A 57,671-nucleotide genomic window follows, 5' to 3' on the forward strand; every position below is an offset into this window, starting at 1 on the left:
AGGAGCATTTCCGCCGGACACTGCTGCTCTCGGGCGGCGATTTCGGCGCCTTCCTGTCGAGCGGCATCGCCCAGGTCTGCCTCGGCGCCTCGGCGCTGCTGGTCCTCTACGGGCTCTACCTCTCCTGGACCGAACGCAAGCGCCTCGCGGCCGGGAAGGCGGCGGCGCGCGGCTGATCGCAACAGGCGCGGCGAATCGTCGGGGCCGGCCCTTCCAGGGGCCGGCCCCGCACCGTTTTCGCCCGACGCTTTTTCGCGTCAGGGATGGAAGAGTTTCACAGCTGTGAAGATCGTGCCCTGCAAACCCGCTGACGACGGGGTCAGGATTTCACAGCTGTGAAAGTGGAAAACACATTTGGGTTTCCTTTGACACAAACTCCGATCCGTAGCGTCATCGCCGCACCGGGCGGAATGGAGGCCGCCCGACAAGGGAGGAGGACCCGATGCGTGGCCTGATGCAGGACCGCCCGCTGCTGATCTCATCGCTGATCGAGCACGCGAGCCGCTACCATTCCGAAGCCGAGATCGTCACCCGGACCTGCGAGGGGCCGGTGGTGCGCCACAGCTACGCCGGCATCGCGGACCGGGCGAAGAAGATCGCGCAGGCGCTGCTCGACCTCGGAGTGCGGCCGGGCGACCGCGTGGCGACCCTGGCCTGGAACACGCACCGACATCTTGAACTCTACTTCGCGGTCTCCGGCATCGGCGCGGTGCTGCACACGGTGAATCCGCGGCTTTTTCCGGACCAGATTTCCTACATCCTCAACCATGCCGAGGCGCGGGTCCTGATGTTCGACATCACCTTCGCGGGGCTCGTGACCGAGCTGGGCGACGGGCTGCACAGCGTCGAGACGAGGATCGCGATGACCGACGCGGCCCACATGGCAGAGATGCCCGCGGCTAGCCTCTGCTACGAAACGATCCTCGGGGCGCAGGACGCAACCTATGACTGGCCCGACTTCGACGAAACGGCGGCCTCCTCGCTCTGCTACACTTCGGGCACGACGGGCAATCCGAAGGGCGTGCTCTATTCGCACCGGTCCACGCTGCTGCATTCGATGATGCTCTGCCAGGTCGACGGGATGGCGCTGTCGTCGCGCGACAGCACGCTGCTCTGCGTGCCGCTCTTCCACGTGAACGGATGGGGCATCCCCTATGCCTCGGCGATGTGCGGCGCGAAGCTGGTCCTGCCGGGCCCGAACCTCGACGGGGCGAGCCTCTACGAGCTGGCCGCGACCGAGGGCTGCACCTTCTCGCTGGGCGTGCCGACCGTGTGGTTCGGTTTCCTCGACCACGCCGAGACGCGCGATCCCGAGACCGAGCTCTCGCTCGAGCGGGTGATCGTCGGCGGGTCCTCCGCGCCCCGGGCCCTGATGCGGCGGCTGAGCGCGATCGGTGTCCACGGCTTCCAGGCCTGGGGCATGAGCGAGACGAGCCCGGTGGCCACGGTGGGCAACCTGCTGCCGAAGCACGCCGCGCTCGACGACGACGCGCGGGTCGAGATGCAATGCGTCGGCGGCCGCCCGGTCTTCGGGGTCGAGCTGCGGCACATCGACGACGACGGTGCGCTCGTCCCGATGGACGGCAGGACGCCGGGCGAGCTGCAGATCCGGGGCCACTGGGTGACCTCGGGCTATTACGGGCAGGCGGGCACCGGCCCGGATGCCGAGGGCTGGTTCGACACCGGCGACATCGCGACGCTCGACGGCGACGGCTACGTGCGCATCACCGACCGGTCCAAGGACGTCATCAAGTCCGGCGGCGAGTGGATCTCGTCAATCGACCTCGAGAACGCCGCCATGGCCCATCCGGACGTGGCCGAGGCGGCAGTGATCGGGCTGTCCCATCCGAAATGGCAGGAGCGTCCGCTGCTGATCGTCGTCCTGCGCAAGGGCGCCTCGCCCGATCCCGCGGGCCTGCGCGACTTCCTCGCCGGGTATGTCGCGAAATGGTGGCTGCCGGACGACATCGCCTATGTCGATGCGATCCCGCACACGGCCACGGGGAAAATCCAGAAAACCGAGCTCCGCAAGCAGTTTGCGGACCATTTCCTGCCGGAAACGGCCTGACGGAGACGACAAGATGACCGGTCTGATACTTGACGACGAAGATGGCGGGCTGGCCCTGCTGCATGATAGCGTGGCGGGCTTCGCGGCCCGGCATCCGGGGCCCGCGGCCTTCCGCAAGCGCCGCGCGGCGGGCGCCGACCTCGACCGCGACACATGGGCGAAGATGGCCGAAGCCGGGTGGCTGGGCCTGATGCTGCCCGAGGAGCTCGGCGGCGCCGGGCTGGGCCTGCCCGAACAGGCGGTGCTGAGCGAGGCGCTCGGCCGCGCGCTCGTGACGGAACCGCTGGCGCAGCTCAGCGTCTTCGCGGGCATGCTGCTGGCCGGCGCCAACGCGGGCACGGAACGCGCGCGTCTTGCCGAAGGGCTGATTGCCGGAAGCGTCATCGCCGCCCCGGCCTGGCAGGGCCGGAAAGGTGCCCCCGCGCCGGTCGAGGCCAGGGTCTCGGGCGACGGGATCACCCTCTCCGGCCGGGTGGAGTTCGTCTCGGCGGCGCAATCGGCCACTGATTTCCTGGTGCTCGCGCGCTCGGGCGGCGAGGACATTCTGCTGAGCGTGCCGGCCGATGCCGCCGGTGTGACGGTCGACGCGCATCCGACGCTCGACGGCACGATGCTCGCCGCGGTCAGCTTCGACGGCACCCGCGTCGCGGCCGACCGGCAGCTTGCGGGCGGCAACAGCGTCGGCACGGCGCTGGACCGGGCAATCGCGGTCACCCGCCTGATGCTCGCCGCCGAGATGGCCGGGATCGCCACGCGCGCGATCGAGGAAACCGCGGCCTACACCATCGAGCGGGTGCAGTTCGGCAAGCGCATCGCCTCTTTCCAGGTGGTCCAGCACCGGTTGGTCGACATGTGGGCCGATGCCGAGTTCGCCAATGCCGCCGTGGTCCACGCCGTGGAGACCTGCGCGGAAGGGCAGGGGCTTCCCGCCGACCTCGCGGTTCTCGCCGCCAAGGCGCGGGCCGGGGATGCCGCCGTCTCGATCACCCGCCGGGCGATCCACCTGCACGGGGCCATGGGCTTCACCGACGATTGCGACATCGGCCTCTTCATGAAGCGGGCCGTCGCCCTGAACGCAACCCTCGGCCAGCCGGAAGAGCTGCGCCTGCAATTCGTGGCGCGCGAACGCGTCGCCGCTTGAAAGGACCATGACATGAAGAATGAGCTGATCAAGACGAAGATCGAGGATCACATCGCGGTCGTCACGCTGGACGCGCCGCCGGTGAACGCCCAGTCGAAGGAATTCATGGAAGAGCTGATCGCGGTCTTCGACGAGCTCAACCATAAGAAGGGCGTGCGCTGCGTCGTGCTGACCGGCAACGGCAAGTGCTTCTCGGCCGGGGCCGACATCAAGGGCCGCGCCAAACAGAGCGAATGGGAACCGGGCGACATCAACCGCCACCTGCGCCGGGCGCGCGAGGTCGGGTTCGTCATCATGGAGATGAACATCCCCGTCATCGCCGCCGTGAACGGCCCGGCGCTCGGCGCGGGCATGGGGCTGGCGATCTGCTCGGACATCATCGTGGCCTCGACCAGGGCGGTTTTCGGCCTGCCCGAGATCGACATCGGCCTGATGGGTGGCGTGCGCCACACGATGCGGGTCTTCCCGGTGGGCCTTACACGGCGGATGGTGCTGACCGGCTACCGCGTCCCGGCCGAAGAGCTCTACCGCCGCGGCCTGATCGAGGCCTGCGTCGAGCCGGAAGAGTTGATGGACACCGCCATGGAAATGGCGCGCAACATGGCCTCCAAGTCGCCGACCGCGATCAAGCTCGCCAAGCGGGCGCTGAACACGGTCGAGACGATGGGCCTCAAGGACGGCTACCGGTTCGAGCAGAACCTGACCGTCGAGATGACCGGGCATGCCGACAGCAAGGAGGCGATGGCCGCCTTCCTCGAAAAGCGCCCGGCCGTGTTCTCGGACGAAGTGTGATGGCCGAGCAGCAGGACTGGAACGCCCTCAGCGACGCGGACTTCCGGGCGATCTTCCGGAGCTGGGTGGAAGAGAACCTGCCGCCCGAGCTGCGCTTCATGCGCAAGCAGCGTCCGGTCTTCGAAGAGGTCGCCGAGTGGTATCACCGTCTGGCCGAGAAGGGCTGGCTCTCGCCGGTCTGGCCGCAGGAATACGGCGGCATGGGCCTCGATGCGGGCAAGCACATCGTCTATGTCGAGGAATGGGCCCGGCTTGGCTGCCCGCGCATTCCCGACCACGGCATCGGCCTGACCGGCCCGCTTCTGATCCGCTACGGCACGGACGCGCAGAATGACTTCTTCCTGCCGAAGATCCTCTCGGGGGAGCATGTCTGGTGCCAGGGCTATTCCGAGCCGAACGCGGGTTCGGACCTTGCCAGCCTGAAGACCGCCGCCGTGCGGGACGGGGACGACTTCATCGTCAACGGCCAGAAGATCTGGACCACGCTGGCCCATTGCGCGAACTGGATCCTGCTGCTCGCGCGGACCAGCAGCGACGGCCCGAAGCGGCAGAACGGCATCACCGTGCTGCTGGTCGACATGACCGACCCGGGCGTCACCGTGCGCCCGATCCCGAACCTGCGGCAGGAGACGGACTTCTGCGAGGTCTTCTTCGACAATGTCCGTGTGCCCGCCGCCAACGTGGTGGGCGAGGTCGATCAGGGCTGGGCGCTGGCCAAGGCGGTGCTGGGGCACGAGCGCATCTTCCTCGGTGCGCCCTCGCGCCCCGAATACGCGATCAAGCGGCTTGAACGGCTGGCCAAGGACCGGGGCGCCTTCGACGATCCCGGTTTCGTCGCGCGCTATGCCAAGCTCAGGCTCGACCTCTACGACCTCGGCTCCGCCTTCGAACGGTTCGCGCGGGTGCTGCGGGCGGGCGGTGACCTTGGTCCCGATGTCTCGGTGCTGAAAATCTTCTGCTCGGAACTCTACCAGCGGATCACCGAGGAGATGCTGACCGTGGCGGGTGAGGAAGCCCGCTTCTGGGACGATCTGCAGACGGCGGAGGGCGAGGTCGACGCGATGAACCTCTACCTCGACAGCCGGGCGCCGGCGATCTTCGGCGGGTCCAATGAAATCCAGCGCGGTGTTCTCGCGAAAGGCGTGCTCGGCCTGCCGTCCTGAGGGGCGCGGCCGGAAGGGAGGGGAGAGATGGCGAACACAACCGGACCGGACTACGCGCTCGAGGCGCGGGGGATCGGCAAGCAGTTCGGATCGTTCTGGGCGGTCAAGGACGTGCACCTCAGGATCCCGCGCGGATCGATCCACGCCCTGATCGGGCCGAACGGGGCGGGCAAGACGACCTGTTTCAACCTCCTGACCAAGACGCTCCAACCCTCGACCGGGCAGATCATCCTGAACGGCGAGGACATCTCGGGGCTGCGCACGAGCGACGTCGCGAAGCGCGGGATGGTCCGGTCGTTCCAGATCTCGGCGATCTTCGCCGACATGACGGTGCTCGAGAACGTCCGCGTCGCGCTGCAATCGGCGCATGGCAGGGCGTTCCGCTTCCTCAGCCCGATCTCGTCGATCCGCGGCCTCGACACGAGGGCGCGGGAATTGCTGGCGGATGTGGGGCTCGCGGATGCCGAGACGGCAAAGGCTGCCGATCTCTCCTATGGCAAGAAGCGCGCCCTCGAGATCGCGACGACGCTGGCACTCGATCCGCAGGTGATGTTGCTGGACGAACCGACCGCCGGCATGGGCCACGAGGATATCGAGCCGATCACCCAGCTGATCCGCAAGGTCTCGGCCGGGCGCACGATCGTGATCGTGGAGCACAACCTCTCGGTCGTTTCGACCCTCTCGGACCGGATCACGGTGCTGCAGGCGGGGCAGGTGCTGATGGAAGGCACCTATCCGGAGGTCTCGGCCGACGAGCGCGTCATCGCCGCCTACATGGGAGGGGTCGAGGATGCCCACTGACACCGCATTGCTCGAGGTGACGGACCTGCGTGCCTGGTACGCCGAAAGCCAGGCGCTGCAGGGGATCGGCTTCAGGGTCAACCCGGGCGAGCTGGTCACGCTGATCGGCCGCAACGGCGCCGGCAAGACCACCACGCTGCGGTCGATCATGGGGATCGTGAAGAACCGCAAGGGCTCCATCCGCTTCGAAGGGAATGAGCTGATCGGCAAGCGCACATACCAGATCGCGCGACAGGGCATCGCCTATTGCCCCGAGGAACGCGGCATCTTCGCCTCGCTCTCGGTGCGCGAGAACCTGTCGCTGCCGCCGACGCTGAAATCCGGCGGCATGAGCGAGGATGCCCTGTTCGAGACCTTCCCGAACCTCAGGGCCCGCGCGTCGAGCCGGGGGACGCAGCTGTCGGGCGGCGAGCAGCAGATGCTCGCCATCGCCCGCATCCTGCGGAACGGCTGCCGGTTCCTGCTGCTCGACGAACCCTCCGAGGGCCTTGCCCCGGTGGTCGTGAAGGAGATCGGCGCGCAGATCCGCCGGCTCAAGGCGCAGGGCTACACGATCCTGCTGGTCGAGCAGAACCTGAACTTCGCCCGGTCGGTCGCCGATCGGCATGTCGTGATCGAACACGGCACGGTCGTGGACCAGCTCACCAACGACGAGCTGTCGGCCGACCTCAACCGCGTCAAGACCTACCTGGGAGTGTGAGCATGTTCGACGGGATCACGCCGCAGCTGCTCTTCGGACAGCTTCTGATCGGGGTCATCAACGGCTCCTTCTACGCGATGCTGGCCATGGGGCTGGCGATCATCTTCGGGCTCATGCACGTGGTGAACTTCGCGCACGGGGCGCAGTACATGCTGGGCGCCTTCGTCGCCTGGCTGCTGCTCACCCACCTCGGCATCCCCTATTGGGGGGCGCTGTTCATCGCGCCGGTTGTGGTGGCGATCTTCGGCATCGTCATGGAGCGATTGCTGCTGAAGCCGATCGCCAACCTCGACCACCTATATTCGCTGCTGGTGACCTATGCCGCGACGCTGGTGATCGAGGGGCTGATCCGCCAGCAATACGGCTCCACTGGCTTGCCCTACAACTCGCCGCTGCCGGGTGGGGTGAACCTCGGGTTCATGTTCATGCCGTGGTACCGGCTCTGGGTCGTCGTCTTCTCGGTCGTGACCTGCCTCGGGACCTGGCTGTTAATCGAGCACACGAAGCTCGGCTCCTACCTGCGGGCGGCCAATGAATCGCCCGAGATCGTCGAGAGCTTCGGCATCAACGTGCCCCGCATGATGACGCTCACCTACGGTTTCGGCGTCGGCCTGGCCGGGCTGTCGGGTGTTCTGGCCGCGCCGGTCTACCAGGTCTCGCCCTCCATGGGCTCGGGGCTGATGATCACCATCTTCGCGGTGGTGGTGATCGGCGGCATGGGCTCGATCATCGGGGCGATCCTCACCGGCTATCTGCTGGGCATCGTCGAGGGGCTGACCAAGGTCTTCTACCCCGAGGGCGCGGGCCTGGTGATCTTCTTCATCATGCTGCTGGCGCTGATCTTCCGGCCCAGCGGGCTGTTTTCCGGAACGGAGAAATCGTGATGCGCATCGCCCTGATCCTGCTTGGCGTCGCGGCGGCGCTGATCGCCCCGTTCTTCGTCTACCCGGTGCTGCTGATGACGATACTTTGCTTCGTCGTCTTCGCCACCTCGTTCAACCTGCTCCTCGGCTACGTCGGGCTGCTCTGCTTCGGGCAGGCGATGTTCCTGGGGCTCTCGGCCTACGTCACCGGCCACATCCTGAAGACCACCGACCTGTCGCTCGAGATCGCGATCCTGGCGGGCGCCCTCGTCTCGGCGGTGCTCGGCGCCTTCGTGGGCTTCGTTGCGGTCCGGCGCTCGGGCATCCAGTTCGCGATGATTACCTTCGCCTTCGCGCAGTTCGTCTACTTCCTGCTGCTCCGGTCCGAGTTCACCGGCGGCGAGAACGGGATGCAGGGGATCCCCCGCTCGGAGCTGTTCGGGATCTTCGACGTGTCGGACACGCTCACCTTCTATTACGTGATCCTCGGGATGACCGCGCTCGCGATCCTGCTGGCCTACCGGGTGATCCATTCGCCCTACGGCGAGATCCTGAAGGCGATCCGCGACAACGAACCCCGGGTGGAATCCCTGGGCTTCAAGCCCGAACGGTTCAAGATCCTCGCCATGAGCATCTCGGCCGGGATCGCGGGTTTCGCGGGCGGGATGAAGGCGGCGGTCTACGGGTTCGCCACGCTCACCGACGTGTCCTGGACCGTCTCGGGCGAGGTTATTCTGATGACCCTGCTCGGCGGGCTCGGCACGCTGACCGGCCCGATGGTCGGAGCCGGGATTGTCATCGTCATGAACGACGAACTGGCGCAGTTCGGCGAATGGGCCCTGATCGCGCAGGGGATCATCCTGATCCTCGTGATCCTGTTCTTCCGCCGCGGTGTGGTCGGCGAGGCGGGGGCTTTCTTCCGCCGCCGCCAGGCCCGGGCGAAGGACGCCCCGGCCGGCAAGCCGCGGGAAGCGGAATAAGGCGATGCGGTCCGCGGCGTCAAAGCTCGATCTGGACCGGGTGGCCGAAATCGGGATCGGTGCGCACCGAGCGGACCGCATTGCGCAGCGCCTGCAGGTAGCGGTCGTGGTTCCTGCGGAACCGGTCCGCCACGCCGCCGAGCGCCAGCGCGATCGGCTGGCCCTGCACCAGGACCGGCAGGATCATCGCGAAGGTGGCGCCGCCCTCGAAGGGGGTGTCCTCGACATAGCCGTAGCCGAGGCGGCGGATTTCGGCGACCTTCTCGGTCACGTCCGAAAGCTTCACCCGGTCCGAGGCCTTGGGCGTTGCGATGTTGGCCCGGCGCACCGTGTTCTCCAGCTTGTCGGGCGGAAGCGTGGCCAGCAGCACGAGGCCCGCGATCGACTTGGTGATCGGCCGGATCGTGCCCTCCTCGATGTGGAAGCGCAGGGCGTGGATCGATTCCTTGGTCTGGATGTACTGGAGGTAGACGTCGTTCTTGGCCCCCAGGAAGATGCCCTCGCCGGTCGCGGCGTGCAGGTCGTGCATCGCGTCGATCACCTGCCCCGACCCGAACAGCGCCTTTGGGATCCAGTCGCCCAGGCCCGTGACCTTGGTGGTCGGGAAGTAGACCCGCGCGCGCCGGTCGTAGTTCAGGTAGCCCAGCTTAACGAGCGTCTTCAGCAGGACCGTTGTGCTCGACAGCGGATAGCCGAGACCGGCGGCCAGTTCGGACATCGACCGCGGCTGACGGCTGAGCCGGAAGTAGTCCAGGATCTCGAAGGCTCGGGCAGCCGATTTGACTTTCTCGTCACTCATGAGGGCCTCCTCTCCCGCACGACTTTCAACTATGTGAAAGTGTCCTACACATATCCAAAAGATTTGGCCCCCACAACACGCCGTGTGACACTGGGACCAAGCCGAGGAGGGAGTCGTTCAGGAGAGGACGCGCGCCACCGCAGGAGGAGAGACCGGGACCGCCCGAGAGCCGGGCGGCCCCACCGGACAACCGGAATTCGGACGACGGACAGAGACCCGGAGGCGGGCGCGCGGCGCTTTCTCCGGCAAGGGAGGACGCATGGGCGGACGGCTTGAAGGCAAGGTGGCACTGGTGACCGGAGGCGGCCGCGGCATCGGGCGCGCAATCTGCGAGGCCTATGCCCGCGAAGGCGCGGCGGTCGGCGTGCTGGACCTGCGGCCGGACGTCGCCGAACCGGCGGCCGACGCCATCCGCGAGGCGGGCGGGAAGGCCGTGGCGCTGACCGGAAACGTCGCCAATCGCGACGAGGTCTTCGCTGCCGCCGAGGCTCTGAAATCCGAATTCGGTCCGGTCACCCTGCTGGTCAACAATGCCATGTGGAACCGCTACGGCCCGCTGGAAGAACAGGACGAGACCGCCATCGGGCGGATGATCGACGTCGGTTTCAAGGGCGTGATCTGGGGCTATCAGGCCGTCATCCCGCAGATGCGCGCGGCGGGGCAGGGGGCGATCGTCAACATCGCCTCGCCCTCGGCCGTGATCGCGATGAAGCACGGGATCATGTACAGCGCGATCAAGGCCGCCGTGGCCGCCGCAACCCGCTCGGGCGCGGCCGAGTTCGGCCCCGACAACATCCGCGTCAATGCCATCGCCCCGGGTCCCACGCAGACCGACGGCGCGATGCGCGTGGTCACCGAGGACGGCTGGGAACGGCGGCGCGAGCGCATCCCGATCCGGCGGCTCGGCCAGCCCGAGGACATGGCCAACGCGGCCGTGTTCCTCGCCTCGGAAGAGGCCTCGTTCATCACCGGCGACATGCTCTTTGTCGACGGGGGCATCACCTACGCGTTCTCGTGACGCGCCGGTAGCACAGGGGGCGGCCTGAGGAGGACCACCCCATTCCAGGGAGGAAGACATGAAATACCTCAAGACTCCGGGCCGCCTGGCCACCCTGCTTGCCGCGACCGCACTGGGCGCGCCGCAGGTCCATGCCGAGATCTCGGACAACGTCATCAAGATCGGCGTGATGAACGACCAGTCCGGCCCCTACGCGGACAATTGCGGCGCCGGCTCGGTCGCTTCGGTCAAGCTCGCCATCGAGGATCACGGCGGCTCGGTCAACGGCACCCCGGTCGAGGTCCTGATCGCGGACGACCAGAACAAGCCCGACATCGGCGTTGCCCAGGCCCTGAAATGGGTCGAGAGCGAAGGCGTCGACGCGATCGTCGGCTGCTCGGCCTCGTCCATCGCACTGGCTGTCCAGGACGTGATGAAGGAAAACGAAAAGCCCTACCTGATCGCCGGCACCGCGTCCTCGGACACGACTAACGCGAAATGCTCGCCCTTCGGCACGAACTGGGCCTATGACACCTACACGCTCGCCAAGGGCTCGGTCATGGCGCAGCTCGAGCAGGGGCTCGACACCTGGTACTTCATCACCGTCGATTACACCTTCGGCAAGCAGTGGCAGGACGACGCCACCCGCTTCATCGAGGAAAACGGCGGCACGGTGATGGGCTCGGTCCTGCATCCGCTGGGCGCCACCGATTTCTCGTCGCAGCTGCTGCAGGCCCAGGCTTCGGGCGCGAAGGTGATCGGGATCGCGAACGCCGGGTCGGACCTTGCCAACGTCATCAAGCAGGCGCGGGAATTCGGCATCGCTGAATCGGGCCAGAAGCTCGCCCCGCTCGGCATGCAGGTGAACAACGTGCACGGCATCGGGCTCGAGGCGATGCAGGGGCTGATCGCCTCGGCACCGGCCTACTGGGACGAAAACGACGAGACCCGCGCCTATACCGAGCGCTACACGGCGATGCTGGGCAGCGACCGCAAGCCCAACGAATCCCAGACCGTCACCTATTCCGCGGTGAACCATTACCTCAAGGCCGTCGAGGCCGCCGGGTCCGACGCGGGCCCCGCGGTGATGGCCGCCATGCGCGAGATGCCGGTGAACGACGTCTTCACCCATGATGCGACGATCCGCGAGGACGGTGTGGTGCTGCGCGACATGCTGCAGGTGCAGGTGAAGACCCCCGAGGACTCCCAGTACCCGTGGGATTACTACAAGATCCTTGGTACGCTCCCGGCCGAGGATGTGTGGCGTCCGATGTCGGAGAGCGAATGCTCTCTCGTTTCCAAGTGACGCCGTGACGGTGCGGCCCGGTTCCGCCGGGCCGCACCCCACCCCATCCGAGACCACGTCATGACCATCACCGTCACCGCGACCCGCATCTCGCCGTCGCCCGACATGCTGGGCGAAAGCCCGATCTGGGACGACCGCCTTGGCCGGCTCTACTGGGTCGACGGCGTCTCCTGCCTGGTGCGCTACCTCGACTATGCGACCGACAGGGTCGGCGAGGTGAAAGTGCCCTCGATCATCGGCTCGCTGGCGCTCTGCCAGGAGTCCGGGCGGCTGATCGTGGGGCTCGCGGACGGGATCTACCTGCTCTCCATCGCCGACGGCACGCTCGAGCCGGTCTATGTCCCCGAGCCCGTGAACGAGCGGGTGCGGTTCAACGACGGCAAGGTCGACCGGCAGGGCCGGTTCCTCTGCGGCACGATGGGTGTCTTCGCCGAGCCCGAGGGCACGCTGATCCGCGTCTCCGGGGACGGTGAGGCCGAATGCCTCGCGACCGGCATCCGGATCTCGAACTCCGTCTGTTTCAGCCCGTCAGGCGACACGTTCTACTTTGCCGACAGCCTCGACCGGGCGATCCGCGCCTACCATTATTCCCCCGAGCGCGAACCCCTGACCGAGCCGCGCATTCATGTCGACACGCGGCCCTACCATTCCGGCCCCGACGGGGCGACGGTGGATTCCGAGGGCTGCATCTGGGTCTCGCTGGTGCAGGCCGGCAAGATCGGCCGCTTCACACCCGAGGGCAAGCTCGACCGGCTGGTCGAAGCCCCCGTGGACATGCCGAGCTGCGTCACCTTCGGCGGACCCGACATGTCGATCCTCTTCATGACCACGATCAAGGATTCCGGCTCGGGGCGCGCGATCTCGCGCCATCCCTACGGCGGCTATCTCTTCGCCCTCGAAGGGCTCGGGGTCACAGGCATACCGGAGCCGCTCTATGGCTGACACGCTGCACACGACCGACGCCTTCGCCAGCCTGCTCGCCCCCCGCAGTGTCGCGGTAATCGGTGCCTCGGACGACGTCACCCGGATCGGCGGACGCCCCCTGCGCTACATGCGCGAGGGCGGTTTCGCGGGCCGGATCTTCCCGGTGAACCCGAAGCGCGAGACGGTGCAGGGGCTTCCCGCGTTCGCGGACGTGGCCGCGCTGCCCGAGGTGCCCGACACCGCCATCCTCGCGCTGCCCGCGGCCGCAACGCTGGCCGCGGTCGAGGCCTGCGTGGCGAAGGGCCTGCGTTCGGCCGTCGTCTTCTCGGCGGGCTTCGCGGAGACCGGGGCAGAGGGCGTGGCGCTGCAGGCCCGCATCGCCGCCGTGGCGCGGGAGGGTGGTCTGCGGCTGCTCGGGCCGAACTGCCTCGGCGTGATGAACCCGGGGGCGGGCTGGTACGGCACCTTCTCGGTCGTGCTGGACGGCGAACTGATGCAGAGCGGCCCGGTCGGAATCGTGTCGCAGAGCGGCGCCTACGGCTCGCACCTGGCGCATCTGGCGCGGGCGCGCGGCATGGGCATCAGCCAGTGGGTGACCACCGGCAACGAGATGGACATCTCTCTGGCCGAGGCGCTGGAGCATGTCATCGCCCGGCCCGAGACGAAGGTCGTCATGGCCTATGCGGAAGGCATCCACGACGGCGACCGTTTCCGCGCTGCGCTGGAAACCGCGCGCGAGCTCGGCAAGGCGGTGATCTTCACCAAGACGGGCCGCACCGACGTGGGCGCGAAGGCCGCGGCCTCGCACACCGCCGCGCTTGCCGGATCAGACGCGGTCTTCGACGCGGTGCTCCGGCAATACGGCGTCCACCGCGCGCTGACGACGCCCGAACAGCTCGACGTCGCCTATGCCGCGGCGCGCGGGCACTACCCTGAAAGCGAACGGGTCGGCATCTTCACCATGTCGGGCGGCTTCGGCATCCAGCTCGCCGACGATTGCGCGGCGGCGGGGCTCGACGTCGCGCCCATGCCCGAGGATGCGCAGGCGGAGCTGAAGGCGATGCTGCCCTATGCCTCTCCCGTGAACCCGGTGGACGCGACGGCGCAGGCGGTCAGCGACATGTCGATCCTCACCGCCTACGTGAAAGCGATGATGGAGCGCGGCGGCTACGACATGTTCTCGGCCATCCTCGGCACCGGCCCGGCAAGCCGCAGTTTCGCCTCGCCGCTGCTGGCCGCGCTGAAGGCCGGGCTCGACGGGCACGACGACCGGATCCGCGGTCTGACGATGTCGGCGCCCCGCGACGTGGTGGCGGAATACGAGGCCGAGGGCTTCCTGGTCTACGAGGACGGCGCGGCGCTGGCCAATGCCTTCGGCGCGCTCGCGAGGTTCCGGAAGGGGTTTGCCCGCGCGGACGCGGCCCTGGCGCCCGCGCCCCGGGTGGACCTGCCCGCGGGCCCTGTCAGCGAGGCGGCGGCGAAGGTGATCCTCGGGCGGGCGGGCATCCGCTTCCCCGGTGAGCGTCTGGCCCGGACCGGGGAGGAGGCGGCGGTGGCCGCGGCGGCCGTCGGCTTCCCGGCGGTGCTGAAAATCTGCTCGCCCGACATCCTCCACAAGACTGAGGTCGGCGGTGTCGCTCTGGACATCCGCACCGCGCAGGCGGCGCGGGAGGCGACCGAGGCCATGCTGGCCCGCGTCGCCGAGGCCTGCCCCGATGCCCGGATCGAGGGCGTGCTGGTCGCGCCTATGATCGGCGGCGGGGTCGAGACCATCGTGGGCGTGCATGACGATCCCGGCTTCGGGCCGGTGGTGATGTTCGGCCTGGGCGGCATCTTCGTCGAGGTGCTGAAGGACGTGACCTTCCGCGCCGCGCCCTTCGGCGTGGAAGAGGCGCACAGGATGATCCGCGAGATCCGCGGCTTCCCGCTGCTCGAGGGCGCCCGCGGCGCGCAGCCCGCGGACGTGGATGCGCTCGCCCGGCTGCTGTCGGACCTGTCGCGCTTCGCCGCGGCCCATGCCGACCGGATCGCGGGGATCGACCTCAACCCGGTGCGGGTGATGCCCGAGGGCGAGGGGGTCGTGGCGCTCGATGCGCTGCTGGTGATGAAGGAGGAAGACCATGGATGACCGCCTGCAGGAGCTTCTGGACCGCGAGGCGATCCGCGACTGCATCCACCGCTATTGTCGGGGGATCGATCGGGCCGACGAGGCCGCGCTGCTGTCGTCCTACTGGCCCGAGGCCTACGACAACCACGGCGCCTATGCCGGTCCCGTTTCGGGGTTCTTCGAACAGGTTCGCGCCGCTTGGGCGCGGGGCCCGCGCAACATCCACAACGTCGGGAACGTGCTGATCGAGTTCCGCGACGGCCGGCAGGCGGCGGTCGAGACCTATTTCCTCGCCCTCCAGCGCGGCACCGGGCCGGACGGGGTGGAGCGGCAGGTGATGCTCGCCGGGCGCTATTGCGACCTCTTCGAGAAACGCGGCGAGGAATGGCGCGTGCTGAGCCGGACGGTCGTCTACGACTGGGTCGACCATCAGGACCTCCCGCAGGAGAGCGAGGCCGGGCGCTTCGGCCCGCGCACCCCGATCGGCGGCACCTTCCCCGACGACCCGGTCTACGCCATCGGACGGACGAAAGGCTGAGGCCCGTCCGGGCCCGGCAGCACGAATGGGAGACGAAGTGACAGGCAGCGCTACACCGCAACCGCCGGAGGCGGGCGGCACGATTTCGGCCGAAGAATACACCCTCGCGATGCGGCGGGTGGTCTCTCCGGTCGCCGTCATCACCGCCGCCCATGGCGGAGAGCGCAACGGGCTGACGGCCACCGCGATCTGCTCGGCCACGACGGAACCGCCGACGGTTCTGGTCTGCATCAACCGCGAGGCCAGTGCGCTGCGGCTCGTCGACGGGGCCGGGAGTTTCGCGGTGAACTTCCTGAGCGAGACGCAATCCGACATCGCTCGCGCCTTCTCGACCCGCGGGTTGGCGGGCGAGACGCGGCTGCGGCTCGGGTCCTGGACGACGCTGGTGACCGGGGTGCCGGTCCTGACCGGCGCGGTCAGCACCTTCGATTGCGTGGTGGCCGAATCCATCCCCGTCGGGACTCACCAGATTCTTCTGGGCCGGGTCGTCGGCGTCACCAGCGGCGAGGACAGCGCGCTGCTCTACCGCGACGGGTTCTTCCGCCGCGTGGCACCGGAGTGATCGACATGACCAGACGCACCACCCTCATTACCGGCGCGGCAGGCGGCATCGGCCGCGGGCTCGTGGCGCAATTCGCGGCGCGCGGCGACCGGGTGCTGGCGGTGGACCTGCCAGGGACCGGACTGGACGAGGTCGTAACGGCTCTCGGCGGCGACCACCTCGCGCTGCCCTGCGACCTGTCAGACGCGGCGCAGGTCGCGGCGCTTTTCGCAAAGGTGGACGGGCTGGGCCATGGCCTTGACGTACTGGTGAACAACGCGGCGATCGGGCCGACCATGCGCCCGACCATCGAGACCGGAACCGACGAACTCCGCGCGGCCCTGCGCACCAACCTGCTCGCCCCGTTCACGCTGGCGCGCGAGGCGGCGGCCCGGATGGGCCGGGGCGGGGCCATCGTCAACACGGTCTCGCTGGGCGGCATGATCTCGAACCCCGCCCGAAACGCCTATGCCGCATCGAAGGCGGCGCTGATCTCGTTAACGAAATCGCTCGCCTGCGAATGGGCCGCCAAAGGCATCCGGGTCACCGCCGTCGCGCCGGGCTATGTCCGCACGCCGATGGTCGGCGTGCTCGAGGAGAGCGGCAAGGTGGACCTCGGCCTCGTGCGCAGGCGGATCCCGATGGGACGGCTGGCGCGCGGCGACGAGATCGCGGCGGCCATCGGCTTCCTCGCCTCGCCCGAGGCGCGCTATGTCACCGGCTCGGTGCTGGTGGTCGACGGCGGCTGGATGTCCTTCAACCAGCCGGGCGACGCGCATCCTCCGGTCGACGGCGTGCCCGAGGCGGAGCTGACGCGCCCCGAGGCCGCGAAGACCCGGCGCAACGTGCTCGTCACCGGGGCCGCCAAGGGCATCGGCGCGGCGATCGCCGCCCGCTTCGCGGCCGAGGGCGAGCGGGTGATCCTGGCGGACCGCGACGCGACCGCGCTGAACGAGACGGCGGCGGCGCTTGGCGGCGACCACATCGCCATCGAGATGGACCTGGCCGAGGATGCCTCGATCGCGGCGGCCTTCGCCCGGATCGCGGCAGAAGCCGGCGGGATCGACGTGCTGGTCAACAACGCGGCCATCGCCGACACGTTCAAGCCTGTGGCCGAGCAGACCGCTGCGGACCTCGAACGCGTTCTGGAGATCAACCTTGCGGGCGCGTTCTCCTGCACCCGCGAGGCGCTGAAGCTGATGCCGGAGGGGGGGGCGCGGTCGTCAACCTCGGCTCCATCAACACCTTCCTGCCCTTCGCCCCGCGCCATGCCTACGGCGCATCCAAGGCCGCCGTCGACATGCTGACCCGCTGCATGGCGGCCGAACTGGGGCCCAGGGGCATCCGCACCGCCACCGTGGCGCCGGGCTACATCCGGACCTTGGGCGTTGCCGACCTCGAGGCCCGGGGCCTGATCGACATCGACGCGATCCGCCGCCGGATCCCGATGGGCGAGCTTGGCCGCCCGGACGACATCGCGGCGGCCGTGCAGTTCCTGGCCTCCCCGGCCGCCAGCTACGTGAACGGCGCGATCCTCTACGTCGACGGCGGCTGGACCTCTTTCGGCAACGCCGGGGACGCCTTCGATATGGCCGCCGCAGCGGCCGAGAGCGCGGCATGATCCGCGCCCCCCAACCCATCACCAGCGAGGTGCCAAAATGAGCGATACGCAGAAAACCAGCCCGACCCGGCTCGACATGATCGTCGTGGGCGCGGGGTTCGGCGGCATGTACGCCGTCTACAAGTTCCGCGAGATGGGCTACAACGTCCTCGGGATCGAGGCGGGCGACAACGTGGGCGGCGTCTGGTACTGGAACCGCTACCCCGGGGCGCGCTGCGACCTGATGTCGGTCGATTATTCCTACGGCTTCTCGGAAGAGGTCCAGCAGGAATGGTCCTGGTCCGAGCAGTTCGCGGCTCAGCCCGAGATCCTCGCCTATGCCAATTTCGTGGCCGACCGGCTCGACCTGCGGAAGAATTTCCGCTTCGAGACCCGCGTCACCAGCGCGATCTGGGACGACGGCGCACAGCTCTGGCGGGCGACGACAGACCAGGGCGAAGTGCTGGAGGCGCCGTTCTGCATCATGGCGACCGGACCGCTATCCGTGCCGAAGGACCCGGACATCCCCGGCATCGACCGCTTCAAGGGAGAACTCTACCGGGCGCAGAAATGGCCGCATGAAGAGGTCAGCTTCGCCGGCAAGCGGGTCGGGATCATCGGCACGGGCTCGTCCGGTATCCAGATCGTGCAGGAGGTCGGGCGCAAGGCGGGCGAGCTCTTCGTCTTCCAGCGGACGCCCAGCTGGACTCTGCCGATGCGCAACCATGACCTCAGCGACGATTACATCGCCGAGATGAAGAAGCATTACCCCGCCATGCGCGAGGCGATGCGGATGAACCCCACGGGCGGCACGCGCCCGATCTCGACCCGGCCGTATTTCTCGCTGCCGCCGTCGCAGCGGCAGGACGTGATGGAACATGCCTGGCAGGACGGCGGGCATACCTTCCTCGCCTGCTTCTCGGACCTTCTGTCGAACGAGGAGGCGAATGACCAGGTGGCCGATTTCGTCCGCGGCAAGATCGGCGAGATCGTCGAGGACCCGAAGACCGCCGAGGCGCTCAAGCCCCGTGGCTACCCGATCTTCGCGCGGCGCCCCTGCCTCGATACCGAGTATTACGAGACCTACAACCTGCCCAACGTGCACCTTGTGGACTGCCTGGAACACGGGATCGTAGAGATCACGGAAACAGGCGTCCGGACCGAAGCCGGGGAGACCGAGCTCGACGTCCTGATCTTCGCCACCGGGTATGACGCGCTGACCGGCGCTCTGCTGGCCTTCGACGTGCGGGGCCGGGACGGGCGGCGTCTGAAGGACAAGTGGAAGGACGGCCCGCGCTCGTATCTCGGGATGCTGGTCGAAGGCTTCCCTAACATGATCTCGATCAGCGGCCCGAACGGGCCCGCGGCGCTCGCCAACCTGATCACCATCGCCGAGAACGACGTCGACTGGGCCGCCGCCCTGGTCACGCACATGAAGGAGAAGGGCCTGACCTCGTGTGAGGTGACGCAGGAGGCCGAGGACCGCTGGATGGCGACCGTCGAGGCCTACGCGTCGAAGTCGCTGATCCGCAAGGCCAACACCTGGTGGGTCGGGTCGAACGTGAAGGGCAAGCCGACCGGCCTGACCATGTTCGTCGGCGGCTTCAACCGCTACCGCGAGCATTGCGAGGCGGCGAAGACCACGGGCTTCGCGGACCTGAGTTTCGAGGCGGCGCGGGAGACGACGGAGGCCTGACCGGTCTCCACTTCGGCAAAAAGCTCAGCCCCGGGTCGGGAGGGACCCGGGGCTTTCACTTTCGGCGCCCTGTGCGGGTCGCCGAACGGCCTGCGAGATATTGGGAGGAGTCCCGCAGGCGTTCACTGCACCGAAGGGTGCGCCGGGGCGGACGGCTTGATCGCCCCGTTGTAGTTCACCAGCGCGCCGGTCTCCTGCGCGTCCGAGGTGGCGACGACCTGGCCGATCAGCACCGTGTGGGTGCCAGCGCGATGCGCCGAGACCTGGGTGCAGACCAGCGACTGGTGCGCGGTGGACAGCACCGGCGCTCCGTGGCTGTCCTGCCAGTCCGGCCCGAACCGGTCCGCGCCCTTCAGCGCGCCCTGGCCTGCGAAGAGCATCGCGATGTGTTCCTGTTCGCCGCCGAGGATGTTGATGCTGAAGCTGCCGGCCGTGACCAGCGGCGCGTGCGCCGAGGCGCCGCGGTTGAGGCAGACCAGCACCATCGGCGGTTCGGCCGAGACCGAGGAGAAGGCCGAGACGGTCATACCGCGCCGATCCTCGCCCGCGCCGCAGGCCACCACGCAGACACCGCTGGCAAAGCGCCGCATGGCGTTGCGGAAGGCATCGGCCGAAACAGGCTCGGGCGCGGGGATCACCTCGATATGCGCGCGGATGGTGCCGTTCTCGCCGGTCCAGCCGTGCTCCTCGGCGAAGGCGCGCATATTGGCAAAGCCCGCTTCCCATTCCGGATCGCCCGCCAGCGGCGAGAGCGCCCGGACCGCGTCGGGGCGGACCCAGGCATGGGTCGCCTCCGACGTGACCGGCAGGCCCACGGGCGCCAGGGCCTCGCGTGCCGATCCGCGCAGCCGCTCGTCCATCGCGATGGAGAACCGGCGCAGGTCGTCGGTGCCCTCGAGGCGGGGCAGGGTGTCCTGCATCAGCACGATACGCATGGTGTCACGCGTTCACGGCCTTGGCGACCGGAGCGTCTTGGCCGAGCGCCTTGTTGACCGCGGGGATGATGGTGTCGCCCCAAAGCTCGATCTGTTTCAGCATGGTCTTCTGGTCGAAATCGCCAAGCTGGGTCTGCAGCGCGATGTGCTTGGGCTTCAGGATCTCGATCTCGGCCAGCAGCCGCTCGATGACCTGGTTGACCGAGCCGACGGGCAGGTTGGCCGCCATCTCGTCCAGCGACATCTCCTTGTTCAGCGGCACTTCCTGCATCAGGTAGCCGTCCTCGGTGTGCTGGCGGCGGTCCTTCAGGCTTTCCGACAGGCGCCGCGCGAAGCGGGCGTTGTCGAGGTAGGATTCGATCTCGGCCTTGTTGTCCGAGGCATAGCCGCAGCGCAGGAAGCCCAGCTTCGTGTCGTCGAGGTTCGTGCCCGCCGCATCCGCGCTCTCTTCCAGCTTGGTGCGCAGGCCGCGGATCGCGTCGAGGTCGCCGTGCAGCACGGTGACAAAGAGGTTGTGCCCCTCCTGCATCGCGCGTTCGCGGACCTTCGGGTTGCCGGTGGTGACCCAGATCGGCGGCATCGGATCCTGCACGCAGCGGACCGAGATCGAGCTGGGCGGGATGTCGAGGTATTTGCCGTGGTATTCGAAGATCTGCTCCTTCAGCGCCATCGGGATGACGTCGAGGTATTCCTGGAACATCGGGCCGGCGTCGGCGAGCGAGGTGCCGAAGCGTTCGAATTCGAACTGCTGGTAGCCCGAGCCGATGCCGAGCTCCAGCCGGCCGTTCGACACGCTGTCGACGAAGCCCACTTCGGCCAGGAAGCGCGCGGGATGGTAGAGCGGCAGGATGCAGACGGCAGAGCCCAGGCGGATCCGTGATGTCTTGCCCGCGCAATGGGCCACGGTCATCAGCGGCGAGGGCGAGAGCGAGTAGTTGTTGAAGTGGTGCTCGGCGTACCAGGCGGCGTCGAAGCCGGCCTGTTCGGCAAGCACGGTCTGTTCGACCGAGTTCGCGATCACGTCATGCGACGATTGATGGTAGCCGCGTTGTTGGGCGAGGGTGAAGACACCGAATTCCATGATTTCCTCCCTGAGAATTGAGCTTGCACCCAAGGTAATACCTTTCGCTTTTCGCATGAATATCGTAAATCCAAGCAACACCTTTGCAGAATTCGGAAAGCCGGGATGGACAAGCTCAGGGCGATGGAATTGCTGGTAGAGGCGGCGGAGCGCGGCAGTTTCTCGGCCGCCGGGCGCCGGTTCGGGCTGTCTCCGGCCAGTGTCTCGCGCCAGATCTCCGAGCTCGAAGCGCATCTGGGCGTGACGCTCGTGCACCGCTCCACGCGGAACCTCGCCCTGTCCGAGGCCGGCCAGGCCTTCGCGCTCCGCGCCGAGGCGATCCTTGCCGGGGTCCGCGCCGCCGAGGCCGATGCCGCCTCGCTCCAGGAAACGCCGCGTGGGGTCCTGCGGGTGCATTCGCGCACCATGTTCGGCATCGCGGTGTTAGCGCCCCTTCAGACCGACTTCGCCGCGCTCTACCCCGAGGTGACGGTGGAGCTGCACCTCTCCGAACGGCCCGTGCGCCTGCGCGAGGATGGCTTCGACCTCGACTTCCGGATCGCCCCGCCGCAGGAGCTGGGCCTGATGCGGCGGAGGCTGTTCCATTCCGACCGGGTGCTGATCGCCGCGCCCGCCTACCTGTCCGGACGCGCGCCGGTCGCGGCGCCGCAGGATCTCATGTCCCATGCCTGCCTGCCCTACGTGCTGGGCCATGACGCGGTCTACTGGCGCTTCGCCCGCGACGGCGCCATCGAGGAACTGTCGATGCCGGTCGCCTTCGCCTCGAACAACGGCCAGGTGCTGCTGGAATGTGCCCGGCGGGGCCACGGCATCGCGCTGCTCGATCATTACACGGTGGCCGCCGACATCGCGGAGGGGCGGCTGGTGCGGCTGCTGCCCGATTACCGCGTGTCGAACACCACATTCGAGGAAGGCATTTATGCCACCTATCTCGAAACCGTGCAGGTGCCGCTGAAACTGCGCATCTATCTCGACTTCGTAGCCAAGAAATGGCGCGGCCTCGCAAGGATTGCCGATAACGCCGCCTTGCAGCATTGACCAACGGGTCAGTCGCTGCGACAGTACGGGAAACGACATTTCTGCAGGGGCATAACGCGATGAAGGACGAGAGCAAATCGGCAGGTCCCGACGAGGGGGATGCTGCGCTCGCCGTCTCACCGCGGGTGCGGGAACTGCTCGAGGTGGGCGCCCGCGTCTTTGCCGAGAAGGGCTATGACGCCGCCACGATGCGCGATGTCTCGGACGCCTCCGGCGTGTCGAAGGCGCTGCTCTACCACCACTTCGACAGCAAGGACAATTTCTACGCGCAGATCGCCTTTAACTCGTCGCAGAACCTTTACGATTACGTCTTCGACGCGATCCCGGCCGAGGCCACCGCGGCCGAGAAGGTCCATGCCTACATGATCGCCACGGCGACCTTCTTCATGGAACATCGCTGGGCCTGGATCGCCGCCAGCACCGCGTTCTGGAACGATCCCGACCGGCACCGCCTGGAGGCCCGGCTGAAGCGCCGGAAGGAATTCGAATACCTGCTGCGCGACCTGATCCGCGAGGGTGTCGAGAACGGCGAATTCAACGACGTCGACCCGGCAATGACCGGGCGCATCATCCTGTCGTCGATCAACTGGATGCACCGCTGGTACAATCCCGAGAAGACGATGACCCCGCCGGAGATCGTGGATGCCTATTTCGGGATCATCCTGAAGGGTCTCGACAAACGCTGACGCCGTGCCGTTGCCGGACCGGGATCAGCCCGCGGCCGGCGCGCGCTTGCGCGGGATGTGCGTCATCAGCGTCTGGGTGAAGGCACCGTCGACCACCAGGTCCGCCCCGCTGACATAGGCCGCGCGCGCGCTCGACAGGAAGAGCGCGGCATCCGCGATGTCCGACGGCCGACCGATGCGCCGGGCGGGCACCACCGCCTCGCGCGCGGCCCGGTCGTCGGGATCGGCGTAGAAGGCGGCGCTGAGCGGCGTCAGGATCAGGCCGGGTTCAGCAGGTTGCAGCGGATACCCTCGGGCCCCCATTCGACCGCCAGCTGCCGCGTCAGCATCGACAGCGCCGCCTTGCTGCTGGAATAGGCCGCGCCGTTCGGCACGGCATGCGCCGCGGCGATGGAGGAGACGTTGGTGATCGCGCCCGGGCGTGCCGGGTCCCGCAGCCGCCGGAACGCCTGCGCGGTCAGCAGCGCGGCGGTGGTGTTCACGCCCATCTGGAGCGTGAACTGCTCGGCGGTGAGTGTCGCGAGGCTTCGCGGCAGCGACATGGCGGCCACGTTGACCAGGATATCCGGAGGTCCGATGCGCGACGCGGCGGCCTCGACCGCCGGGGCGATCGCATCGCTGTCGGACAGGTCGAGCGGGATGGCCTCGGTCGTGCCGGGCAGGGTGGCGCGGGTGCGCTCCAGCCCCTCCGCGTCCCGGTCGAAGAGCGCGAGGATGGCGCCCTGGGCCGCGAAACCCTCTGCAATGGCACGCCCGATGCCGCCGGCGGCGCCGGTGACCAGGACACGCCGCCCCTTCAGTCCAAGCCAGGACATAGCAACTGCTCCATGCAGGACGCCGGGCCCGAGAGCCCGGCGCGCCGCCTGTCTTTCAAGGGATCACTCGAGGACGATCTCGTTGTTCTGCACGACTTTGCCCCAAACCTTCATGTCGCTGTCGAACTGCGCCTGCAGCGCGTCCGGGCCGCCGGGCTCCGGGATCATGCCGACCTGCTCCATCTGGGCCTGAAGATCGGGATCGCTCATCGCCTTCTCGGTCGAGCCAGCGACCTTTTCGACCATCTCCTGCGGGCTGCCGTCGGGCGCCAAGAGACCGAACCAGAAGGACGACACGAGGTTCGGATAGCCGAGCTCGGTCGTGGTCGGAATGTCGGGGAATTGCTCCATCCGCTCCGGCGTGGTGACGGCGAGGATCTTCAGATCGCCCGACTTCTGGTGCTCCAGCAGAGAGATCGGGCTGGAGAAGTTCAGCTCGGCCTGCCCGCCCATCAGGTCGACCAGCGCGGAGGGGTTGTTGCGATAGGCGACATCCGCCATCTCGACGCCGAGCTCGGATTCGAGCATCAGCCCGAAGAGGTGCGTGACGCTGCCCGGCCCGAGCGTGGCATAGCGCAGCGGCCTGCCGGTATCGTTGGCATGGGTGACGAGGTCCTCGATCTTCTCGACGCCGATGTTCGCCGGAACCGAGACCGTCAGCGGACCGCTCAGCATGGTGGCGACCGGGGTGAAGTCGTCCAGCCCGTAGGGCAGGTTCGGCCGCAGCAGGATGTTGAGCGAGATCGGGCCGGTGGCGCCGACGAGGTAGGTCAGCCCGTCCGCATCGGCCGAGGCGACGTATTGCGCGCCGACGATGCCATTGGCGCCCGGCTTGTTTTCGACCAGCACCGGCTGACCAAGATCGCGGGACATCATGTCGGCCACCTGGCGCACGATTCCGTCAATCAGCCCGCCCGCGCCGTAGGGCACGACAAGGGTGATCGGATCGTCGGATTGCGCGACAGCAAAGCTCGGGCTGGCAAGGGCGGTGGTGGCGGCAAGCGCGGCAACCACGGCGCGGCGGGTCAGGTAATTCACTGTTTCTCCTCCGTTTTGGATGGGGCTCTCCCATTCACGCCCGCACCTGCATGGCGGTGCGGATTGTCATGACGCTAGGCCTGACCGTCCGGTCAGTCAATCCGGATTTTCCGGTTGCCTCGCTCTGGGCGCGATGTTACCCCTAAAGCTGACCGGCTGGTCAGTCAGCGGGTCGGAGGAGCCTGTAGGAGCCTATCCCATGACTTACGAATCGCTGCGTTTCGAAATGGACGGGCATGTCGCCCTGATCACGCTGGACCGCCCGCCTGTAAACGCGCTCAGCCGCCAGATGCGCAGCGAGGTCATCGCCGCCTTCGACGAGATCTCGGCCCGTGATGACATCCGCTGTGCCGTGCTGACCGGGGCGGGCAAGACCTTCTGCGCCGGGGCCGACCTCAAGGACCGGCCCGCCGAGGACATCCCGGGCGATTTCCTTGAACACAACCGGATCACGCGCGAGACCGGCAACGCGATCCGCGAATGCGCCAAGCCCGTCATCGCCGCCGTGAACGGTCCCGCGCTCGGGGCCGGGCTGGGACTGATGTCGGCCTGCGACATCTTCTATGCCTCCGAGAACGCGACCTTCGGCATGCCCGAGATCAACGTGGGTCTCGCCGGCGGCGCCTCAATGCTCAAGACGCTCTTCGGCCGCTCGACCATGCGGCGGATGTTTTACACCGGCGTCCGGCTGACCGCCGCCGAACTGCTCGAACGCTCGATCCTCGAGAAGGTGACCAGCCGCGAGGAGCTGGTGCCGACCGCCATGGCGGTCGCGCAGGACATTGCCTCGAAAAGCCCGCTGGCGATCAAGTACGCCAAGCAGGCGATGACGATGGTCGAATACATGCCGCAGCGAGACGCCTACAGGATGGAACAGAACTACACGATGGCGCTGGCCCAGACCGAGGACGCAAAGGAGGCACGGATGGCGTTCCTCGAGAAGCGCGAGCCGAAGTTCACGGGGCGCTGAGATGAGCATCGAGACGACACTCGGGCGCGGGCTGGACAGCATCTTCCGCCCCGGCTCCATCGCCGTGATCGGCGCCTCGGTCGATCATCGCAAGACCGGCGGGCGGCCCGTGCACCTGTTGAAGATGCACGGCTACGCGGGCCGTATCCTGCCGGTGAACCCGAAGGGCGGCGAGATCCAGGGCCTGCAAGGCTACACCAGCGTGGCCGAGCTGCCCGAGGTGCCGGAGCTCGCGCTGATCGCGGTGCCGGGGGCAGGGGCCCTCGAAGCGGCGCGCGACTGTGCCGAGCGCGGCGTGCCGGCGGCCATCGTGCTTTCGGCCGGCTTCGCCGAACAGGGGCCCGAGGGTGTCGCGCGGCAGGCGGAGCTGAAGGCGATCGCCGACCGGTCGGGCATGCGCGTGCTGGGGCCGAACTGCCTTGGCACCGTGTCGGTGCCAGAACGCGCGATCGGCACCTTCTCCGTCGCGCTCGAGACCGCGATGCCGGCGGAGGGCCCGGTCGCCATCGTCTCGCAGAGCGGCAACGTCGGCAGCCTCGCCATGAAGATGCTGGGACAGAGCGGGGCGGGCATCAGCCGCTTCCTCGCCTCGGGCAACGAATGCGACGTGGACATCGCCGACGCCATCGCATGGTGCGCGGGCGACGCGGCCACGAAGGTGATCCTCTGCTGCATGGAGACCTGCCGCGACGCGGGCCGCCTGACACGGGCGCTGGATATGGCCCGCGCAGCGGACAAGCCGGTGATCGTGCTGAAGATGGGCGCTTCCGACGCCGGGCAGGCGGCGGCGATGTCGCACACCGGTGGGCTGGCCGGGTCGGACCGGGTCTTCGACGCCGTCTTCGCGGCGCACGGCGCGGTGCGGGTGCGCTCGCTCGAGATGCTGGTCCAGTTTGGCAGCGCGGTCGCGGCGCTCGGCGCGCGGCGGATCAGCGACCGGCCTTCGGTGTCGGTGATCGCGGCCTCGGGCGGCTTCGGCATCATGATGGCGGACGCGGCAGAGGCGCAGGGTGTCACGCTGAACCGCACCGGCCCTGCGGCGCAGGAGAAGATCCGCGCCGTCCTGCCACTCGCCTCGTCGGTCAACCCGGTGGACGCGACCGCGCAGATGTCGGCCAGCCCCGAGACCTTCGAGGCGCTGGTCTCGGCCATCTGCGAGGACGACGCGAACGAGGTGGTCTGCGTGATGATGGCCCTCGGCCTCGAGGTGCCGCGCCTGCGCGACGTCTACATGAACGCTCTCGCCAGCCTGCGTGCAAGGTTCCCCGACCGGGTGATCGTGGCCTGCGTCGCCGGTCCCGATGACGCGCTGCGCGCGCTCAACGGCATTGGCATCGTCACCTTCCCGACCATCGACGCGATGATGGAGGGCGTCGCCGCCATCGGCAGGCTTTCCGGCGCCGGAGCCGACAACGCGCCTGCGGCCCGGATCGACGCCGCGCCGCTCGACCGGGCGGCCGTCACCAATGAGGCGGGCGCGAAGCGCGTGCTCGGCGCCGCCGGGGTGCGCTTCCCGCAAGAGATCGTCGCGACCTCCGCCAAGGAGGCGTCGAATGCCGCGCAGAAGGTCGGCATGCCGGTGGCGATGAAGATCCTCTCGGCCGACATCCAGCACAAGTCCGACATCGGCGGCGTGGAACTGGGCGTGACCGGCGCGGAGGCTGCGGCCGCCTACGACCGCATCCTCGCCGCGGCGCGGCAGCATGCGCCCGAGGCGCGGATCGACGGCGTGCTCGTCGCCCCGATGATCCTCGGCGGGACCGAGCTGATCCTCGGCACGACGACGGATCCGATCTTCGGGCCGGTCGTGATGGTTGGGCTCGGCGGCATATTTGCCGAGGTCTTCCGTGACACCGCGCTCCGCGTCGCTCCGGTGACGCTGCCGGAAGCCCACGAGATGCTGCGCGCGCTCAAGAGCTTCCCGCTGCTCGACGGGGCCCGCGGGCGTCCGAAGGCCGACGTGGAGAGCGCCGCGCAAGCGATTGTCGCACTGTCCGAATTCGCCGTCCGCCACGCCTCCGACGTGGCCGAGATCGACATCAACCCCCTTCTCGTGCGGGACGCGGGGCAGGGCGCCATCGCGCTCGACGCCCTGATCGTTCCGCACGGGGACACCAAGGCGGAGGCCGCCGAATGACCCAGACAGCCCTGGCCGAGACAGGCCCGGAAACCCCGAACGTCGCGGCGCATGCCCGCGCATGGCTCGACGCCAACCTGCCAGGCACGCTCCGCGAGGATCGTCTTCAGGATCGCGCGCCGACCGTGCCCGAACTCTGCGAGTGGGAAGCGAAGCTGCATCGCGCCGGCCTCGTCGGCGCCACCTGGCCCGAACGCTATGGCGGCGGTGGCCGGAGCCTGCGCGACCACCTCGACATCAGCCGCGAGATCGGGCGCACGCCCATGCCGGAGAGCGTGAACTCCATCGGCAAGGAACTTGCCGGGCCGATCATCATGGCCGTCGGCACCGACGCCCAGAAGGACGCCTACCTGCCCGCCATCCTCGAGATGCGCGACATCTGGTGCCAGGGTTTCTCGGAACCGAACGCCGGATCCGACCTCGCCGGGCTGCGGACGCGGGCGGTGCAGACGTCCGAAGGCTGGGTCATCAACGGACAGAAGATCTGGACCTCGGGCGCATCGAAATCGAGCCGCTGCCTGCTGCTCTGCCGCACCGGATCCGTCGAGGACCGGCACCGCGGCCTCGTGCTCTTCGCGGTGAAGACAGACACCCCCGGCGTCGACATCCGCGAGATCCGGTCGATCGACGGCGCGCGGCATTTCTGCGAGGTCTTCTTCAACAACGTGGTGGTCCCCGAGGCGGACCTGCTGGGCTCTCCGGACGAAGGCTGGGCCGCGGCGACCCGCGTGCTGTCGATCGAACGGGCGACCAACCGGATGCACCGGGCCTGGCGGTTCGAGAACCAGCTCAGGCATCTCGTCCGCGCCTGTGCCGCGGATCCTGCGACACGCCGGCTGGTCGAGACCGACTATCGCCGCCAGATCGCCGCCGTCTCGGTCGACATCGATCTGCTCAAGGGCCATGTGGAGACGCTTGTCGGCTCGCTGATCGACGGCAACGAGATCGGGCCGCGCGGGTCGCTGCCCAAGCTCTTCTGGAGCGAGGCACACCAGAATTTCGCGGCGCTTGCGCTGGAGATCGTGTCGCAATTCCCGGTCACCATGTCGGACGACCTGAAGGCGGTGAAGCAGCGGATGGAGGACATCTACCTCAAGGCCCGCGCCGAGACGATCTATGCCGGCACCACCGAGATCCAGCTGGGCATCATCGCCAAGCGCATCCTCAGACTCAACCGGGGGGCCTGATCCATGACCGATCACGACCTGACACCTGACGATTTCACCGACACCGCCCGTGCGGTGATGAACGCCTGCGCGGGCGCGGGCGGCACGGCTGCGCGGATGTCGCTGCTGGCCGAGGCCGGGCTGCCCGGCATCCTCGCGCCGGAGGCGGCGGGCGGCATGGACCTGCCGCTCGGCTTCGCGGTCCCGGTGCTGGCGGCCGCGGGCCGCGGCTTCCTCGCCGCGCCGCTTCTCGAAACCATGCTGCTGGCGCGCGCCTTCGCGGGCGTGGACGATGCCGTAGCTGCCGATCTGGCCGCCGGCACCACCTGCGCGACGATCGCGTGGTCTGGCGCCTTCGACGGCACCACCGGCCTTGTCGGCGCGGCGCCGCTTGCGGCCGAGAGCGATCGCGTCCTGGTCTTCCGGACCGACGGCACCGCCGTGCTCGTCTCGAAGGGCGAAGGGGTCGAGGTCGAGGCGGCCGCCACGCTCGAGGTCGACCGGCCCGAGGACAATATCCGGCTGAGCAAGGCCGCGGGGCCCGAGCTGCCCGCCGAGCGGGTCGCGCAGCTCAAGGCGGAGGCGCAGGTCCTGCGGGCGGCGCTGATCCTCGGCGCGGCGGAAGATTGCCTGGATCGCGCCAGCGCCTATGCGCAGGAACGGGTTCAGTTCGGCAAACCGCTCTCGGCCTACCAGGCGATCCAGCACAGCCTGGCCCGCGACTGCCTTGCGGTCGAGACGATCCGCAACTCCATCGCCCGCAGCCTGTCGCCCCATTGCGCCACGCCCGCGGCGGCCGCCCGCGCGACCTTTGTCGGCGCGGCCCGGCTGGGATCGCGGGTTGCCGAGAGCGCGATCCAGGTGCATGGCGGCATGGGCTTCACCTGGGACGTGCCGCTTCACCGACACCTGAGGATGGTCAAGACGCTTGCCGCACAGGGCGGCGCGGCAGATCTGCTGGAGGCGGTTGCAGCCGAGCTCATGGCAGGAGAGGACAGCGAAGCGGAGGAGATGAAACGTGCAGGATGACACCAGGGTAGCCCTCATCACCGGGGCAGGACACGGCATCGGCAAGGCCAGCGCCAAGCTGATGGCGGCGCGCGGCTGGACCGTGGCGATCAATGATCTGAAACCGGAATTCGTCGAGGAGGCGGTCGCCGAGATCACCTCGGCCGGCGGCAAGGCCATACCCGTCGTGCAGAACGTCGGCACCCGAGAGGGCGTCTATGCCGCCGTCGAGACAGTGATGAAGGAGGCCGGGCAGCTCGATGTCATGGTCAATAATGCCGCCTGGGTCCGCTATCAGGCGATCCCGGACGTCGCGCCCGAAACCGTGGAACGCATGCTGCAGGTCGGCTTCAACGGCGTGATCTGGGGCATCCAGGCCGCGGCCGAGGTGATGGACGACAGCCGCGGCGGCGCGATCGTGAACGTGGCCTCTGCCGCCGGATTCCGCTCCGCCCCCCGGTCGCTGGTCTATTCCGGCATCAAGGCCGGCGTCATGGGCATGACCCGCGCGGCTTCGGCCGAGCTGGGCGCGCGCAACATCCGTGTAAACGCCGTCGCACCCTCCGCGGTGCCGACGGAAGGGACGCAGAAGCACCGCAACGCCGATCTCGATGCAAAGCGCATCGCGCACACGCCGCTCGGCCGGCTCGGGACAGTCGACGACATCGCCCGCGCCATCGTCTATCTCAGCGCCCCGGAAAGCGACTTCGTCACCGGGCAGGTGCTTCTGGTGGACGGCGGCATCAACACCGCGAACCTCTGACGCCATGAGCGCGGGCACTTCTCATACCGCGGGCCTCCGTCGCGCTCTCGTCACGGGCGGCGCGGCCGGTATCGGCTGGGCGATCTGTCGCGAGCTTGCCGCGGCGGGGGTGCTCTGCGCCGTGGCCGACATCGACGCGGAGAAGGCCGGCAACCGCGCGGCCGAGCTGGGCGCGGGTCACGTCGCGCTTGGCGTCGACCTGTCGGATCCGGCGGCGGCCCTCGCCCTTCCGGCGCGCGCGGCAGAGGCGCTCGGCGGGCTGGACATCGTGATCAACAACGCGGGCATCACCGACACGTCGGGCCGCCGGATCGGCGAGATCCCGGCGGTGGATTTCGCCCGGCTGGTGGCCGTGAACCTCGCCAGCGTCGAGGGCATCTGCCGGGCGGCGCTGGACCTGCTGCCCAAGGGCGGCGTGGTGGTGAACCTCGCCTCGGGCGCGGCGTTCCGGCCGATCGCCCTGCGCGGGGCCTACAGCGCGACCAAGGCGGGCGTGCTTGCGCTGACCGAAACACTCGACCGCGAGGCCGCGCGGCGCGGCCAGCGCGTGACCGCCGTGGCGCCGGGCTTCGTGCGGACGGAACTGGTCGAGGGGCTGATCGCCAACGGCCGGCTCGATGCCACAGCCGCCGCCGCGCGCGTTCCGCTGGGGCGCCTTGGCGAGCCGGAGGACATTGCCCGCGCGGTGGCCTTCCTGATCTCGCCGGAGGGTGCGCCGCTGGCCGGGCACCACCTGCTGGTCGACGGCGGATCCGCCGCCGCCGCAGGCGCGGCGCGTCCCGACGGCCAGCCGGGGCCGGGCCGGCGCTCGGACCGGATCGCGATCCTCGGAGAGGGGCCGGCGGCCGAGCATCTGGCCGCACGCGCCGGGCACAGGGCGCTGCGCGTCGCCGCGCCGGAGGCTTTGGCGGGAACCGTTGCAGGCGCCGTGATCGACACGCGCGGCCTCACCGCCCTCTCGGCCAGCGCCGCGCTGACGGACGCCCATGCCCTCGCCGCCGCGCTCGATGACGCAGGCGGGGCGTCCGGCCTCTCGATCCTGTTCCTGACCGGCGGCGCGGCAACGACCCGCGCCGCGCTCGGCATGCTGGCGCGGACGATGGCGCTGGAATGGGGCGCACGGGGCCACCGGGTGAACGCGCTCGACTGGGAAGGTCCCACGTTGACAGGGCTGACGGGCCCGGCGGTCTGGCTCTCCGGTGCGGAGGCGGGCTACGTGACCGGGCAGATCGTCCGCGCGGGACCACCGCGGGAGGGTCCGACGCCGGAATAGACCATCAGACCCGCCGCCGCTGACGCGCGCGGCGCGGGAGGCAACTGAGCGGCCATGGCGGCCGGGGAGGACAAATGCTCGACTACCTGAAATCGAGGCGCGAGGACGTGATAGCCGGGCTGGTCACGATCGGCGTCGGCATCTTCATCCTGACCGAGGCCTTCGACTATCGCCTCGGCACGCTGACGCGGATGGGGCCGGGCTATTTCCCGATGCTCCTCGGTGTCATCATGTGCCTGCTCGGCTGCATCCTCGTGCTGTTCTCGGAGCCGGATGCGCCGCAGGGCGCGACCGCGGACAGGACAGTGAAGCGCGGTGTGATCCTCGTCACCGTCGCCTTCCTGGCCTTTGCGCTGCTGATCGAACGGGTCGGCATGGTGCCCTCGGTCACCGTCGCGGTGTTTCTCTCGGCGCTGTCGAACCGCAGCACATCGTGGCTGACAGCCGCCATCCTCGCCGTCGGCACGGCGGCGGCGTGCTGGCTCATCTTCAGCCTTCTCCTCGGACTTCAGATGAAGGCGTTCTGGTAATGGAACTGCTCGGAAACCTCGCCCTCGGACTCTCTGTCGCCGGATCCCTCGCGGGCCTCGGCTACTGCCTGCTCGGCGTCACCCTCGGCACGCTCGTCGGCGTGCTGCCGGGCATCGGGACCATGGCGACGCTCGCCATGCTGCTGCCGATCACCTACCACCTCGAGCCGAACTACGCGCTCATCATGCTGGCGGGGATCTACTATGGCGCGGCCTACGGCGGCTCGACCGCCTCGATCCTGCTGAACCTGCCGGGCACCGCCACAAGCGCGGTCACGGGCATCGACGGCTACCCGATGTCGCGCAAGGGGCAGGCGGGCGTCGCGCTCTTCATGACGGCGATCGCCTCGTTCGTGGGGTCGATGTTCGGCGTCGTGCTGCTGTCGCTCTTCTCGGTGCCCCTCGCACGGGTCGCGCTGCAATTCGGGCCGCAGGAATACTTCTCGCTCATGTTCCTCGGGCTTATCGCCGCCGCGCTGATCGGCTCGGGCCGCTCGATCCGGTCGCTCGCCGCCGTGACGCTGGGCCTTGCGCTCGGGCTCGTGGGGCTCGACCTCAACTCAGGCGTCGCGCGCTTCGCCTTCGGCATGCCCGAGCTCTTCGACGGGCTCTCGCTGGTGGCCGTGGCGATCGGTCTCTTCGGCCTGCCAGAGATCATCGCCAACGCGGGCCGTATCATCAACACTCCGCCCGAGGCGAAGACCATCTCGTTCCGTTCCATGCTGCCCAGCCGGGAGCAATGGCGCCGTTCGCGGATGCCCATGGTGCGCGGCTCGGGCATAGGCGCCTTCTTCGGCGCCCTGCCGGGCACCGGCGGCGTGGTCGCGACCTTCATCTCCTACGCGACGGAGAAGAAGCTCAGCCGTCACCCCGAGGAGTTCGGCAAGGGCGCGATCGAGGGCATCGCCGCGCCGGAGGCCGCCAACAACTCGGCCGTGCAGGCCGCCTTCATCCCGACGCTGAGCCTCGGCATCCCGGGCGACCCGGTGATGGCGATCATGCTGGGCGTGATGATGGTGCACGGCATCCTTCCGGGGCCGAACGTGATCGCGGGCAACCCGGACCTGTTCTGGGGCCTCGTGATGAGCTTCGTGATCGGCAACATCTTCCTGCTGGTCCTGAACCTGCCCCTGATCGGCATCTGGGTGAAGATCCTCTCGATCCCCTATCACCTGCTCTTCCCGGTGATCGTGGCCTTCGTCTGCATCGGCATCTACTCGGTCAATTTCCAGGTGATGGACCTGTATGTCCTGCTGTTCTTCGGCTTCCTCGGCTGGGGCATGAAATCGCTGAACTTCGAGGTGGCGCCGCTGCTCCTCGGCTTCGTGCTCGGACCGATGATGGAGGAGAACTTCCGCCGCGCGCTGATCGTCTCGAACGGCGAGGTCTCGACCTTCCTGACGCGGCCGATCTCGGGCGTGATCATGGTGGTCTCGCTCGCGATCATCGCCTGGTTCGTCGTCGCGGGGCTGCGCCATGTCGCCGGGCGGGGGCGCCGCACTTCGGAGAACCAGAATGCCTGATACCCGCATGTTCCCGCGTGATGCCGCGGTCCCGCAGGTCGCGCGGCTGACCGATACGCCGGACCAGCTGGGCGAAAGCCCGGTCTGGGACCCGCAGGCCCAGAGCCTGTGGTGGATCGACGGGGTCGCGGGCAAGGTCCGCCGGCTGCGGTTCGCGGGATCGGAGCCGGGCGAGTTGGACTGCTTTTCCTTCGACGGCCACGTCGGGTCCATCGCGCTGGCGGACGAGGGGTGCCTCTTGGTCGCGCTCGAACACGAGGTGGTGCTGTTCAGCCCGGACGAACCGGTGCGGCTGTTGCTCCTGCGCCTCGACGAGGCCGACCCCCGGATGCGCCTGAATGACGGCAAGACCGACCGCCGGGGGCGGTTTCTCTGCGCGGGGATGGGGCGGGGTGGCGAGGCGATCGGCGCGCTGCACCGGCTCTGCGACAACCGCGATCATGCCGTCCTGCACGAGGGGCTGACCGTCGGCAACGGCATCTGCTTCAGCCCGGACGGACGGGTGCTCTACTTCGCCGACACGCCTGCCCGGAAGGTCTTTGCCTGCGACTACGACCCGGTCACCGGCGCGGCCTCCAAGCTGCGGGAGCATATTGACACCGCCGCGCTCGGCTCGGGCATCGACGGGGCGACCGTGGACAGCGAGGGCAACCTCTGGGGGGCGCTGATCCGCACGGCGCGGATCGGCTGTTTCGACCCCTCCGGCGCGCTTGTCCGCAGTATCGCCGCGCCCACCGACCTGCCATCGAGCCTCGCCTTCGGCGGGCCCGCGATGGACCGGCTCTTCGTGACCTCGATCAGGGATTCCGGCACCGGTCGCGCCGTGTCCGACCATCCGCTGGGCGGGCATCTGTTCGCGATCGACGGGCTCGGCGCGACAGGCATACCCGAGACGCGCTTCGGGCATTTCTGAACCGAGCGCCGGGCAGGTGACGGGACGAAGCCGATCACGTCTTCAGCCGGTGATCCAGGAAGCGGCAGATGCGCGCCTCGATCTCCGGCGTGTGCATGCGCGGCCTCACATGACCGCCGCCCGGCACGACGATAAGCTCCGGATCCGCCCCGACCGAATGAAGACGCGCGTGGAGATCGAGGCTCTGCCTCACCGGAACCACCGTGTCGGCATCCCCGTGGATCAACAGAAACGGCGGGCTTCCGGCCTGGCAATGGTTGACGGGGCTGGCCCGGGACACGGCCTGAGCGTCGGCCGCTCCGGCCCCAAGGAGCTGGCTGACCGCTTCGTTCAGTGCGGACTCGCTCCGGGCGCCGCTGCGGGCAAGGTCGGAGGGGCCGTAGTAATCCACCACCGCCCGGATCCGGATGCCGGGATCGGGCGCGAAATCCGGCACGTCGCGGGCGAGGGCCGCAAGAGCCGCCAGGTGGCCCCCCGCAGAAAGTCCGAGCAGCCCCAGCCGGTCCATCCGCAGCCCGTGCTCGGGGGCGATCCGGGACAGTTTCGCCAATCCCGCGTTGACGTCCCGGACCTGGGCCGGGAAGGGCGCGTGCTGGGACAACCTGTAGCCGAGACTCGCAACGGCGTAGCCGCATTCCAGGAGATACCAGCAGCGCACCACTTTCCGGTCGCGCCGCGCCCAGCTTCCCCCGTGAACAAAGGCGATCACGCCCTCCGATCCGCTCGCGGGGACATGCAGGTCGAGCCTTTGACGCGGGTGCGGGCCGAAGGGAATGTCGATCACGCTCCGCGTGCCGGGCGGCGGCGGCACTTCGGGTAGAGGCGGCAGGTCGTCTTCTAGCATCTGCTGGAGCTCCGTCGCGGTCCGTCGATCCTGGGTGGATCGTCGGGCCGCTGCAAATGAAACCTGGCGACCCGATCAGAACGCCAGGTTATGGATCAACCCACAAGACCTTAGGCAAGGCGTCATGAGCCCAAGTTATGAGTAGGTATCCATTCGGTATTTTTTCTGAACCCGGGCCGCAGCTACCCTGACCAGAACCAGACTTGATGCCATGAAAGCGGGGCGAGGCCGGACGGATGGAGCTTATACCGAGAATTTCTGAACTCCATCACGAGATGACCGAATGGCGCCGTGATTTCCATGCAAATCCCGAACTGAACTACCGCGAAACGCGCACTTCCGACCGCGTGGCCGAGCGCCTCGAGAGCTGGGGCATCGAGGTCCAACGCGGCCTGGCCGGCACCGGCGTTGTCGGCATGCTGCGCGAAGGCAACGGCCCCGGCGCGATCGGCCTCAGGGCCGACATGGATGCCCTGCCGATCGAGGAGGTGTCGGACCGGCCGTGGCGGTCGACCAATCCCGGGGTGATGCATGCCTGCGGCCACGACGGGCACACCACCATGCTCCTGGGCGCGGCCCGATACCTGGCGGAGACGCGGAATTTCTCGGGCACCGTGCATTTCATCTTCCAGCCGGCCGAGGAGTTCGGGTCGGGCGCCAGGCGCATGGTGGCCGAGGGGCTGTTCGACAGTTTTCCTTGCGACACCGTCTGGGCGCTCCACAACGCGCCCAATCTGCCCGTGGGGCGGGCGGCGATCCGGCCCGGCGCCGTCATGGCGGCGGTCGACGGACTGAAGCTCGTCATCACCGGCAAGGGCGCGCATGCCGCGCGGCCCCACACCGGAAACGACCCGATCTCGGTCGGGGTCCAGCTGCACACGGCGTTCCAGCACCTCGTCACGAAGAACATCGACCCGGTCGAGACCGCGCTGGTGAACGTGACGCAATTCCACGCGGGCACGGCGGTCAACGTCGTGCCGCCGGCGGCCGAGCTGCACGCGACGATCCGCACCTTCGACCAAGGCGTGCGCGAAACCGTGAAGCGGCGCGTGCACGAGATCGTCGCCGGGATGGAGGCGGCCTATGGCGTGTCGATCGGGATCGAGTACCGGATGGGCTGTGCGCCCACCGTGAACACGCCCGAGGAAGCCGCCGCCGCCGACCGCGTCATCGCGGGCGTGCTGGGTGACGCGGCGATCATCCGGGACAATCCGCCGACCGCCGGCGGCGAGGATTTTGCCGACATGCTAGCCGCCCGGCCCGGCGCCTACATCCACATCGGCGCGGGACGGGGCGAGGACGACCCGCAGCTTCACCACCCGTCCTACGACTTCAACGACGACATCCTGCCGATCGGCGCCTCGTATTTCGCGGCGCTCGTCGAGGATCAATTGCGCGCCGGGCAAGGCGCGCAGACCAAAGGGAGGAATGAATGAGACCCATCCACATGCTGCACGCCCTGGCGCTGGCCGCCGCTTTCGTGCTGACCGGCGCGGCGCAGGCCGGCGCCCAGGACAAGGTGCTGCGCTGGTCCTCGCAGGCGTCGATCGCCAATCTGGATCCGCACGGCACCACGGGCGCCCTGCCGCTGTCGATCCTCGGCAACGTCTACGAACCTCTCGTGGGGCGGGACGCGGAAATGGAGCTCGAGCCCGTGCTCGCCACCGGGTGGGAGGTCGTCAACCCGACGACCTGGCGCTTCAAGCTGCGCGAAGGCGTGACCTTCCACAACGGCAACAGCTTCAACGCCGACGACGTGATCTTCTCGATCAACCGCGTCGGCAACCAGTATTCCTTCCTCCGCGACCGGGTCTCGATGATCGAGGAGATGAACAAGATCGACGATCACACGATCGAGTTCGTCACCAAGGTGCCGTCGCCGATCCTGCCCGAATCCTGGACGTCGATCTACATGATGGACAAGGAATGGTCCGAGGAGCACGATGCGACCGTGCCCTCGAATTCGGTCGAGAACATCGAAAGCTACGCCGGTCAGCACAGCAATGGCACCGGCCCCTTCGTGGTCACCGAACGCGTCCCCGAGCAACGCACGGTGTTCGAACCCTTCAAGGACTACTGGGACGAGGTCGATCACAACCTCGACCGGGTCGAATACCTTCCGATCACCCAGGACGGCACCCGCGTCGCGGCCCTGCTGTCGGGCGAGATCGACATGATGTTCCCGGTCCCGCTTCAGGACATCGACCGGATCAATTCCAACGACGGGACGGAGGTGCTGATCCAGCCCGAGCTTCGCACCATCATGCTGGGCATGGACCAGCGCCGGGACGACGCGCTCCAGACCGAGCCCGAGGGCAACCCGTTCAAGGACCGCCGCGTGCGGCTCGCGATCTACCAGGCGATCGACATCGACGGGATCCAGGAAAAGATCATGAACGGCCTTTCCGAACCGGCCGCGACGCTGATTTCTCCCCTGCTGTTCGCGCCTGCGGGCGAGATGGAGCGCTATCCCTTCGACCCCGAGGCCTCCAGGCGCCTTCTGGCCGAGGCCGGGTATCCGGATGGCTTCAAGACCGCGCTGGTCTGCACCAACAACCGCTACGTGAACGACGAGCGCATCTGCCAGGCCGTGACCTCCATGCTGGCCCGTGTCGGCATCGATGTCGATCTGCGGACCATGAACGTGAACCAGTACTGGAAGGTCGTCGGGCGCCCGGTGCAGGAATTCGCCATCTACATGATGGGCTGGACGCCCGGCGGGCTCGACAGCTATTCCGTGCTCTTCAACCTGATGGGAAGCTGGGACGAGGAATCCGGCCGAGGGCGGATCAACAACGGCGACTGGGCCAATGACCGCATCGACGAGATCGTCGCCGCCGTCGAGAGCGAGACCGACAAGGCAAAGCGCGACGCGCTGATCGCGGAGGCCTACCAGATCGTGCATGACGAGGTCTATTACCTGCCGCTGCACCAGCAGGCCGTGGTCTGGGGAGTGCGTGACGGCGTCCACGTGGTCCAGCGCCCCGACGATTACTTCCAGTACAAGCTGGCCACGATGGACGACTGAGCCCTGCCGGCGGCCCCGCATCCCGGCCGCCTCGAGAACCGGGCGCCTCGCAACGGGGCGCCCGTCACCCAGTCAGGAGGGACCTCGCCATGATCCGCTATGTCTCGGGACGGCTCGCCCAGTCCCTTCTCGTCATGTTCCTCGTCGCCGCCGTCGCCTTCGCGCTGTTCGGCTTCGTGGGCGACCCGATCCGCCAGATGATCACCGAGGACGCCTCGCAGTCCGAGATCGACCGCCTGCGCGAGATGATGGGCCTCAACGATCCCGTGCCGGTGCAGTTCTGGCGCTACATCACCGGCGCCGTGCAGGGGGATTTCGGCGTCTCCTATTTCCACAAGCGACCCGTCGGCGCGCTGATCGCGGAACGGCTTCCGGCCACGTTTGAGCTGGCCGGCCTGTCGGTCCTGCTCTCGATCCTCATCGGCGTGCCGCTCGGGGTCTATACGGGCCTGCACCGGCACGGACGCATCGCGCGGGGGCTGATGGCGGTCTCGCTGGTCGGCATCTCGATCCCGACCTTCCTGATCGGGATCATGCTGATCTACCTCTTCTCGGTGATCCTCGGCTGGCTGCCGTCCTTCGGACGGGGCGAGACCGTCGCGCTGTTCGGCGGGGCCTGGACCACGGGGTTCTTCACCGTCTCGGGGCTCAAGTCGCTGATTTTGCCGGCCATCACGCTCGCGCTGTTCCAGAGCACGATGATCATGCGGCTGGTCCGGGCCGAGATGCTGGATGTCATGCGGACCGATTACATCAAGTTCGCCCGCGCCCGCGGTCTGCGCGACCGAAGCGTGCATTTCCGCCACGCGCTGAAGAACACGCTGATGCCGGTCGTCACGGTGATCGGCCTGCAACTCGGGACCGTGATCGCCTTCGCGATCATCACCGAAAGCGTCTTTCAATGGCCCGGCATGGGGCGGCTGTTTCTCCAGGCGATCCAGCAGGTCGATATCCCGGTGATGTCCGCCTACCTGATCATGATCGCCTTCTTCTTCGTGGTCATCAACCTAATCACGGACCTTGCATATTACGCCATCGACCCGCGTCTGCGGACGAACGCGGTCAAGGGAGGGGCGCATGCCTGACACCAACACCAACGCCGTGGCGCCGGGCGCCGTGATCGCCCCCAAGGGCCGCTGGCATCGCCTGCGCGACAGCGACCTCGCGCACAGTTTCCTGTCGTCGCCGGTGACGGTGGCCGCAGCCGCCTTTGCGATGCTGATGATCCTGGCTTCGCTCGGCGCGGGCCTGATCGCACCGCACGATCCCTACGACATGGCCTCGATCGACATTTTCGACGCCATGCTGCCGCCCGCCTGGAAAGATGGCGGCGAGGCAGAGTTCCTGCTGGGGACCGATGCGATCGGCCGGGACGTCCTGTCCACGATCCTCTACGGCAGCCGCATGTCGATCTTCATCGGCGTGACCAGCGTGATCCTGTCGCTGGCGATCGGCGTCACCGCCGGGCTCTTCGCAGGCTATCGGGGCGGCTGGATCGACGCGGTCATCATGCGCATAGCCGAGATCCAGCTCTCGCTGCCGACGATCCTGGTGGCGCTGCTGATCAACGGGATCCTGCGGGCCATCGCACCGCCCTCGACGCTCGACAGCATCGCGATCCTTGTCCTGATCCTGTCGATCGGGCTCAGCAACTGGGTCCAGTTCGCGCGGGCCGTCCGCGCCTCGACCATGGTCGAGCGGGGACAGGAATACATCCTGGCCGCGCGTCTGATCGGGATCGGTGGGATGGCGATCATGTTCCGACACATCCTGCCCAACGTGATGGGACCGATCATGGTGATCGCGACGCTCAACCTTTCGGGCGCGATCCTGACCGAGGCGACGCTGTCGTTCCTGGGCGTCGGCGTCCCCCCGACGCAGCCCTCGCTCGGCACGCTGATCAACGACGGGACCGACTACCTGTTCTCCGGGTCCTGGTGGATCACGATCTTCCCCGGCGCGGCGCTCGCCCTTCTCGTGCTGACGGTGAACCTCGTCGGCGACTGGCTGCGCGATGCACTGAACCCCACGCTTGGATGATGCCATGAGCCTTCTCGAACTGCGCGACCTCAAAATCCACTTCGACACGCGCCGCCGGACGGTGGAGGCGGTGCGGGGCATCGACCTCACTGTCGAACGGGGCGAGATCCTGGGCATCGTGGGGGAATCCGGGGCCGGGAAATCCACCATCGGCAACGCGATCATGGGGCTTCTCGAACCGCCCGGACGGATCGCGGGCGGAGAGGTGATCTTCGACGGCGCTCGGCTGGACACCATGTCCGAGAAGCAGCGGCGGCACATCCGGGGCGCCCGGATCGGCATGATCTTCCAGGACCCGATGACGAGCCTGAACCCGCTGCTTACGGTCGGGGACCAGATCGCCGAGACGATCTGCCGCCACAGCGGCAAGCCGCGGGCGACCGCGATGCGCGAAGCCGTCGCCTTTCTGGGCGAAGTGGGGATCCCGGAACCAGAGACGCGCGCGGGCGAGTATCCGCACCAGTTCTCGGGCGGGATGCGCCAGCGTGTGGTCATCACGCTCGCCCTCTGCGCCGACCCCGACCTCGTCATCTGCGACGAGCCGACCACGGCGCTCGACGTCTCGGTACAGGCGCAGATCCTCGACCTCCTGCGCAGGCTCTGCCGGGAGCGCAATGTCGGCGCGATCTTCATCACCCACGACATGGGCGTGATCTCGGAGGTCACGGACCGGGTGGCGGTGATGTACCAGGGCCGCGTCGTCGAAACGGGGGCGACCGCCTCGGTCCTGGCGCGTCCCCGGCATGCCTACAGCCAGAGCCTGCTGGCCGCGGTCCCGCGCTCGGACGTCCGGCTCGACCGCTTCCCGCAGCTCGACTACCGCGCGGACGGGGAAGACCCGAGCACGCGCAAGGTGATCGACCTCTCGACCCACTGGCTGGGGCGGCGCGTCGGCGAGGCGGCGACGGCCGACGTCGCCCCGCTGCTGCAGGCCGAGGGCCTCACAATGCGTTTCGTCAGTCATCACTCGGTGGTGCCATCCTGGCGGCGCAGCTTCGCCGCCGTCCGTGACGTGAGCTTCGACATCAGGCGGGGCGAGACATTCGGCCTCGTCGGCGAAAGCGGTTCCGGCAAGTCCACGGTGGCGCGCATGATCGCCGGGCTCTACGAGCCGAGCGAGGGGCGCATATTCTACGACCGGACCGAGATCGCGGGCCCCGGCGCCGTGGCGATGCAGCCCCGGACGCGCCAGCAGATCCAGATGATCTTCCAGGATCCCTTCTCTTCCCTGAACCGGCGCAAGCGGGTCGGCGACATCCTGACCGAACCGATCCGGCACCACCGCCTCGCGGCGTCGCGGGGCGAGGCCGACGCCATCGCAGCCGACCTGCTCGACCACGTGGGCCTGGGGGCCGAGGCGGCGCGCGCATATCCGCACGAATTCTCGGGCGGGCAGCGGCAGCGGATATCCATCGCCCGGGCGCTCGCGACGCGGCCGCAATTCCTGATCTGCGACGAACCGACCTCGGCGCTCGACGTGTCGATCCAGGCGCAGATCCTGAACCTGCTGAAGAACCTCCAGCAGGAGCTCGGGCTGACGCTGCTCTTCATCAGCCACGACCTGCCGGTGATCCGCCAGATGTGCGACCGCGTCGGCGTGATGAGATCCGGCGAGATAGTCGAACTCGCCCCGGCAGAGCAGCTCTTCAAGGCGCCGGCGCATCCCTACACCCGTGAGCTTCTGAGCCTCATGCCGCGCGTCGTCGGGGAAGACGTCGACCGGTGCGCGGAGGGGCGCCAAGCGTCCGCGGGCACAGCGCAGACAAAGTGCTAGCCCGCCTCCTCGCGGGCGCGCCGCGGCAGCCGAACCTCCATCCAGTCTGGCCGGTTGGAGACGCCGTCATGCATGTCGCGGATGTGCCGTTTCAGGATGTTCAGGAAGCGGTTCGCCAGCGGAGACGCCACACGGTCCCTCGGCCGGAAGGATGAGAAGGTGAACTCGATCGCCGGATCGAAAGGGATCGCGACCACATCGCGCCAGAACTCCTGCCGCACGCCCAGGGGCTCGACGATGGCGACGCCGACGCCCCGCGAGACCAGCGCGTTCGCCTCGGCCGAGGCGAAGACCTCTATCCGCATCTTGCGGCTGACACGGTGCTGCTCGAACACCCCGTCGGTGATGTGCCGCATCCGGCTGTCGCGGCTGAACGAGATGAACTCCTCGCCCTCGAGGTCCTTGGGACCGATCCGCGAGCGCCCGGCAAGCGGGTGATCCCGCGGCACCACGCAGACCGAGCTCGCATGCAGCAGCGGCTCGATCCGCAGGGCGGGGTGCTGGAACTGCGTGACCGAGAAACCGATGTCGACATTCGCGGCCAGCACGTCGGGCCCGACGTTGGAGGACATGTCCATCAGGATGTCGACCTGCGGATTTTCGCGCGAGAATTCCGCCAGCGCGTCGGCGACCAGCGTGTGCCCGATCGTCGCCGCGGTAATCAACCGCAACTCACCCGTCCGGAATTCGCGCAGGTCCCGCGCGAAACGCTCCACGTCGGCGAGCGAGGCAAAGAGGCGCCGCACCTCGTTGTAGAGCATCCGCGCCTCGTCGGTCGGAATCAGGCGCCGCTTCTCGCGGTGGAAGAGTGCGAGGTCGAGGTCGAGCTCGAGCCCGGCAAGCATCTTGCTCATGGCCGGCTGGGTGACATACATCCGTTCGGCCGCCGCGGTCACGGTGCCTGTTTCCATGAACTGGATGAAGGCTTCGAGTTGCCTGTGGGTGATGCGCATGGCCTGCCTTTCGTCGCTCGGCGAAGCTTACCGCGCATCCCCGGCCGGGCAACAGGCGCCGGGCGCCGTCACCCCGCCGCCGGTGGCCAGGTCCCGGCCCAAGGCATCAGCCGTTCGATCGCCGCCGCCACGCCAAGCAGCCGCGCCTCGCTGTGCCAGGGTCCGACGATCTGCATGCCGATCGGGATCCCCGAGGACGACATGCCGACCGGGACCGACATCGCGGGATGGCCGCTCGCGTTCTGGGGGACCGTGTAGGGATACCAGGATTCCCGCAGCGGCCCGTGATCCACCCCGTCCACGATCAGCGGCCCGTCCGCCTGCTGGTCGACGGGAAGCGAGGGCGTGACAATGGTCGGCGTGATGTAGATTTCGGCGCCATCGAAATTGCGCTCCACCTCGTGGAAGATGTCCGTCCGCGCCCGGATCGCGCCGGCCAGTGCGTCGTAGGTGTGCTGCGGTCCCGGCGTCAGGGACAGCCGGGCCGTCCGGTCCATCCGGTCCCCGAACGCGTCCCGGAGATGGCCGAACCGCGCGAACTGGTAGGCGCGCATCAGGATCAGCGCGTTGCCGATGTCATGGACCGGCGCGTCGATCGTGCCAACGTCCCGCGCCCCTGCATCGGTCAGGACCGACACGGCGTTCACGACCGCGGCCTCGACCTCGGGGTCCAGCCATTCGTTCACGGTGCGCAGCACGACGCGCAGCCGCAGGCCCTTCAGCGCCGCGACCGGGTCCTCGGGAAGCGTAACCGCATCCGCGCTGCCGCCGAAGGACCAGGGGTCGCGCCGGTCGGGGCCCTTCATGCCGTTGAGCCCAAGCGCCAGGTCCGAAATCGTCCGGCCCATCACCCCGATGCAGGTGAGCGAGCCGAAGACATCCGTCGTCGTTTCATGCGGGATCGCGCCCCAGGTCGCCTTGATCCCCGCCACGCCGCAGGCGGAGGCCGGTATGCGGCCCGACCCGGCACCGTCGGACGAGACGTGCAGCGGACCGAAGCCCATGGACGCGCCGATGCCGGCACCGCCCGAGGACCCGCCGCAGGAGCGCGAGAGGTCCCAGGGGTTCCGGCTGATCCCGTTGGTGGGGCAGTCGGTCAGCACCTTGTGGCCGAATTCCGGCGTCGCGGTCTTGGCAAAGGGAATGGCGCCCTTGAGGCGCAGCCGGGCGATCGCCTCGGCATCCGTGTCGGCGATGACGCCCCTGTAGGCGAAGGAGCCCATCTCGACCGGCAGGCCCTTCACCTTGACAAGGTCCTTTACGGTCACGGGCACCCCTTGCAGCGCGCCGGGCGCCGCGCCGTCGGCGAGCGCGCGGTCACGCGCTTCGGCCTCCTGCATCGCGGCCTCGGGGTCGCAATGGGCTATGCCGTTCGTCTCGGTGTCCAGTCTCTCGATCCGGTCCAGCACGGCGCGCATCAGCCGCGCGGCCTTCAGCTCGCCGGTGCGCAGGCGCGGCAGCAGGTCCGTCGCGCTCATGCGGCAGAGTTCGTCTTCGGTCATACAGGTCTCCCCCCTTTTGGCTTACGCTACGTCGGCCTCTCCGGCTCTGCCCAGATGTCAGAGCCGAAGGAACGCCGCGGCGTTGCCCCCAAGCCACCTCTCGGCCACGTCCTCCTCGATGGGCAGGTCGCGCACCTCCTGGATCACGCGGCCCATGGGCATCATCGGCCAGGCCGTGCCCACGATCATCCGGTCCTTCAGGATCGTCCGCCCGTACTGCATGAGCGGGCCGTAGCCCGAATGTTCGACGTCCAGCAGCTTCGGCCGCATCGCCACGAGCCCGATCCAGAGGTTCGGATGGCGCCATGCGACGGACAGCAGCTCCTCGACCCAGGGCCAGCCGGGCGGGGCGGCGCAGACGCGGAGTTCGGGGAAATCGCAGAGCACCCGGTCGAGCATCTCGGGCCGGCCGAAATCGGGCGAGGACTTGAGCGAGAAGTTCACGCCCACATGCACGTTGACGGGCACGTCGAGTTCGACGCATTTCGCATAGAGCGGGTACATCCGACGGTCATCCACCGCCAGGCGGTTCTCGAAGCATTGCAGGTTGAGCCCCTTGAGGCCCAGCTCCCGCACCGCGAATTCAAGCTCGCGTACCGCCGTCATGCCCTTGTTCGGATCGACCCCCGCGAACCCGGTGAACCGGTCGGGATGAGCCCGGACCACCTCGGCCACGGCCTCGTTCGTGACGCGGCCGCCGAAGGTGGTCTCCACGTCGCGGCCCTTGAGGACGGTCAGCCCGATCCCGGCCGCATCCGCCTCCTCGAACCATTGCCCGAGCGTCAGATCGCCGCGCGCCGAGGCCTTTTCCGAGGCGGCATAGACCCGCCGGTAATTCGCCAGGTGGCTGCCGTCGCTGAGCGAAAGCTCCGGGATCGGGGGCGTCGCCCCGTAATCGATGATCATCGCTGTCTCCTCACCGCCAGACCTGTTCCACCCGGTCGAAGGCGCCGATGCGGTGATCCTGCCGCGCCTTAACCAGTTCCGACTTCGCGACCTTGAACGAAGTCGTGCGCGGCATCGTCTCGATGAATTCGAAGTACCGCGGCACCTTGAACGAGGCGAGCCGCCGGGACGCGTAGTCGATGATCTGCCCGACCATGGCCTCGTCCGCCGCATGCCCGTTCTGGAGCGTCAGGAAGGCTTTCACCTCCTCGCCCCGCAGATCGTCCGGAACCGGGATCAGGGCGACCTCCTCGATCTCGGCCATGTCGCGCAGCACGCCCTCGACCTCGCGGCAGGCGATGTTCTCTCCCGAGCGGCGAATCATGTCCTTCTTGCGGCCGACGATGAAGTGATAGCCCCGGGCGTCGCGGCGGAAGAGATCGCCGGTGTGAAACCAGCCGTCCCGCAGCACCTCGGCCGTCGCGTCCGGGTTCTCGTGGTAGCCCTGGAACATGCCGGGGCCCCGGATCAGAAGCTCGCCGATCTCGCCCTCGGGCACCTCATGGCCGGCATCGTCCACGATCCGCGTCTCGCGGAACGGGGAGGGGCGGCCGCAGCTGCCCGACCCCACCATGTCCTCCGCCTCCATCGGCATGTAGAGGCCCGAACCGATCTCGGTCATGCCGAAGGCTTCCCGCGCGGTCAGCCCGTAGCGCGCCTCGATCTCGGCATGGGCCGAGGGGCGCACGCCGTAGATGTTCGCGCGGATCACCGGATTGTCGGCATCATGCGGGGCGGGGGGCTGCTTGGTCGCGGCCTCGGGGAACAGACAGAACTCGATCCGGTGCTCCGACAGCCAGCGCGAGAACCGCGTCGCACTCTGCCTGCGCCCGACGACCACCGTGCCCCGCTGGTAGATCGCCATGAGCAGGAGCCATTGCGGATCCATGTAGGTGAAGGGGGTCGTGGCCAGGATCCGGCGGAACCGGCGGCCGTCGCGCCAGGCATTCACCATCCCCGTGGTGAGCCAGTAGCGGTGCGACAGCAGGCAGCCCTTGGGCAGGCCGGTGGTCCCCGACGTATACTGGATGTTCATCAGGTCGTCGCAATCGATCCCGGTCTCGGGGCAGTTTTCGGGATCGGCGGCCGCGCATGCATCGCGCCAGCCGGCGGACCCCACGACAAGCGTCCGGACATCGCTATCGGTGCCGTCGAGCACGCTGGTCAGATCCTCGTGGATCAGCAGCAACTCGGCGCGCGCATTGCCGAGCAGGAAGTCGAGCTCTCGCGGGGAATAGCGGATGTTGACCGGCACCATGACGGCACCGAGCCGGGCGAGGCCCAGCCATGCGAGCGGCATCTCCGGGATGTTCGGCAGCATCACCGCGACCCGGCTGCCCTGCGTCACCCCCTGGCCCGCCAGCATCGCGCCGATCCTCCGGCTCTCCCGCTGGACCTCGGCATAGGTCGCGCTCACGTCCTCGTCGAAGAATTCCCAGAGCGTGGCATCGGGGACGTCGTCCGCCGCTGTGTCCAGAAGCGCGGGAATCGAGGCGGGAAAGTCGGCCCTCTCGATCGTCTCGCGTCGTTCGTCCGGGCTCTGGTCGGGTCGGGTCAGGGGCACGGGCGTCATGGAATGATCTTGTCCTTCATGGCTGGAGACCGGTGCCGTCTTCCGGCGCCGCGCCCAATGCTAGACAGCGGGGCGACCGGGCTTCAAATGCCGAATGATCTTCAAATCATAACCCAGATGCATGCTCGGAGTTTCCGAGCTTTATCGATTATATTCCGTCGCTTAATGCCAATCATCTCTGCGCTTCGTAATATTCATTCCTGGAATGATATTCTTGTACTTTGCTATTTGACTTGACCCCTCCCTGCAGGCCGAGAATGCGCCATGTTCGACCGCCATTCCCCTGCAGAAACATTGTCCGACCGGAGGAGCGTCTTGACCTCGACCCAGACCCGCGCCGACCCCATTCTTCGCATCGAGTCCGTCACCAAGAGTTTCGGCAGCTTCACCGCCGTGCGGGACGTCAGCCTCGAAGTGGGTGAGGGGGAATTCGTGACGCTGCTCGGCCCCTCGGGCTGCGGCAAGTCCACGCTGCTGCGCATGATCGCGGGGTTCGAACAGCCGACCAGCGGCGCGATACGGATGCGGGGGCAGGACATTTCCCAACAGGCGGCCTACGACCGCGAGATCGGCATGGTCTTCCAGAACCTCGCGCTGTTCCCGCATCTGAACGTCTTCGACAACGTCGCTTTCGGCCTCCGCGCCCGTCGCCGGACAGAGGGGATCGACCGCAAGGTGCGCGAGATGCTGGCGCTGGTCGGGCTCGAGGGCTTCGAGACCCGCGGCACCGCGCAGATCTCCGGCGGCCAGCGGCAGCGCGTGGCGCTGGCCCGCTCGCTCGTCACCTCGCCCGACATCCTGCTGCTTGATGAGCCGCTCTCCGCGCTCGACCTCAAGTTGCGACGCCAGTTGCAGGGGGAACTGAAACGCATCCAGCAGGACACCGGCATCACCTTCATCTTCGTCACCCACGATCAGGAAGAAGCGCTGTCGATGTCCGACCGGATCGCGGTGATGAATGCCGGGCGGGTGGAGCAGTTCGGCTCCGCGGTCGACACCTATCATCGTCCACAGACCGAATTCGTCGCCCGCTTCGTGGGCGAGACGAACCTGCTGCGGGGCCAGGTCCATGCGGCAGATGCCGCGCGCGTCACGCTCCGGCTCGACGGCCTCGCGGCGCCGGTGGCGGTGGCGGTGCCGCTGCCGGCGGGCGAGACGCCGCCGGGGCAGGGGGATCCGGTGGCGATCTCTGTCCGTCCCGAACACGTGGAACTCGGCCGGCCGGGCCTGCACACCTGCGAGGCCCGGGTCACGTCGCACAGCTTTTCCGGCGCGACGATCACCTATGCGCTCGACAGCGCGGCCGGCCCGCTGCTGGCAAGGGTCCCGTTCCAGCCGGGGCAGGGCCATCCGCTGCCCGACGGGCAGTCCGTTTCGGCAGGCTGGCCCGATGAAGCGGTCACCTTGATCCCGGATCAACCGGGGCATGATACAACCGACAAGGAGATTTGAGATGAAAGTCACAAGACGCCAGACAATGGCCGGCCTCATGGGCGCGGCCGCGAGCCTTTCGCTGCCGGGCCGGCTTTCGGCCCAGGCCGGACCGATCCTGCACGCCTCCTGGGGCGGCGGCGTCGGCGATACCTGGACGGGCGCCTTCGCCGGTCCCTTCGAGGCCGAGACGGGCACCTCCGTCCGCATCGTCGAGGTCCCGAACCCCGAGGCGCAGTTCCGCGCGCAGGCGGGCAATCCGCAGTACCACACCGGCATCGGCACCTTCGTGCAGGGCGTGAACCTGATGCGGGACGACATGCTTGAGACGTTCGACATCGAGGAGATCCCCGCGATGAAGAACATCCCCGAGGAGTACTGGCTCAAGACGGAAGACGGCCGCCTTGCGGGCATCACTCCGTATTTCGCCTATTACGGCATCGCGGTGAACACGGACGAGGCCTCGATCGAGGATTTCTCTTCGTGGAAAAGCCTCGCCGACGAAAAGTGGAAGGGCCGGCTCGGCATGACGCGGCCGATCTATCTGTCGACCTACGACCTGACGATCCTGTCGAAGGCCGCCGGCGGCGACGAGAAGAACACCGACGGGGGCATGAAGCTGTTGGAGGGCATGTCCCGCAACGTGCTGAACGTGTCGAACTCTCTCGCCCAGCAGAACACCATGCTGGAACGCGGAGAGGTGGCGGCGATGCCGTTCTATTCCGTCCGGGTCTGGTCGCTGAACGAAGCTGGCGTCGATCACGTGAAGATCGTGATCCCCGACGAGGGCGCGCTGCTTCTGCCCTATGTGGTCGTGGCGCCCAAGGGTGTGTCGGATCGCGAGAGGGTCGCGGAGTGGCTCAACTTCATCGCCTCGCCCGAACCGCAGGAACGCGGCATGGAGATCTCGGGCTACATCCCCGCCAATTCCGAGGCCGAGGCCACGGACGAGATCCGCGCCAAGCTGGGCATGACGTTCCAGGAGGTGAAGGACCGCCTCTATCAGCCCGACTGGGGCTACATCGCCGCGCATCAGAAGGAGACCGTGGCCGAGATCGACCAGATGCTGGCCAATCTCTGACCGGACCCGGCCGCCCCGTTTCGCGACGGGGCGGCCTTCTGCCACCGCATCGAAGGGGCAGAGACGCAAGCCGTCGGCCCCACCCCAATCCGGAGCTTTCCCCCGTGCCCCGATCCGCCCGCACCGCGCTTATGCTTGCGCCCTCCGCCCTCCTGATGGCCGTCTTCGTCGTGGGCCTCGTCCGGCTCATCTGGTCCTCGGTGGTCCTGGATGGCCAGTTCGACCTTGCCCATTACACCGCGATCTTCAGCCGGTCCGACTATGTCGCCATGCTGGGCCGCACCTTGCGCACGGCGGCCCTCACCACGCTCTTCGCGCTCCTGATCGGCTACCCCACGGCCTATTACGTCGCGCGCTACCGCGGGAACCGCAACGTCCTGCTGCTGCTCATCATCTTCCCATGGCTCGTCTCCATCGTGGTGCGAAGCTACGGCTGGGTGGTCATCCTGGGACCGCGCGGCCTGATCAACAGCTTCCTCACCTGGAGCGGGCTGACCGACCGGCCGGCCCCGTTGATGTACAACGATTTCAGCGTCGTTCTGGGGCTCGTCCACGTGCTCTGCCCGTTCATGATCATCGCGATCGTCTCGGTCCTCATGCAGATCCCCCGCAATCTAGAGGAAGCCTCCATGAGCCTCGGCGGCCGCCCCGTGCACACCTTCGCCACCGTCCTGCTGCCGCTGTCGCTGCCCGGCATCCTGACCGGGACCACGCTCGTCTACCTGATGGCGACGGGTGCCATTGTCACGCCGCTGCTGCTCGGGGGCCTCGGCGACACGATGCTGGGCACAGAGATCTTCCAGGAGGTCATGCATTTCTTCGACTATCCCAAGGCCGCCGCGCTGGCCACGGTCCTGCTGGTGACGGCGCTCGCGATCGTCCTGCCGATCCAGCTGCTCGAACGGCGCGTGACGCGCAGGCTGAACGGGGAGGGCGCGCCATGACATCCCGCATCGTCGCCTGGGCCGTCCTGCTATTCCTGCCGCTGCCCATCGTCATCGTCGTGCTGTCGTCCTTCACCTCGGCGGGCTATCTCTCCTTCCCGATCGAGGGGGTATCGCTTCGCTGGTATGCGGAGTTCCTGGGCTCGGCCGACTGGCTCAAGGTCCTCGGCACCTCTGCTCTGCTGGCCCTGATCGGGGCGCTCGTCAGCACCGGCGCCTCCTTCGCGGCCGCCTGGGCCGTGGTCCGTCACGGCGTGCCGCTTGGCGGCAGCTACGAGACGCTCCTGCTCACGCCGCTGATCTTTCCCCATGCGGCCATCGGCGTCATCATGATCGTCACGCTCGCGGGGCTGGGCTGGCTCGGCACCTTCACCGGGCTTGTGCTGGTGCATTGCATCCTGACCATTCCCTACGCCTATCGCCCGGTCGCCGCCGCGCTTCGCAAGGCCGACCCGGCGCTGGAGGAGGCGGCGGCCAGCCTCGGCGCACGGCCCTGGCGCATTTTCTGGCTGGTGTCGCTGCCGGCGGTGCGTCCGGGTCTGGTCACCTCTCTGCTCTTCAGCTTCATCATTTCCTTCGACGAGGTGACGGTGACCATGTTCCTCGTCGGGCCTTTCGTGATGACCCTGCCGGTGCAGGTCTTCTCGGAGGTGCTGGAAAGCGCGAGCCCGATCATCGCCGCCGTGTCGGCCGCTCTGGTCCTCTTCACCTCGCTGATGGTCTTCGTGCTCGACCGGGTCATCGGCATCCAGTTCTTCGTGGAGCGTGACTGATGGCGGCGTTGATAACGACCCCCTACTGGTGGGAGGACGCCCCGCCCCGCAGCCTTGGCCGCACACCGCCCGAGCGCGCCGATGTCGCGATCGTCGGCGGCGGCTTCACCGGGCTGAACGCGGCGATCACCCTGCGCCGCGCCGGTGCCAGCGTCGTGGTGCTGGAGGCCGATGATTTCGGTTTCGGCGCCAGCGGCCGCAATGCGGGCCACGTCTCGAGCGGTGTGAACCTCGGCAAGGCCGCGGCTTCGTCGCAGGTCCGCTCGCCCCTCGAGTCGCGGCTGCCGCCCGGAACCTTCCAGGCCTTGAAGAACGAGGCGGCGGCCTCCTTCGACTTCGTCGAGGCGCGGGTCGCCGAGCTGCCGCGCGACGCCGAATACCGCCGGTCGGGCCGCGTGGTCTGCGCCTCGCTGCCCGGCCACTTCACGGCGATGAAGGCGAAGGCAGCCAAGATGGAGCGGGACGGCGCCCTCCTTGTCCCGAAGGACAGGATGCGCGGGGCCATCGGGTCCGACATCTATCACGGCGGCATGACCATCGACCGGGCCGGACAGCTTCACCCGGCGAAATACGTGCAGGGGCTCGTCGACCTGGCCGACAGTGAGGGCGCCGCGCTCTGCGACAATCATCGGGTGACGGCGATCGAACGCTCCGGGACCGGCTGGCGCGTCACCGCCCGTGGACGGCAGGTCGCCTGCGACCGCGTCTTCATCGCCACGAACGGCTATTCCGACAGCCTCGTCCCATGGCTACGCCGGCGGGTCATTCCGGCGGCGAGCTATATCGTCGTGACGGACAGGCTGCCCGACGGGCTGATCGACGAATTGCTGCCCGAGGGGCGCACGGCCGTCGACAGCCGGCGGCTGCTCAGCTATTTCCGCCCGACGCCCGACCGGCGGCGCATCCTCTTCGGCGGACGGGCGAGCCTGCGGATGCGGGACGCGGGGATCATAGCGAAAGAGCTCTCGAACCGGCTGACCACCATCTTTCCGCAGATGCGCGGGATCCCGATCCGCTACGCGTGGTCCGGCCGGATCGCCTTCACCTTCGACCTGCTGCCGCATCTGGGGGAACACGAGGGCATCGTCCATGCGCTCGGCTGCAACGGCTCGGGGGTGGCGATGCAGAGCTACCTCGGGCACATGGCCGGCCAGGCGATGGCGGGCGGTGCACCATCCGCCTTCTGGAACCTCCGCTTTCCGACCGCGCCGCTCTACCGCGAGACACCGTGGTTCCTGCCGGCGATGACCGGCTGGTACAGGTTCCGCGATGGCATGGAACGCCTCACGGGGCACTGAACCGGGGGGCCGCTCGCGCCTTACCTGACGCCGTTCAGAAAGACCGACAGGCCGTAGTCGAAGCGCGCCTCCCAGGCCTTCGTGGACGGTCTGGTCTGCGCGCCGACCAGCGCCTCCAGGATCGGAAGGTGCAGCATGTCCATCAGCAGCGACGCGGCCGCGGAGGTGTCCGCGATCCGCAACTCGCCCCGCGCGACGGCGAGGTCGAGTTCGCGTTTCAGCCGGGCCTGCTTGCTGCGCGGCCCGTCGTCGAGACACCGCCGGGCCAGCCGCGGGTGATGCGCGGCCTCCGCGATGGCAAGGCGGAGGAGGGCGATCGGCAGGTCCCAGGCCTCGGCCGGCTGGTCGAACCGGAAGAGCCGGCGCACCCGGGTCTCGAAGCCGGCGCCATCGTCCTCGGTCGCGCTCTCGTCCTCCATCGAGGAGAAGCGGCGCTCGATATAGGCGTCGAACAGGGCGTCGCGATCCTGGAACATGTCGTAGAGCGTCTGTTTCGACATCCCGGCGCGGCGGGCGATCGCGGCCATCGTCATGCCGGCCAGCCCGACCTCGCAGAACATGTCATCCAGCGCCGAGAGGATCCGGTCGCGCCGTTCGCCCGGGTCCATCGCCATCGGACGGCCCCGCGACCGGCGCGGCGCCGCGCCATCGTCTGATGCATCTGCTGCCATCGGGCTCCTCCCCCTGCGCTGCCCGGGCGCGGCATGTCGGATTGGGCTTGCGGACCGCCGCTCGGGCGATTTAAGAGACTTGAAAGTCTTTTATGTGAGTCACGGGCCTCCGCCAAGCGGTTTCCCTGCCTTCCCCGAAAGGAGCCTGAAATGGCCCATCCTGTCCAGTCGCCCCTGCGGGCGCTCCTCACGCTGTGTGCCATCGTCATCGCCGGCGCCGCCCCGGCGCAGCAGGGGGCCGGGGCTCCGCCGGCCGTGACGGTGGAGACCATGCAGCCGCAGGCGCTGACCCTGACCTCGACCCTGCCGGGCCGGGTGCGCGCCTCGGCCCAGGCCGAGGTCCGGCCGCAGGTGAACGGGATCATCACCGAACGTCTGTTCCGCGAGGGCTCGATGGTCTCCGAGGGCGACGTGCTGTTCCGCATCGACCCGACGAGCTATGAGGCGGCGGTGGCGCAGGCGCGGGCCTCGGTCAACGCGGCGCAGGCGCAGCTGAGCGCGGCCGATCGGGAGTTCGCGCGCGTGACCGAGCTGAGCGACCGGGGCGTGGCCACACAGGCCGCCATGGACAACGCCGTTTCCGTCCGCGACACCGCGCTGGCGCAGGCCGATGTCGCCGAGGCCGCCCTGCGCGCCGCCGAGATCCAGCTGGCGCACACCGAGGTGCGGGCCCGCCTGTCGGGACGCATCGGCCTCTCCGAAGCCTCGCCGGGCTCTCTCGTCACCGCCAGCCAGGCAACCCCGCTTGCCACCATTCGCAAGCTCGATGTCGTGCATGTGGACGTCACGCAATCCGCCGCCGAGATCCTCCGGCGGCGCAAGGGCGGGGGCGGTGATCTGGACGATGCCGCCGTGTCCCTGACCCTCGCCGACGGGTCGACCTTCGAGCACACCGGCCTGCTGACCGCAGCCGAGCCGCATGTCGACGAACAGACCGGCGTGGTCGTGCTGCGGATCGAGTTCGTCAATCCCGACATGCTGCTTCTGCCCGGCATGTACGTGCAGGTCGAGATGCCGACCCGCAAGGTCGAGAACGCCTTCCTTGTCCCGCAGGAGGCCGTCACCCGCGACCGACGCGGCAATCCCCAGACGATGGTCGTCGGCGAGGACGGCACGGTCGAGCTGCGCGCCCTGACGCTGCTGCAGGATCACGGCGCCGACTGGGTGGTGACCGAAGGCGTGTCCGCCGGCGACAAGGTGATCGTCGAAGGGCTGCAGAAGGCGGCTCCCGGCGCACAGGTGTCGCCGCAGGAACGCGAACGCACGGCCTCGGCCGCGGCGCCGGCAGAGTAGGGCAGGGCATGGCACGTTTCTTCATCGACCGGCCGATCTTTGCCTGGGTGATCTCGATCATCATCATGGGCGTGGGCACGCTTTCGATCCTGACCCTTCCGGTGGCGCAATATCCGCAGATCGCGCCGCCCTCGATCAGCGTCAGCGCGGTCTATCCCGGCGCCTCGGCGCAGACGGTGGCCAATACCGTGACGCAGGTGATCGAGCAGCAGATGACCGGGCTCGACGGCATGCGCTACATGTCGTCGAACTCCTCCTCGGCCGGGACGTCCTCGATCACCCTGACCTTCGAGACCGGGACCGACCCGGACATCGCGCAGGTGCAGGTGCAGAACAAGCTGTCGCAGGCCACGCCCCTGCTGCCCGAAAGCGTGCAGCGGCAGGGGGTCACGGTGCGCAAGTCCTCGGCCGGGTTCCTGATGGTGATCTCGCTGATCTCGCCGGACGGTTCGATGGACGAGACCGACCTCGCCGACTACCTGCAGACCAACCTCGTCGACGAGATGTCGCGGATCGAGGGGGTCGGCTCGGTCCAGGTCTTCGGGGCGCAATACGCCATGCGCATCTGGCTCGACCCGTCGAAGCTGTCGGCCTACGAGCTGACGCCCTCGGACGTGGTCGGCGCGGTCTCGTCCGAGAACGCGCAGATCTCGGCCGGCGCCTTCGGCAACCGCCCCGCCCCCGAGGGGCAGATGCTGAACGCCACGATCACCGCGCAGTCGCTGCTGCAGACGCCCGAGGACTTCCGCCAGATCGTGCTGCGGGCAGAACCCAACGGCGGGCTCGTCCTGCTGGGTGACGTGGCCGAGGTCGAGATCGGGTCCGAGGGCTACAACTTCTCGGCCAGCTACAACGGGCAGGCGGCCACCGGCATGGCGATCAGCCTCGCGCCCGGCGCGAACGCGCTCGACACCTCGAAGCTGGTGCATGAACGGATGGCGGAATTCGCGGAGTTCTTCCCGAACGGCATCGACTATGTTGTGCCCTACGACACCACCCCCTTCGTCGAGATCTCGATCGAATCCGTCGTGCACACGCTGATCGAGGCGATCGTGCTGGTGTTCCTGGTGATGTATCTCTTCCTGCAGAACTTCCGCGCGACGCTGATCCCGACGCTGGCCGTTCCGGTCGTGCTTCTGGGCACCTTCGGGATCATGGCGGCCATGGGCTTCACCATCAACACGCTGACGATGCTGGCCATGGTGCTGGCGATCGGCCTCCTGGTCGATGACGCCATCGTGGTGGTCGAGAACGTCGAACGGGTGATGGAGGAAGACGGTCTGAGCCCCTACGAGGCGACGAAGAAATCGATGGGCCAGATCACCGGCGCGCTGATCGGCATCGCCATGGTGCTCTCGGCGGTCTTCGTGCCGATGGCCTTCTTCGGCGGATCCACCGGGGTGATCTACCAGCAGTTCGCGATCACCATCGTCTCGGCCATGGCGCTGTCGGTGGTCGTCGCGCTGACCCTGACGCCCGCGCTCTGCGCCACCATGCTGAAGCAGAGCCACGGCAGGCGGGGCGGTCTCTTCGGTCTGTTCAACCGCGGCTTCGACGCCACCCTGCGCGGCTACGGCCGGAGCGTCGGCGGGATCGTGCGGCGTCCGCTCCGGATGGGGCTGATCTATCTCGCGCTCGTCGCCGCCATGGCGCTGCTGTTCACGCGCACCCCGACCGGCTTCCTGCCGGAAGAGGATCAGGGGATGATGCTGGTGATGATCCAGGGGCCGACCGGCGCGACGCTGGAGCGGACCGAGGCGGTCATTCACACGATCCACACCCACTTCCTCGAGACCGAGGCCGATGCGGTCGATGCCGTCTTCGGGGTCGCGGGCTTCGGGTTCGCGGGGCAGGGGCAGAACATGGGCCTCGCCTTCGTCCGGATGAAGGACTGGTCCGTGCGCGAGGATCCGGCGCTGTCGGTCCAGGCGGTCGCGGGGCGGGCCTACGGTGCCCTGTCCCGGATCCAGGACGCGATGGTCTTTCCGATCGTGCCCCCCTCGGTGCCCGAGCTGGGCAATGCCTCGGGCTTCGACATGTTCCTGCAGGCCCGCGGCGGGCAGACCCATGACGAACTTGTCGCCGCGCGCAACCAGCTGCTCGGCATGGCGGCGCAGAGCCCGCTGCTGACCGGGGTCAGGCCCAACGGGCTGGAGGACGCCTCGCAGTTCAAGCTCGACATCGACTGGCGCAAGGCGGGGGCCATGGGGGTCTCGGCCAGCGACGTCTCGCAGCTTCTGGGCATCGCCTGGGCCGGGTCCTACGTGAACGACTTCCTCGACCAGGGGCGGATCAAGCGGGTCTACGTCCAGGGCGAGGCCGACAGCCGCGCGACCCCGTCGGACATCGACAAGTGGCGGGTCCGCAACGCCACCGGCGGGCTGGTGCCCTTCGCCAACTTCGCCGAAGGCAAGTGGGAGCTCGGCGCGCAGGGCGTCTATCGCTACAACGGCGTGCCCGCGATGCAGATCCAGGGCAACCCGGCGCCCGGCGTCACCTCGGGCGAGGCGATGGCCGAGATGGAGCGCCTGGCAAGCCAGCTCCCGCCGGGCTTCGGCATCTCCTGGACCGGCCTCTCGCTCGAGGAACGCCAGTCCGGCAACCAGGCGCCGCTGCTCTACGCGCTGTC

48 protein-coding genes and 3 pseudogenes (1 of these 51 running past the window's edge) are annotated in these 57,671 nt (G+C 68.2%); 40 read left to right on the forward strand and 11 right to left on the reverse strand.

Annotated elements, in window-relative coordinates:
• Nucleotides 1-442: 442 nt before the first annotated feature.
• Genes Q344_RS0120195 through Q344_RS0120230 form a run of 8 tightly spaced genes read left to right on the forward strand, consistent with a single transcriptional unit; the run spans nt 443 to nt 8,508 of the window.
• A complete protein-coding gene (locus tag Q344_RS0120195) occupies nt 443-2,068 on the forward strand; it encodes a long-chain fatty acid--CoA ligase (protein ID WP_028288377.1) in 1,626 nt (541 codons plus the stop codon).
• 13 nt (nt 2,069-2,081) lie between these two features.
• Entirely contained in the window at nt 2,082-3,209 is a 1,128-nt protein-coding gene (locus Q344_RS0120200) for an acyl-CoA dehydrogenase family protein (protein ID WP_028288378.1), read from the forward strand.
• A 12-nt stretch (nt 3,210-3,221) separates the two neighbouring features.
• A complete protein-coding gene (locus Q344_RS0120205) occupies nt 3,222-4,001 on the forward strand; it encodes an enoyl-CoA hydratase/isomerase family protein (RefSeq protein ID WP_028288379.1) in 780 nt (259 codons plus the stop codon).
• Entirely contained in the window at nt 4,001-5,164 is a 1,164-nt protein-coding gene (locus tag Q344_RS0120210) for an acyl-CoA dehydrogenase family protein (RefSeq protein WP_036540150.1), read from the forward strand. Before Q344_RS0120205 ends, Q344_RS0120210 begins: the two co-directional genes overlap by 1 nt.
• Nucleotides 5,165-5,191: 27 nt before the next feature.
• Nucleotides 5,192-5,965, forward strand: coding sequence for an ABC transporter ATP-binding protein (locus tag Q344_RS0120215; RefSeq protein WP_028288381.1), 774 nt, complete (start codon nt 5,192-5,194; stop codon nt 5,963-5,965).
• On the forward strand, nt 5,955-6,665 hold the full coding sequence (locus Q344_RS0120220; RefSeq protein WP_028288382.1) for an ABC transporter ATP-binding protein: 711 nt from the start codon (nt 5,955-5,957) through the stop codon (nt 6,663-6,665). The genes Q344_RS0120215 and Q344_RS0120220 overlap by 11 nt, the downstream gene beginning before the upstream one ends.
• A gap of 2 nt (nt 6,666-6,667) precedes the next feature.
• Nucleotides 6,668-7,549, forward strand: coding sequence for a branched-chain amino acid ABC transporter permease (locus Q344_RS0120225; RefSeq protein ID WP_028288383.1), 882 nt, complete (start codon nt 6,668-6,670; stop codon nt 7,547-7,549).
• A complete protein-coding gene (locus Q344_RS0120230) occupies nt 7,549-8,508 on the forward strand; it encodes a branched-chain amino acid ABC transporter permease (RefSeq protein ID WP_036540152.1) in 960 nt (319 codons plus the stop codon). Before Q344_RS0120225 ends, Q344_RS0120230 begins: the two co-directional genes overlap by 1 nt.
• A gap of 19 nt (nt 8,509-8,527) precedes the next feature.
• Here the strand turns inward: Q344_RS0120230 and Q344_RS0120235 are convergent, their stop codons facing one another.
• On the reverse strand, nt 8,528-9,307 hold the full coding sequence (locus Q344_RS0120235; protein WP_028288385.1) for an IclR family transcriptional regulator: 780 nt from the start codon (nt 9,305-9,307) through the stop codon (nt 8,528-8,530).
• Nucleotides 9,308-9,566: 259 nt separating this feature from the next.
• Here Q344_RS0120235 and Q344_RS0120240 point away from each other — a divergent pair, with 259 nt between their 5' ends.
• From Q344_RS0120240 to Q344_RS0120275, 9 genes and pseudogenes are all read left to right on the forward strand, one after another.
• Nucleotides 9,567-10,325, forward strand: coding sequence for an SDR family NAD(P)-dependent oxidoreductase (locus tag Q344_RS0120240; protein WP_028288386.1), 759 nt, complete (start codon nt 9,567-9,569; stop codon nt 10,323-10,325).
• 58 nt (nt 10,326-10,383) lie between these two features.
• A complete protein-coding gene (locus Q344_RS0120245) occupies nt 10,384-11,610 on the forward strand; it encodes an ABC transporter substrate-binding protein (RefSeq protein ID WP_028288387.1) in 1,227 nt (408 codons plus the stop codon).
• Between the two features lie 60 nt (nt 11,611-11,670).
• Complete coding sequence (locus Q344_RS0120250) at nt 11,671-12,552, forward strand: SMP-30/gluconolactonase/LRE family protein (RefSeq protein ID WP_229669239.1); 882 nt, start codon at nt 11,671-11,673, stop codon at nt 12,550-12,552.
• Nucleotides 12,545-14,662 carry an acetate--CoA ligase family protein gene (locus Q344_RS0120255; RefSeq protein WP_051630916.1) on the forward strand — a complete coding sequence of 706 codons (2,118 nt, stop codon included), beginning with the start codon at nt 12,545-12,547 and terminating at the stop codon, nt 14,660-14,662. Before Q344_RS0120250 ends, Q344_RS0120255 begins: the two co-directional genes overlap by 8 nt.
• Nucleotides 14,655-15,179 (forward strand): nuclear transport factor 2 family protein, encoded by a 525-nt coding sequence (locus Q344_RS0120260; protein WP_028288390.1) that lies wholly within the window; start codon nt 14,655-14,657, stop codon nt 15,177-15,179. The genes Q344_RS0120255 and Q344_RS0120260 overlap by 8 nt, the downstream gene beginning before the upstream one ends.
• 37 nt (nt 15,180-15,216) lie before the next feature.
• A complete protein-coding gene (locus tag Q344_RS0120265) occupies nt 15,217-15,741 on the forward strand; it encodes a flavin reductase family protein (RefSeq protein ID WP_169739210.1) in 525 nt (174 codons plus the stop codon).
• A gap of 5 nt (nt 15,742-15,746) precedes the next feature.
• Nucleotides 15,747-16,409, forward strand: a pseudogene (locus Q344_RS26760) (SDR family oxidoreductase); the annotation flags it as partial.
• A 60-nt stretch (nt 16,410-16,469) separates the two neighbouring features.
• Nucleotides 16,470-17,341 (forward strand): annotated as a pseudogene (locus Q344_RS26765) (SDR family oxidoreductase).
• 37 nt (nt 17,342-17,378) lie between these two features.
• Nucleotides 17,379-19,016 carry a flavin-containing monooxygenase gene (locus tag Q344_RS0120275; protein ID WP_028288392.1) on the forward strand — a complete coding sequence of 546 codons (1,638 nt, stop codon included), beginning with the start codon at nt 17,379-17,381 and terminating at the stop codon, nt 19,014-19,016.
• A gap of 122 nt (nt 19,017-19,138) precedes the next feature.
• On the opposite strand, the gene Q344_RS24590 is transcribed toward Q344_RS0120275, so the two are convergent.
• Nucleotides 19,139-19,951, reverse strand: coding sequence for a flavin reductase family protein (locus Q344_RS24590; protein WP_036540154.1), 813 nt, complete (start codon nt 19,949-19,951; stop codon nt 19,139-19,141).
• Between the two features lie 4 nt (nt 19,952-19,955).
• Nucleotides 19,956-21,032: an LLM class flavin-dependent oxidoreductase gene (locus tag Q344_RS0120285; RefSeq protein ID WP_028288393.1), complete on the reverse strand. Its 1,077-nt coding sequence runs from the start codon at nt 21,030-21,032 to the stop codon at nt 19,956-19,958.
• Nucleotides 21,033-21,137: 105 nt separating this feature from the next.
• Between Q344_RS0120285 and Q344_RS0120290 the strand changes: the two genes are divergently transcribed.
• A complete protein-coding gene (locus tag Q344_RS0120290) occupies nt 21,138-22,070 on the forward strand; it encodes a LysR family transcriptional regulator (RefSeq protein ID WP_028288394.1) in 933 nt (310 codons plus the stop codon).
• Between the two features lie 59 nt (nt 22,071-22,129).
• A complete protein-coding gene (locus Q344_RS24595; RefSeq protein ID WP_051630918.1) occupies nt 22,130-22,756 on the forward strand; it encodes a TetR/AcrR family transcriptional regulator in 627 nt (208 codons plus the stop codon).
• A 24-nt stretch (nt 22,757-22,780) separates the two neighbouring features.
• Here the strand turns inward: Q344_RS24595 and Q344_RS24600 are convergent.
• Nucleotides 22,781-23,571 (reverse strand): annotated as a pseudogene (locus tag Q344_RS24600) (SDR family NAD(P)-dependent oxidoreductase).
• A gap of 63 nt (nt 23,572-23,634) precedes the next feature.
• Nucleotides 23,635-24,609, reverse strand: coding sequence for a tripartite tricarboxylate transporter substrate binding protein (locus Q344_RS0120305; protein ID WP_036540156.1), 975 nt, complete (start codon nt 24,607-24,609; stop codon nt 23,635-23,637).
• A gap of 199 nt (nt 24,610-24,808) precedes the next feature.
• On the opposite strand from Q344_RS0120305, the gene Q344_RS0120310 reads away from it, so the two are divergent.
• The 9 genes from Q344_RS0120310 to Q344_RS0120350 all read left to right on the forward strand — a co-directional run bounded on the left by Q344_RS0120310 (nt 24,809) and on the right by Q344_RS0120350 (nt 34,892).
• Nucleotides 24,809-25,579, forward strand: coding sequence for an enoyl-CoA hydratase/isomerase family protein (locus Q344_RS0120310; RefSeq protein ID WP_028288396.1), 771 nt, complete (start codon nt 24,809-24,811; stop codon nt 25,577-25,579).
• 1 nt (nt 25,580) lies between these two features.
• Complete coding sequence (locus Q344_RS0120315; RefSeq protein ID WP_028288397.1) at nt 25,581-27,716, forward strand: acetate--CoA ligase family protein; 2,136 nt, start codon at nt 25,581-25,583, stop codon at nt 27,714-27,716.
• Nucleotides 27,713-28,903, forward strand: a complete 1,191-nt coding sequence (locus tag Q344_RS0120320) for an acyl-CoA dehydrogenase family protein (RefSeq protein ID WP_028288398.1) — start codon at nt 27,713-27,715, stop codon at nt 28,901-28,903. The genes Q344_RS0120315 and Q344_RS0120320 overlap by 4 nt, the downstream gene beginning before the upstream one ends.
• Nucleotides 28,904-28,906: 3 nt before the next feature.
• Nucleotides 28,907-29,911: an acyl-CoA dehydrogenase family protein gene (locus Q344_RS24605; RefSeq protein WP_036540159.1), complete on the forward strand. Its 1,005-nt coding sequence runs from the start codon at nt 28,907-28,909 to the stop codon at nt 29,909-29,911.
• The gene (locus Q344_RS0120330; protein ID WP_028288399.1) at nt 29,901-30,653 is read left to right on the forward strand and encodes an SDR family NAD(P)-dependent oxidoreductase; all 753 of its coding nucleotides are present in this window, start codon (nt 29,901-29,903) and stop codon (nt 30,651-30,653) included. The genes Q344_RS24605 and Q344_RS0120330 overlap by 11 nt, the downstream gene beginning before the upstream one ends.
• Before the next feature lie 4 nt (nt 30,654-30,657).
• Nucleotides 30,658-31,926 (forward strand): SDR family oxidoreductase, encoded by a 1,269-nt coding sequence (locus tag Q344_RS25285; RefSeq protein ID WP_051630926.1) that lies wholly within the window; start codon nt 30,658-30,660, stop codon nt 31,924-31,926.
• 74 nt (nt 31,927-32,000) lie between these two features.
• Complete coding sequence (locus tag Q344_RS0120340) at nt 32,001-32,456, forward strand: tripartite tricarboxylate transporter TctB family protein (RefSeq protein WP_028288400.1); 456 nt, start codon at nt 32,001-32,003, stop codon at nt 32,454-32,456.
• A complete protein-coding gene (locus Q344_RS24615) occupies nt 32,456-33,979 on the forward strand; it encodes a tripartite tricarboxylate transporter permease (protein WP_036540161.1) in 1,524 nt (507 codons plus the stop codon). Before Q344_RS0120340 ends, Q344_RS24615 begins: the two co-directional genes overlap by 1 nt.
• Nucleotides 33,972-34,892: an SMP-30/gluconolactonase/LRE family protein gene (locus tag Q344_RS0120350; RefSeq protein ID WP_051630927.1), complete on the forward strand. Its 921-nt coding sequence runs from the start codon at nt 33,972-33,974 to the stop codon at nt 34,890-34,892. The genes Q344_RS24615 and Q344_RS0120350 overlap by 8 nt, the downstream gene beginning before the upstream one ends.
• A gap of 34 nt (nt 34,893-34,926) precedes the next feature.
• On the opposite strand, the gene Q344_RS24620 is transcribed toward Q344_RS0120350, so the two are convergent.
• Nucleotides 34,927-35,736, reverse strand: a complete 810-nt coding sequence (locus Q344_RS24620; RefSeq protein ID WP_051630929.1) for an alpha/beta hydrolase — start codon at nt 35,734-35,736, stop codon at nt 34,927-34,929.
• Between the two features lie 275 nt (nt 35,737-36,011).
• On the opposite strand from Q344_RS24620, the gene Q344_RS0120360 reads away from it, so the two are divergent.
• The 5 genes from Q344_RS0120360 (at nt 36,012) to Q344_RS0120380 (ending at nt 42,578) form a co-directional block, all read left to right on the forward strand.
• Entirely contained in the window at nt 36,012-37,172 is a 1,161-nt protein-coding gene (locus Q344_RS0120360; protein WP_229669240.1) for a M20 aminoacylase family protein, read from the forward strand.
• Entirely contained in the window at nt 37,169-38,764 is a 1,596-nt protein-coding gene (locus Q344_RS0120365; protein ID WP_028288403.1) for an ABC transporter substrate-binding protein, read from the forward strand. The genes Q344_RS0120360 and Q344_RS0120365 overlap by 4 nt, the downstream gene beginning before the upstream one ends.
• An 89-nt stretch (nt 38,765-38,853) precedes the next feature.
• Complete coding sequence (locus Q344_RS0120370) at nt 38,854-39,849, forward strand: ABC transporter permease (protein ID WP_028288404.1); 996 nt, start codon at nt 38,854-38,856, stop codon at nt 39,847-39,849.
• The gene (locus Q344_RS0120375; RefSeq protein ID WP_051630931.1) at nt 39,842-40,804 is read left to right on the forward strand and encodes an ABC transporter permease; all 963 of its coding nucleotides are present in this window, start codon (nt 39,842-39,844) and stop codon (nt 40,802-40,804) included. The genes Q344_RS0120370 and Q344_RS0120375 overlap by 8 nt, the downstream gene beginning before the upstream one ends.
• Before the next feature lie 4 nt (nt 40,805-40,808).
• Nucleotides 40,809-42,578 (forward strand): dipeptide ABC transporter ATP-binding protein, encoded by a 1,770-nt coding sequence (locus Q344_RS0120380; protein ID WP_028288406.1) that lies wholly within the window; start codon nt 40,809-40,811, stop codon nt 42,576-42,578.
• Here the strand turns inward: Q344_RS0120380 and Q344_RS24625 are convergent.
• From Q344_RS24625 to Q344_RS0120400, 4 genes are all read right to left on the reverse strand, one after another.
• Complete coding sequence (locus Q344_RS24625) at nt 42,575-43,531, reverse strand: LysR substrate-binding domain-containing protein (protein ID WP_051630933.1); 957 nt, start codon at nt 43,529-43,531, stop codon at nt 42,575-42,577. The two genes, Q344_RS0120380 and Q344_RS24625, sit on opposite strands and share 4 nt — an antisense overlap.
• 68 nt (nt 43,532-43,599) lie before the next feature.
• Nucleotides 43,600-45,033, reverse strand: coding sequence for an amidase (locus tag Q344_RS24630; protein WP_051630935.1), 1,434 nt, complete (start codon nt 45,031-45,033; stop codon nt 43,600-43,602).
• A 57-nt stretch (nt 45,034-45,090) separates the two neighbouring features.
• Nucleotides 45,091-45,939 carry an amidohydrolase family protein gene (locus Q344_RS0120395; protein ID WP_028288407.1) on the reverse strand — a complete coding sequence of 283 codons (849 nt, stop codon included), beginning with the start codon at nt 45,937-45,939 and terminating at the stop codon, nt 45,091-45,093.
• 10 nt (nt 45,940-45,949) lie between these two features.
• Nucleotides 45,950-47,551, reverse strand: coding sequence for a class I adenylate-forming enzyme family protein (locus Q344_RS0120400; RefSeq protein WP_051630937.1), 1,602 nt, complete (start codon nt 47,549-47,551; stop codon nt 45,950-45,952).
• 315 nt (nt 47,552-47,866) lie between these two features.
• Between Q344_RS0120400 and Q344_RS24635 the strand changes: the two genes are divergently transcribed.
• The 5 genes from Q344_RS24635 (at nt 47,867) to Q344_RS0120425 (ending at nt 53,078) form a co-directional block, all read left to right on the forward strand.
• Nucleotides 47,867-49,003, forward strand: coding sequence for an ABC transporter ATP-binding protein (locus Q344_RS24635; protein WP_051630939.1), 1,137 nt, complete (start codon nt 47,867-47,869; stop codon nt 49,001-49,003).
• Between the two features lies 1 nt (nt 49,004).
• On the forward strand, nt 49,005-50,063 hold the full coding sequence (locus Q344_RS0120410; protein WP_028288409.1) for an extracellular solute-binding protein: 1,059 nt from the start codon (nt 49,005-49,007) through the stop codon (nt 50,061-50,063).
• A 104-nt stretch (nt 50,064-50,167) separates the two neighbouring features.
• Nucleotides 50,168-51,007 (forward strand): ABC transporter permease, encoded by an 840-nt coding sequence (locus tag Q344_RS0120415; protein ID WP_028288410.1) that lies wholly within the window; start codon nt 50,168-50,170, stop codon nt 51,005-51,007.
• Nucleotides 51,004-51,780, forward strand: a complete 777-nt coding sequence (locus tag Q344_RS0120420) for an ABC transporter permease (RefSeq protein WP_028288411.1) — start codon at nt 51,004-51,006, stop codon at nt 51,778-51,780. Before Q344_RS0120415 ends, Q344_RS0120420 begins: the two co-directional genes overlap by 4 nt.
• On the forward strand, nt 51,780-53,078 hold the full coding sequence (locus Q344_RS0120425) for an NAD(P)/FAD-dependent oxidoreductase (RefSeq protein WP_036540167.1): 1,299 nt from the start codon (nt 51,780-51,782) through the stop codon (nt 53,076-53,078). Before Q344_RS0120420 ends, Q344_RS0120425 begins: the two co-directional genes overlap by 1 nt.
• A gap of 20 nt (nt 53,079-53,098) precedes the next feature.
• Here the strand turns inward: Q344_RS0120425 and Q344_RS0120430 are convergent, their stop codons facing one another.
• Nucleotides 53,099-53,749 (reverse strand): TetR/AcrR family transcriptional regulator, encoded by a 651-nt coding sequence (locus Q344_RS0120430; protein ID WP_028288413.1) that lies wholly within the window; start codon nt 53,747-53,749, stop codon nt 53,099-53,101.
• Between the two features lie 150 nt (nt 53,750-53,899).
• Between Q344_RS0120430 and Q344_RS0120435 the strand changes: the two genes are divergently transcribed.
• Together Q344_RS0120435 and Q344_RS0120440 are read left to right on the forward strand one after the other, a co-directional pair.
• Nucleotides 53,900-55,042, forward strand: coding sequence for an efflux RND transporter periplasmic adaptor subunit (locus Q344_RS0120435; RefSeq protein ID WP_028288414.1), 1,143 nt, complete (start codon nt 53,900-53,902; stop codon nt 55,040-55,042).
• Nucleotides 55,043-55,050: 8 nt separating this feature from the next.
• Nucleotides 55,051-57,671, forward strand: partial view of an efflux RND transporter permease subunit gene (locus Q344_RS0120440; protein WP_028288415.1) — the 5' portion only. It continues 502 nt past the right edge of the window; only the first 2,621 of its 3,123 coding nucleotides appear in the window; it begins with the start codon at nt 55,051-55,053; the stop codon falls past the right edge of the window.

The organism is Pseudooceanicola nanhaiensis DSM 18065 (genome assembly GCF_000688295.1).
Lineage (GTDB): Bacteria > Pseudomonadota > Alphaproteobacteria > Rhodobacterales > Rhodobacteraceae > Pseudooceanicola > Pseudooceanicola nanhaiensis.

Bases quoted from the DNA above. Each gene is read 5' to 3' on its own strand.
- Q344_RS0120195 (WP_028288377.1), top strand. From the start codon at position 443: ATGCGTGGCCTGATGCAGGACCGCCCGCTGCTGATCTCATCGCTGATC.
- Q344_RS0120315 (WP_028288397.1), top strand. From the start codon at position 25,581: ATGAGCATCGAGACGACACTCGGGCGCGGGCTGGACAGCATCTTCCGC.
- Q344_RS25285 (WP_051630926.1), top strand. From the start codon at position 30,658: ATGAGCGCGGGCACTTCTCATACCGCGGGCCTCCGTCGCGCTCTCGTC.
- Q344_RS24630 (WP_051630935.1), bottom strand. From the start codon at position 45,033: ATGACCGAAGACGAACTCTGCCGCATGAGCGCGACGGACCTGCTGCCG.
- Q344_RS24590 (WP_036540154.1), bottom strand. From the start codon at position 19,951: ATGCGTATCGTGCTGATGCAGGACACCCTGCCCCGCCTCGAGGGCACC.
- Q344_RS0120380 (WP_028288406.1), top strand. From the start codon at position 40,809: ATGAGCCTTCTCGAACTGCGCGACCTCAAAATCCACTTCGACACGCGC.
- Q344_RS0120320 (WP_028288398.1), top strand. From the start codon at position 27,713: ATGACCCAGACAGCCCTGGCCGAGACAGGCCCGGAAACCCCGAACGTC.
- Q344_RS0120285 (WP_028288393.1), bottom strand. From the start codon at position 21,032: ATGGAATTCGGTGTCTTCACCCTCGCCCAACAACGCGGCTACCATCAA.
- Q344_RS0120250 (WP_229669239.1), top strand. From the start codon at position 11,671: ATGACCATCACCGTCACCGCGACCCGCATCTCGCCGTCGCCCGACATG.
- Q344_RS0120340 (WP_028288400.1), top strand. From the start codon at position 32,001: ATGCTCGACTACCTGAAATCGAGGCGCGAGGACGTGATAGCCGGGCTG.
- Q344_RS24595 (WP_051630918.1), top strand. From the start codon at position 22,130: ATGAAGGACGAGAGCAAATCGGCAGGTCCCGACGAGGGGGATGCTGCG.
- Q344_RS0120410 (WP_028288409.1), top strand. From the start codon at position 49,005: ATGAAAGTCACAAGACGCCAGACAATGGCCGGCCTCATGGGCGCGGCC.
- Q344_RS0120425 (WP_036540167.1), top strand. From the start codon at position 51,780: ATGGCGGCGTTGATAACGACCCCCTACTGGTGGGAGGACGCCCCGCCC.
- Q344_RS0120260 (WP_028288390.1), top strand. From the start codon at position 14,655: ATGGATGACCGCCTGCAGGAGCTTCTGGACCGCGAGGCGATCCGCGAC.
- Q344_RS0120395 (WP_028288407.1), bottom strand. From the start codon at position 45,939: ATGATCATCGATTACGGGGCGACGCCCCCGATCCCGGAGCTTTCGCTC.
- Q344_RS0120245 (WP_028288387.1), top strand. From the start codon at position 10,384: ATGAAATACCTCAAGACTCCGGGCCGCCTGGCCACCCTGCTTGCCGCG.
- Q344_RS0120400 (WP_051630937.1), bottom strand. From the start codon at position 47,551: ATGACGCCCGTGCCCCTGACCCGACCCGACCAGAGCCCGGACGAACGA.
- Q344_RS0120375 (WP_051630931.1), top strand. From the start codon at position 39,842: ATGCCTGACACCAACACCAACGCCGTGGCGCCGGGCGCCGTGATCGCC.
- Q344_RS0120430 (WP_028288413.1), bottom strand. From the start codon at position 53,749: ATGGCAGCAGATGCATCAGACGATGGCGCGGCGCCGCGCCGGTCGCGG.
- Q344_RS0120230 (WP_036540152.1), top strand. From the start codon at position 7,549: ATGCGCATCGCCCTGATCCTGCTTGGCGTCGCGGCGGCGCTGATCGCC.
- Q344_RS0120360 (WP_229669240.1), top strand. From the start codon at position 36,012: ATGACCGAATGGCGCCGTGATTTCCATGCAAATCCCGAACTGAACTAC.
- Q344_RS0120200 (WP_028288378.1), top strand. From the start codon at position 2,082: ATGACCGGTCTGATACTTGACGACGAAGATGGCGGGCTGGCCCTGCTG.
- Q344_RS0120310 (WP_028288396.1), top strand. From the start codon at position 24,809: ATGACTTACGAATCGCTGCGTTTCGAAATGGACGGGCATGTCGCCCTG.
- Q344_RS24615 (WP_036540161.1), top strand. From the start codon at position 32,456: ATGGAACTGCTCGGAAACCTCGCCCTCGGACTCTCTGTCGCCGGATCC.
- Q344_RS24625 (WP_051630933.1), bottom strand. From the start codon at position 43,531: ATGCGCATCACCCACAGGCAACTCGAAGCCTTCATCCAGTTCATGGAA.
- Q344_RS0120210 (WP_036540150.1), top strand. From the start codon at position 4,001: ATGGCCGAGCAGCAGGACTGGAACGCCCTCAGCGACGCGGACTTCCGG.
- Q344_RS0120435 (WP_028288414.1), top strand. From the start codon at position 53,900: ATGGCCCATCCTGTCCAGTCGCCCCTGCGGGCGCTCCTCACGCTGTGT.
- Q344_RS0120365 (WP_028288403.1), top strand. From the start codon at position 37,169: ATGAGACCCATCCACATGCTGCACGCCCTGGCGCTGGCCGCCGCTTTC.
- Q344_RS0120205 (WP_028288379.1), top strand. From the start codon at position 3,222: ATGAAGAATGAGCTGATCAAGACGAAGATCGAGGATCACATCGCGGTC.
- Q344_RS0120235 (WP_028288385.1), bottom strand. From the start codon at position 9,307: ATGAGTGACGAGAAAGTCAAATCGGCTGCCCGAGCCTTCGAGATCCTG.
- Q344_RS0120275 (WP_028288392.1), top strand. From the start codon at position 17,379: ATGAGCGATACGCAGAAAACCAGCCCGACCCGGCTCGACATGATCGTC.
- Q344_RS0120215 (WP_028288381.1), top strand. From the start codon at position 5,192: ATGGCGAACACAACCGGACCGGACTACGCGCTCGAGGCGCGGGGGATC.
- Q344_RS0120240 (WP_028288386.1), top strand. From the start codon at position 9,567: ATGGGCGGACGGCTTGAAGGCAAGGTGGCACTGGTGACCGGAGGCGGC.
- Q344_RS0120350 (WP_051630927.1), top strand. From the start codon at position 33,972: ATGCCTGATACCCGCATGTTCCCGCGTGATGCCGCGGTCCCGCAGGTC.
- Q344_RS0120290 (WP_028288394.1), top strand. From the start codon at position 21,138: ATGGACAAGCTCAGGGCGATGGAATTGCTGGTAGAGGCGGCGGAGCGC.
- Q344_RS24620 (WP_051630929.1), bottom strand. From the start codon at position 35,736: ATGCTAGAAGACGACCTGCCGCCTCTACCCGAAGTGCCGCCGCCGCCC.
- Q344_RS0120255 (WP_051630916.1), top strand. From the start codon at position 12,545: ATGGCTGACACGCTGCACACGACCGACGCCTTCGCCAGCCTGCTCGCC.
- Q344_RS0120225 (WP_028288383.1), top strand. From the start codon at position 6,668: ATGTTCGACGGGATCACGCCGCAGCTGCTCTTCGGACAGCTTCTGATC.
- Q344_RS24605 (WP_036540159.1), top strand. From the start codon at position 28,907: ATGACCGATCACGACCTGACACCTGACGATTTCACCGACACCGCCCGT.
- Q344_RS0120220 (WP_028288382.1), top strand. From the start codon at position 5,955: ATGCCCACTGACACCGCATTGCTCGAGGTGACGGACCTGCGTGCCTGG.
- Q344_RS0120420 (WP_028288411.1), top strand. From the start codon at position 51,004: ATGACATCCCGCATCGTCGCCTGGGCCGTCCTGCTATTCCTGCCGCTG.
- Q344_RS0120370 (WP_028288404.1), top strand. From the start codon at position 38,854: ATGATCCGCTATGTCTCGGGACGGCTCGCCCAGTCCCTTCTCGTCATG.